Origin of the sequence: Nocardia sp. NPDC049737, from assembly GCF_040674755.1 — a bacterium.
In the GTDB taxonomy this organism is placed as follows: domain Bacteria; phylum Actinomycetota; class Actinomycetes; order Mycobacteriales; family Mycobacteriaceae; genus Nocardia.
The window spans coordinates 1-42,184 of sequence record NZ_JBFANH010000049.1; the positions used below are offsets into that span (position 1 = coordinate 1).

The 42,184-nt window shown below is 65.1% G+C and carries 42 protein-coding genes and 4 tRNA genes; 14 read left to right on the forward strand and 32 right to left on the reverse strand.

The annotated features are described in order from the left end of the window. From AB0J47_RS38865 to rplJ, 14 genes are all read right to left on the reverse strand, one after another. Nucleotides 1–315 (reverse strand): hypothetical protein (locus AB0J47_RS38865; protein WP_364358544.1); only part of this gene is annotated, 315 nt, incomplete at its 3' end. A gap of 421 nt (nt 316–736) precedes the next feature. Then, a complete protein-coding gene (locus AB0J47_RS38870; protein WP_364358547.1) occupies nt 737–1,447 on the reverse strand; it encodes a hypothetical protein in 711 nt (236 codons plus the stop codon). An 11-nt stretch (nt 1,448–1,458) separates the two neighbouring features. After that, entirely contained in the window at nt 1,459–2,133 is a 675-nt protein-coding gene (locus tag AB0J47_RS38875) for a hypothetical protein (RefSeq protein ID WP_364358550.1), read from the reverse strand. 154 nt (nt 2,134–2,287) lie between these two features. Next, nucleotides 2,288–3,529, reverse strand: a complete 1,242-nt coding sequence (locus tag AB0J47_RS38880; RefSeq protein WP_364358553.1) for an MCE family protein — start codon at nt 3,527–3,529, stop codon at nt 2,288–2,290. Further along, nucleotides 3,526–4,740: an MCE family protein gene (locus tag AB0J47_RS38885; RefSeq protein WP_364358556.1), complete on the reverse strand. Its 1,215-nt coding sequence runs from the start codon at nt 4,738–4,740 to the stop codon at nt 3,526–3,528. Before AB0J47_RS38885 ends, AB0J47_RS38880 begins: the two co-directional genes overlap by 4 nt. Before the next feature lie 98 nt (nt 4,741–4,838). Further along, nucleotides 4,839–6,113, reverse strand: coding sequence for an MCE family protein (locus AB0J47_RS38890; RefSeq protein ID WP_364358559.1), 1,275 nt, complete (start codon nt 6,111–6,113; stop codon nt 4,839–4,841). A 1-nt stretch (nt 6,114) separates the two neighbouring features. After that, complete coding sequence (locus tag AB0J47_RS38895) at nt 6,115–7,125, reverse strand: MCE family protein (RefSeq protein ID WP_364358562.1); 1,011 nt, start codon at nt 7,123–7,125, stop codon at nt 6,115–6,117. Beyond that, nucleotides 7,125–8,204 carry an MCE family protein gene (locus AB0J47_RS38900; RefSeq protein ID WP_364358565.1) on the reverse strand — a complete coding sequence of 360 codons (1,080 nt, stop codon included), beginning with the start codon at nt 8,202–8,204 and terminating at the stop codon, nt 7,125–7,127. Before AB0J47_RS38900 ends, AB0J47_RS38895 begins: the two co-directional genes overlap by 1 nt. Then, nucleotides 8,201–9,553, reverse strand: coding sequence for an MCE family protein (locus AB0J47_RS38905; protein ID WP_364358568.1), 1,353 nt, complete (start codon nt 9,551–9,553; stop codon nt 8,201–8,203). The genes AB0J47_RS38900 and AB0J47_RS38905 overlap by 4 nt, the downstream gene beginning before the upstream one ends. A 42-nt stretch (nt 9,554–9,595) precedes the next feature. Next, nucleotides 9,596–10,360 carry an ABC transporter permease gene (locus tag AB0J47_RS38910; protein WP_364358650.1) on the reverse strand — a complete coding sequence of 255 codons (765 nt, stop codon included), beginning with the start codon at nt 10,358–10,360 and terminating at the stop codon, nt 9,596–9,598. A gap of 105 nt (nt 10,361–10,465) precedes the next feature. Continuing rightward, a complete protein-coding gene (locus AB0J47_RS38915; RefSeq protein WP_364358653.1) occupies nt 10,466–11,173 on the reverse strand; it encodes an ABC transporter permease in 708 nt (235 codons plus the stop codon). Between the two features lie 98 nt (nt 11,174–11,271). After that, the gene (locus AB0J47_RS38920) at nt 11,272–12,348 is read right to left on the reverse strand and encodes an ATP-binding cassette domain-containing protein (RefSeq protein WP_364358571.1); all 1,077 of its coding nucleotides are present in this window, start codon (nt 12,346–12,348) and stop codon (nt 11,272–11,274) included. Between the two features lie 242 nt (nt 12,349–12,590). Next, a complete protein-coding gene (gene rplL, locus AB0J47_RS38925; RefSeq protein WP_040696004.1) occupies nt 12,591–12,971 on the reverse strand; it encodes a 50S ribosomal protein L7/L12 in 381 nt (126 codons plus the stop codon). A gap of 144 nt (nt 12,972–13,115) precedes the next feature. After that, nucleotides 13,116–13,655 carry a 50S ribosomal protein L10 gene (gene rplJ, locus AB0J47_RS38930; protein ID WP_364358575.1) on the reverse strand — a complete coding sequence of 180 codons (540 nt, stop codon included), beginning with the start codon at nt 13,653–13,655 and terminating at the stop codon, nt 13,116–13,118. Between the two features lie 541 nt (nt 13,656–14,196). Between rplJ and AB0J47_RS38935 the strand changes: the two genes are divergently transcribed. Further along, nucleotides 14,197–15,810, forward strand: a complete 1,614-nt coding sequence (locus tag AB0J47_RS38935; RefSeq protein WP_364358578.1) for an MFS transporter — start codon at nt 14,197–14,199, stop codon at nt 15,808–15,810. Nucleotides 15,811–15,897: 87 nt separating this feature from the next. Here AB0J47_RS38935 and AB0J47_RS38940 read toward each other — a convergent pair whose 3' ends face one another. The 11 genes from AB0J47_RS38940 to AB0J47_RS38990 form a co-directional block, all read right to left on the reverse strand. Then, entirely contained in the window at nt 15,898–16,452 is a 555-nt protein-coding gene (locus tag AB0J47_RS38940; protein ID WP_364358581.1) for an NADPH-dependent FMN reductase, read from the reverse strand. A 190-nt stretch (nt 16,453–16,642) separates the two neighbouring features. Further along, nucleotides 16,643–17,356: a 50S ribosomal protein L1 gene (gene rplA / locus AB0J47_RS38945; protein ID WP_354960268.1), complete on the reverse strand. Its 714-nt coding sequence runs from the start codon at nt 17,354–17,356 to the stop codon at nt 16,643–16,645. 78 nt (nt 17,357–17,434) lie between these two features. Further along, the gene (gene rplK, locus AB0J47_RS38950; RefSeq protein WP_062983809.1) at nt 17,435–17,869 is read right to left on the reverse strand and encodes a 50S ribosomal protein L11; all 435 of its coding nucleotides are present in this window, start codon (nt 17,867–17,869) and stop codon (nt 17,435–17,437) included. Between the two features lie 108 nt (nt 17,870–17,977). Next, nucleotides 17,978–18,757: a transcription termination/antitermination protein NusG gene (gene nusG / locus AB0J47_RS38955; RefSeq protein WP_364358656.1), complete on the reverse strand. Its 780-nt coding sequence runs from the start codon at nt 18,755–18,757 to the stop codon at nt 17,978–17,980. A 105-nt stretch (nt 18,758–18,862) separates the two neighbouring features. Next, entirely contained in the window at nt 18,863–19,246 is a 384-nt protein-coding gene (gene secE, locus AB0J47_RS38960) for a preprotein translocase subunit SecE (RefSeq protein WP_364358585.1), read from the reverse strand. 106 nt (nt 19,247–19,352) lie between these two features. Further along, nucleotides 19,353–19,425, reverse strand: a tRNA-Trp gene (locus tag AB0J47_RS38965). 231 nt (nt 19,426–19,656) lie between these two features. Beyond that, the gene (locus tag AB0J47_RS38970) at nt 19,657–20,715 is read right to left on the reverse strand and encodes a fused (3R)-hydroxyacyl-ACP dehydratase subunits HadA/HadB (RefSeq protein ID WP_364358659.1); all 1,059 of its coding nucleotides are present in this window, start codon (nt 20,713–20,715) and stop codon (nt 19,657–19,659) included. A 263-nt stretch (nt 20,716–20,978) separates the two neighbouring features. Continuing rightward, the gene (gene rpmG, locus AB0J47_RS38975) at nt 20,979–21,149 is read right to left on the reverse strand and encodes a 50S ribosomal protein L33 (protein ID WP_011211653.1); all 171 of its coding nucleotides are present in this window, start codon (nt 21,147–21,149) and stop codon (nt 20,979–20,981) included. 43 nt (nt 21,150–21,192) lie between these two features. Continuing rightward, nucleotides 21,193–21,268, reverse strand: a tRNA-Met gene (locus AB0J47_RS38980). A gap of 74 nt (nt 21,269–21,342) precedes the next feature. Then, a tRNA-Thr gene (locus AB0J47_RS38985) sits at nt 21,343–21,415 on the reverse strand. 141 nt (nt 21,416–21,556) lie between these two features. Further along, a complete protein-coding gene (locus AB0J47_RS38990) occupies nt 21,557–22,048 on the reverse strand; it encodes a YajQ family cyclic di-GMP-binding protein (RefSeq protein WP_364358588.1) in 492 nt (163 codons plus the stop codon). 201 nt (nt 22,049–22,249) lie between these two features. On the opposite strand from AB0J47_RS38990, the gene AB0J47_RS38995 reads away from it, so the two are divergent. Beyond that, nucleotides 22,250–22,332 (forward strand) — tRNA-Tyr (locus AB0J47_RS38995). 55 nt (nt 22,333–22,387) lie between these two features. Here AB0J47_RS38995 and AB0J47_RS39000 read toward each other — a convergent pair. Beyond that, the gene (locus tag AB0J47_RS39000; RefSeq protein ID WP_364358591.1) at nt 22,388–23,386 is read right to left on the reverse strand and encodes a nitroreductase/quinone reductase family protein; all 999 of its coding nucleotides are present in this window, start codon (nt 23,384–23,386) and stop codon (nt 22,388–22,390) included. A gap of 125 nt (nt 23,387–23,511) precedes the next feature. On the opposite strand from AB0J47_RS39000, the gene AB0J47_RS39005 reads away from it, so the two are divergent. Further along, complete coding sequence (locus tag AB0J47_RS39005; protein WP_364358595.1) at nt 23,512–23,976, forward strand: MarR family transcriptional regulator; 465 nt, start codon at nt 23,512–23,514, stop codon at nt 23,974–23,976. 24 nt (nt 23,977–24,000) lie between these two features. On the opposite strand, the gene htpX is transcribed toward AB0J47_RS39005, so the two are convergent. Next, nucleotides 24,001–24,876, reverse strand: coding sequence for a zinc metalloprotease HtpX (htpX, locus tag AB0J47_RS39010; RefSeq protein WP_364358598.1), 876 nt, complete (start codon nt 24,874–24,876; stop codon nt 24,001–24,003). Between the two features lie 366 nt (nt 24,877–25,242). Further along, on the reverse strand, nt 25,243–26,265 hold the full coding sequence (locus AB0J47_RS39015) for a polyprenyl synthetase family protein (RefSeq protein ID WP_364358601.1): 1,023 nt from the start codon (nt 26,263–26,265) through the stop codon (nt 25,243–25,245). 194 nt (nt 26,266–26,459) lie between these two features. Between AB0J47_RS39015 and AB0J47_RS39020 the strand changes: the two genes are divergently transcribed. From AB0J47_RS39020 to AB0J47_RS39050, 7 genes are all read left to right on the forward strand, one after another. Continuing rightward, nucleotides 26,460–27,740 carry a geranylgeranyl reductase family protein gene (locus AB0J47_RS39020; protein ID WP_364358604.1) on the forward strand — a complete coding sequence of 427 codons (1,281 nt, stop codon included), beginning with the start codon at nt 26,460–26,462 and terminating at the stop codon, nt 27,738–27,740. Nucleotide 27,741: 1 nt separating this feature from the next. Further along, complete coding sequence (locus AB0J47_RS39025; protein ID WP_364358607.1) at nt 27,742–28,155, forward strand: AraC family transcriptional regulator; 414 nt, start codon at nt 27,742–27,744, stop codon at nt 28,153–28,155. A gap of 65 nt (nt 28,156–28,220) precedes the next feature. Further along, nucleotides 28,221–28,658 (forward strand): VOC family protein, encoded by a 438-nt coding sequence (locus tag AB0J47_RS39030; protein ID WP_364358610.1) that lies wholly within the window; start codon nt 28,221–28,223, stop codon nt 28,656–28,658. A gap of 119 nt (nt 28,659–28,777) precedes the next feature. Next, nucleotides 28,778–29,260 (forward strand): DUF3592 domain-containing protein, encoded by a 483-nt coding sequence (locus AB0J47_RS39035; protein WP_364358613.1) that lies wholly within the window; start codon nt 28,778–28,780, stop codon nt 29,258–29,260. 89 nt (nt 29,261–29,349) lie between these two features. Then, complete coding sequence (locus AB0J47_RS39040; RefSeq protein WP_364358616.1) at nt 29,350–30,492, forward strand: glycosyltransferase family 1 protein; 1,143 nt, start codon at nt 29,350–29,352, stop codon at nt 30,490–30,492. A gap of 153 nt (nt 30,493–30,645) precedes the next feature. Further along, on the forward strand, nt 30,646–31,359 hold the full coding sequence (locus tag AB0J47_RS39045) for a demethylmenaquinone methyltransferase (RefSeq protein ID WP_364358619.1): 714 nt from the start codon (nt 30,646–30,648) through the stop codon (nt 31,357–31,359). A gap of 150 nt (nt 31,360–31,509) precedes the next feature. Beyond that, a complete protein-coding gene (locus tag AB0J47_RS39050) occupies nt 31,510–35,694 on the forward strand; it encodes a bifunctional nitrate reductase/sulfite reductase flavoprotein subunit alpha (protein WP_364358622.1) in 4,185 nt (1,394 codons plus the stop codon). A 75-nt stretch (nt 35,695–35,769) separates the two neighbouring features. Here AB0J47_RS39050 and AB0J47_RS39055 read toward each other — a convergent pair whose 3' ends face one another. Next, a complete protein-coding gene (locus AB0J47_RS39055) occupies nt 35,770–36,804 on the reverse strand; it encodes an aldo/keto reductase (RefSeq protein ID WP_364358625.1) in 1,035 nt (344 codons plus the stop codon). Between the two features lie 82 nt (nt 36,805–36,886). On the opposite strand from AB0J47_RS39055, the gene AB0J47_RS39060 reads away from it, so the two are divergent. Further along, nucleotides 36,887–37,501, forward strand: coding sequence for a TetR/AcrR family transcriptional regulator C-terminal ligand-binding domain-containing protein (locus tag AB0J47_RS39060; protein ID WP_364358628.1), 615 nt, complete (start codon nt 36,887–36,889; stop codon nt 37,499–37,501). Between the two features lie 64 nt (nt 37,502–37,565). On the opposite strand, the gene AB0J47_RS39065 is transcribed toward AB0J47_RS39060, so the two are convergent. Continuing rightward, nucleotides 37,566–38,036 carry a MarR family transcriptional regulator gene (locus AB0J47_RS39065; RefSeq protein ID WP_364358631.1) on the reverse strand — a complete coding sequence of 157 codons (471 nt, stop codon included), beginning with the start codon at nt 38,034–38,036 and terminating at the stop codon, nt 37,566–37,568. A gap of 64 nt (nt 38,037–38,100) precedes the next feature. Between AB0J47_RS39065 and AB0J47_RS39070 the strand changes: the two genes are divergently transcribed. Beyond that, nucleotides 38,101–38,601, forward strand: coding sequence for an SgcJ/EcaC family oxidoreductase (locus tag AB0J47_RS39070; protein WP_364358635.1), 501 nt, complete (start codon nt 38,101–38,103; stop codon nt 38,599–38,601). Here AB0J47_RS39070 and AB0J47_RS39075 read toward each other — a convergent pair whose 3' ends face one another. Beyond that, the gene (locus AB0J47_RS39075; RefSeq protein WP_364358638.1) at nt 38,602–39,180 is read right to left on the reverse strand and encodes a TIGR03086 family metal-binding protein; all 579 of its coding nucleotides are present in this window, start codon (nt 39,178–39,180) and stop codon (nt 38,602–38,604) included. Nucleotides 39,181–39,358: 178 nt separating this feature from the next. Between AB0J47_RS39075 and AB0J47_RS39080 the strand changes: the two genes are divergently transcribed. After that, nucleotides 39,359–39,595: a hypothetical protein gene (locus AB0J47_RS39080; protein ID WP_364358641.1), complete on the forward strand. Its 237-nt coding sequence runs from the start codon at nt 39,359–39,361 to the stop codon at nt 39,593–39,595. Nucleotides 39,596–39,732: 137 nt separating this feature from the next. Beyond that, complete coding sequence (locus tag AB0J47_RS39085; protein ID WP_364358644.1) at nt 39,733–39,957, forward strand: hypothetical protein; 225 nt, start codon at nt 39,733–39,735, stop codon at nt 39,955–39,957. A gap of 89 nt (nt 39,958–40,046) precedes the next feature. Here the strand turns inward: AB0J47_RS39085 and menD are convergent, their stop codons facing one another. Continuing rightward, nucleotides 40,047–41,690, reverse strand: coding sequence for a 2-succinyl-5-enolpyruvyl-6-hydroxy-3-cyclohexene-1-carboxylic-acid synthase (gene menD, locus AB0J47_RS39090; RefSeq protein ID WP_364358647.1), 1,644 nt, complete (start codon nt 41,688–41,690; stop codon nt 40,047–40,049). Nucleotides 41,691–42,184: the final 494 nt, after the last annotated feature.

Consider the following 42,184-nt stretch of genomic DNA (forward strand, 5'->3'; position numbering starts at 1 on the left):
AGAGGCCTTGACCTCCTCGAAACGAGGATCAGAGAAAGAAAGCGACATCGACCCGGAGAAGTCCTCGATCGGCGAAAGCTCCTCGAGCACCTCCTCCAGACCGCCCGTTAGTCCGCCGTCGCCGCGAGCCGCGGCTTTTTCACGCCACGAGGGCGAGCCGATCAACCATGCAAATGAGTCGGTCTGTAGATCGAGAAGTCCGGGCACCTCCAAGGGTTCACGGATCTTCGCGAAAGACACCCGCAACGGGGCTCCGGGGATTCCGGCAACTGCCTTGGTCTGGGTGGAGACTGCCAAGATGCGTCCTTCCAGCACCTCACGCGCGTCGCGTGGTGGTCCGCGACCGTCGCTTGTCTGCTACGAATTCCGCTGGATACAACCCGAACGAAACCCGAACAGGCAACAACGGAAGTAACACCGGAAGGTGGAACTTACGTGTGCAAATCGAGGTATGGACAGGAGGCAGCCAGCGCAACGTCCAACCGTACACCAATACGCAAGGTGGTGTCAAAGTACCACCCGAACCATCCGCCGCGTGGCGGCACGCCGTGACCGTTATGACCGCGTGCCATGCCCGAATCGCTGGCTGCGTCGGGTGGCCACGGGGCTCTTGAAGCCACTGTGACAGCTGCCGCTGTTGTGAATAGCGTGACGTGTCCGGCGAAACTCGTCAAGTGGCGGGCCCGACGCCATGATCGGCCAGATCCCCTGCCCCGCTGGGCTTATGCCGCCGAAATCACTGATCGACGATGGCCGCGGCCAGCCACTTGCCGTCCACCTTCTGCATTTTCAGCACGATCGGTCCGGACGCGCTCTGCTGGGCGACCCCGTTCTTGTTCGCGCTGACCACGAAGTTCACCAACAGCTCGGCCCGATCCTCGGTGAGCAAGGTCACCCCGATCGGGTCGGCGAGGGCATCGGCGCTGGTCTGCGCCTGTTTCAGGGCGGCGAGATTGGTATCGGCGTACTTGTCGAAATCGGCCAGCATCTGCCCGGTGACAACCCCGTGCACGGCATCCTTGTAGCCGTCGAGCTTGTTCACGTCGTAGGCGTAGATGGTCTTCAAAGCGTGCGAGGCGGCCGCGGTCACCTCTTCGGTGGCCTTGCTGTCCACATAGGCCGCATTGGAATCGTCGATGCCGGGACGGAAGGCCGCGACCGTGGCGAATGCGCCGAGCAGCACGGCGGCAACGAGCAGGCCCGCGACCACGCCCCACCCCGCGCCCGGACGCAGCCGCTGCGACCACGGCCGCGACGGTTCGGCTGGCTGCGCAGCCGGACCGACCGATTCCGCGGTACCTGCGACCTTCGCCCGCCGCTTCGTGCTCGCTTCCTCGGCCGCTCGGGTGCTGCGGCGCACGGTGGCGGACCCGGTATTCGCCGCGGTGCGGCCGACGGTGGGACGGTTACGGGGAGTGACCCGATTGACTGGTCGACGAGATGCCATGACGGGTTCTCCTACGATCCGGGCTTGGGCGCAGCGCCCCCGGATGGCGTCGCGCCGGGCTGCCCGGCAGTCGGCTGATTCAGGGGGGTGGGTTGACTCAATGGACTCGCCTTCTCGGCCTTCCACACCTCACCCTGCTTGACCACATCAAGGGTCCAGGTCTGGCGGTAGGAGTACGGCGCGACATCCGGGGCAGTCCGGGTGGTCTGCAGCACGATGAGCGCGGAGGCGTGGTCGCGCTCGGAATTCAGCGCGGTCAGCGAGGAGCCGATGACCTTGGACTCCAGCCTGGTCTTGGCCTGCTCGGCCTGCTCGCGGAACTGATCCTGGGTTTTGGTGGCATCGTCGAGCAGCGATCCGGTCATCGACGACTGGATCAGCTTGATCGAACCGTCGACATCATTGGGATCCAGCGACATCAGATTGATCGCGGCCTGCCTGGCATCGGCGAGCGCCGTATCACGCGCCTCGACGCGCGGACCGTCGGTGAAGAACGCCGCGCGCACCCAGCCGGTGCCGAACCAGACCGCGGCGATCAACGCGACGACCAGCGCGGCTGCCGCGACCATGGTGACCGCGAGTCGTCCGCGGGTGGCGTCCGCGGACGCCACCGTCGGGCGCACGGGATCCGATGCCTTCGCGTCATGCGCCGCGGCATCAGCTTCCGTGGAATCGGAGTCGGTCACCGCCGGCGTTTCCTTGGATATGTCGATGCTCACGACCGTACCCCGCTAACGCTCGGCACGGTCGTGCCCATCATGGGCGCAGTATTCTTGGTTCGCTCGCTCACGGCCAGACACTCTAACTATTGTTACTGCGGCGTAGCCGCGTAGGTCCTGTTCACCGCTTGGGCGTGACCCCCAACAGGGTGGCCATCTGCACGGCGATCGGGTTCAGATTCAGCTTCTCGGGATCGGTCTTGGGGTTGGCATCCCAGGGCTGCACAATGCTCGGATCCGCCAGATCGGCGCGCATTCCACCACGCACCGCGGTCGGATTACCGAACGGCACAGTGCATTTCGCGTCCTTGTTGAACGGGAATTCGTCGCGGGTGTCGTCGAAGTCCGGATTCTCCCGCTTCATCTGATCGAGGATGGCCTTGGTGCCCTCATAGCCCTGGGTGCAGGCGGGCGGATTGTTCGCCTCGAGCACCAGACCGAAATGGCTGGTCCCGTCGCCGGGTGCGGTGGACGACGCGCCGATGGACAACCCCGGCAGCATTTGCAGCAGCGGGCGCAGCACGTAGAACTTCGGCGAGATGGACAGGAGCAGCTGACGCAGGTTGGTCAGATCCTCGGTGAGGGCGCCGCCGCTCTCGTTCAGCAGCGCGGTGATCTGCTCGCCCGCATCAGTGCCGGTGCCGATGAGGCGCCGGATGTCCGGATCGCTGGAGCGCAGCTGCGCGGTGAGTTCATCGAGGCCCTGGCTGAACTGCCGAATGTAACCCGACTGCTCGGCCTGAGTGCCCAGGGCGATCCGGCCGTCGCGGATCAGCTGGATCGTCTGCGGCAGGCTGTCGTTGAACGTCGCGGTGAATTTGTTCAGCGAATCGATGAAGACCTTCAGGTCGTCGCCCTTGCCGTCGAAGGCCTTGCCGAGCTCGGTGACGGTGGTGTTGAGCGCGGTGAGATCGACCGAGCGGGTGAAGGTGTCCACACTCTGCACCAGCTGCTCGACCGAAATCGGTGTCGTCGCCGAGGCGATGACCGAACCGTCGCGCAAATACGGGCCGTGATCGGCATCGGGCTGCAGATCGACGTACTGCTCACCGATGGCCGAGCGGTTTGCGATCACCGCGCGAGCCGAATCCGGAACCTTCGGCGCACTCGAATCGAGCACAAGGTCGATAGCCACACCCGAATCGGTCAGTTCGAGATCGCCGACCCGGCCGACCGGGACGCCGCGGTAGGTCACCTCGGCGCCCTTGTAGATACCGCCGGTCTGCTTGGCGTCGACCTTCACCCTGTACTCACCGATGCCGAGCATGTGCTCGAGCCGAACGTATTTGGCGCCGACGTAAACCACGCCGAGCACCGCGATCAAGGCGAATGCGACCAGCTGGTAGCGCACCAGACGGGTCATCGCTGACCACCTCCGATCTGGTCGAGAATCGCCCCGAGCGGATCGGTCGGCAGCTGCGGCAGGCCGGCCGGGAAGCGAGGAATATTGGGCGGCAGCGGCAGCAGCGATACCGTCGGCCAACCCGGGCGCGGACCGTTGCCGCCGTAGTACGGGTTGGTCGGATTCACCGGCACCTCGGGGCCGTAGGGCGGCGGGATGTAGACCGGATCCCCCTTGCCGACACCGAGATTGCTGAGTGTGACACCGATCTGCTGATCGACCGAGAGCCAGGTGTTCACCTGGCCGCCGAAGGTGCCCTCCAGCGTCGAGTCCGGGAACGGATAGGTCGGCACCAGCGGCAGCGCGGTCACCAGATCCGGGGCGGCCTTGCCGAGTTCCTGCAGTGTCGGACGCAGCGAGGTCAGATCCTTGATCAGATCTTCCTTCGAGTGGTTCAACACGTCGAAACCGGCCTGACCCACCCGGTCCAGCTGCTGCAGCAGCGAAATCAGTTGTGGCCGTTGCTCGTTCAGGATCTTGATGCCCTGCGGCAGCTCATCGATGATCCGGCTGATCTGATCGGTCTGGGTGCTCACCCGACCGCTCAGCGTGGCCAGTCCGTCGATGGCCCTGGTGATGTCGTCGACCTGCTCGTTCAGCCCGCCAATCAGGGTATTGGCCTGATCCAGCAGCGAACGCACCCGCTGTTCGCGGCCGCCGAGGGTCTTGTTCAGCTCCGTGACGATCGGCTGCAACTGCGCGACGCCACCACCGTTGAGCAGCAACGACAGCGCACCGAGCACCTGCTCGACCTCGGTCGCGTGCCGAGTGTGATCGGCCGGGATGACCGCGCCATTGGCGAGCTTTTTGCTATCGGGTTCCTCGGCGGGCTTGGAAAGTTCGATGAACTTCTCGCCGAGCAGATTCGACTGCCGCACCTCGGCCCGCGCATTGGCGGGCAGATCGACCGAGGAGTTCACCACCGCGCGCACGCTGGCGGTCCAGCCGTCCGGTGCCAGCGCGATCTTCTCGACGCGGCCGACCGCCACGCCCTCGACCTTGATCGCGGACTGCGGCACCAGATCGAGCACATCGTCGAACCGGATATCGATGGTCATCGGATGGTTGCCGACATCGGCGCCACCGGGCAGCGGCACCGCGTAGATACCCTCGGACGAGCATGAGGTCACCAGGACCGTGCTCATGCCGACCACCAGCACGGCGCTTACCATTTCGACCGACCTGCGAGCAGTCGCTACGCTGATCCTTTCGAGCGACCTGCGAGCAGTCGCTACGGCGAGAGTACGTGCCGCGGAACGAATTCGCGTGTTCATCGCTGGCCACCTCCCTGCGAGGGCGGAAGTTGATCGGACGGGGTGCCGGGAACCGTGCCCGGCACCGGGTCACGCTGCTGGTTGTCATTGCTGAGGATGCCGAACGGCAGGATCAGCGTCGGCGTCTTCACACCGGCGGTGATCTGGTCGGTGATTTCCTTGCAGTGCTCCAGAATCGGGCGCATCTGCTTGCCGAGCGCCTCGAACTTCGGATCGCCCGGCATCAACTTGCTCAGATCCAGCATCTTGCACACCGCGCCGAACGGATCCTGCAGATCGGTGAAGTTGGCGCGCATATCGAGGGTGCCGGATTCGGCATTGTGGATATTGATCAGGTTGCTCAGCGCCAGCGGCAGCACCGGTAGTGTCGCGGCCAGGTCGTCGCGCTGCTTGGCCAGCGTCGCGGTGAGCGTGGTCAGGCCCTGGGCATTCTGCTGGATCAGATCCCGGTTCTCGTCGATGAATCGGGCGACATCGCCGAGTGCGACCGAAAGCAGGTTCAGTGCCGCACCGAGATCCTGGCGCTCCCCGGCGAGGAAGGTCGACAGATCCGCGAGCTGGGCATTGAATTGCCGCACCTGCTGGTCGTTCTGGGCCAGCATGGTGACGAAGGTCTGCAGATTCTTGACGGTGTCGAAGATATCGCCGCGGGCATCGCCCAGGTACCGCGCTGCGCGCGAGAGCTGAGTGATGCTGTTGGCCAACGCCTCTCCATTGCCCGCCAGATTCGCCGCCGAGGTGCGCACCAATTGGTTCACCGCCCCCTGGGCGTTGGCGCCGTTGGGGCCCAATGCATCCGAGAGTTCCGTGATGCTCTTGTACAGCTGGTCGACCTCGATCGGAGTGACCGTGCGATCGCGCGGAATGGTCGCCGTGCGAGCCATTTTCGGTCCGCTGGTGTAGGCCGGGGTCAGCTGGATGTAGCGGTCGGACACGATCGACGGCGTGATCTGCGCGGCCTTGGCCTCGGCGGGCACGTCGAAGCTGCGATCGACGCTCATCACCACCTTGACCTGCTCGCCTTGCGGTTCAACCGAATCCACCTTGCCCACCGGCACACCCAGGATGCGCACATCCGAACCCTCGTAGATGCCGACGGAGCGGTCGAAGTACGCGGTGATCTTGGTCGTGGTCATCCGGTCGAAAAGCCACCAGAGCGCACCGGCCAGTACCAGCGCCGCGATCACGCCGATCGCGATGGTCGCCTTGGTGCCGCGACGCGAGGTGCGCAGCGCGGTGAGCGGCTCCTTACGAGGCCAGTTCACCCCCATGTCAGTTACCTCCCATGGTGCGCACCGGCGGACGGTCGCCCGGAATCTCCGGCAGACCGGGCGGGAGCAGATTCACGATCACCGCGTCGAACCAGCGTCCGGTACCGAGCACATTGGCGTAGAGGCCGTAGAACGGCGCCGCGAGTTCCAGCGTCTTGGAAATGTTCTGCTGGTTCTCGTTCAGCAGATTGATGGAGGCCTCGAGGTTGGTCAACGCCGTACCCATCTGCTTCTCGTTATCGGCGACCAACGCGCTCAGCTCGGCCGACACCGTCTTGGCTCCGGTCAGCAGCTGTGCGATGGACTGCTGACGAATGTTCAACTCGGCCAACAACTGTCCGCCGTTGGCCAGCAGGCGCTCGAACTGCTGATTGCGGTCGGCGAGCACACCGGTGGTCTGCCTGGTCGCCGCGAACAGCTTCTTCAGTTCCTCATCGCGCTTGCCGAGGGTTTCCGAGAGCCTGGCGACACCGTCGATTGAGCTGCGGATCTCCGGCGGTGTGGTCTCGAACGCCTCCGAGAGCACCCGCATGCTGGTGGCCAGCTGCGCGGTGTCGATCTGGTCGATGTTCTTGGCCGCATCGCTGAACGCGTCCACCACGTCGTACGGGGACACCGTGCGCGACAACGGGATCACCTTGCTCGGATCGGCGGGCTCGGAACCCTTCGGATCCAATGCCAGATACTTCTGTCCGAGGACGGTCTTGATCTGGATGGAGGCGGTGGTCTCGTTGCCGATCCAGGCGTCCTGGGTGCGGAAGTCGACGAGCACCTTATTGCCGTCGAGCCGAACATCCGATACCGCACCGACCTTCACACCGGCGATGCGGACCTCATTGCCCTTCTTGATGCCCGCGGCCTCGGAGAACTGCGCGGTGTACTTGGTGCCCGCGCCGATGATCGGCAACCTGTCCAGGAAGAACGCGGAGACCGCCACGAGCAGCACCATCGCAACGCCGAGCACACCCATGAACGCGGGGCTGCGCTTGCCGAGCAGGATCCGGTCGTCCATCAGTGACCACCCTTCCCCTGGCAGCGCGGTGCGGCATTGGTGTAGAGCGGCTGGTTGACCGTCGGCAGCCCGGCCGGGAGGTTGAGCTGCGGCGCATCAACCGCGCCCGGTCCGACCACGATGTCGATACCGCACAGATAGAACTGGAACCAGGAGCCGTAACTGCCGACTCGGCCGAGCTTTTCCATCTTGATCGGCAAATTCGTCAGCGACGTATTCACTTCGTCCTTGCGCTCGTCGATGGTGCCGGTGAGCTGGCTGAGCCCGGCGATCGAACCCTGCAGCGTCGGGCGGGTCGGCACCAGCAGATCCGCGGTGGCCGAGGCCAGATTGCCGAGCGAGGTGACCGAGCTGCCGATGGTGTCGCGTTCGGCGGCCAATCCGCTGACCAGCGCCTCGGTATTGACGATCAGCTGATCGAACTGACCTTCGCGCTCGTTGACCGCATTGAGTACGGCCGTCAGGTTCCGCACCAGATCACCGATGACCGCATCCTTGTCGGCGATCTTGTTCGTCAGGTTCGCGGTGGTCGCCACCAGATCGTGGATGGTGCCCTGCTCACCCTGGAAGACCTGGATGATCTCGTAGGACAGCTTGTTCACGTCATCGGCGGTCAGCGTCTGGAACAGCGGCCGGAAACCGTTGAACAGGGTGGTCAGGTTCAGCGCGGGCCTGGTGTGCTCGAGCCCGATGGTCGCGCCTTTATTGAGTTTGCGGCCCTGCTCCCCCGTGCCCTGCTCGAGCGCGATATAGCGCTGGCCGACCAGGTTGCGGTACTTGATGGTCGCCGTCGTCGAGGCGGGCAGCCAATCGCGGTCGGTCAGTTCGAATCCGACCTCGGCTTGGCGCTTGTCCACGATCTTGACGCTGGTGACCTTGCCGACCCGGACACCGGCGATGCGCACCTCGTCACCGGCATTGAGCGAGGTGACATCGGTGAAGCGCGCCCTGAAGGCGGTGCCGCCGCCGGTGTAGTTGGCGATCGAGAGCCCGAGGATCGTCGTCGCCAACAGCGTGACGACGACGAAGATGACGAGCTTGGTCAGCGGCCCGCCGAGGCCGCGCAACGTTTCCTTCATCGCACGCTCACCTCGCTGCCACGGAATGCGGGTGCACCGATCCGGGTGACCCAGCTGGGCACCTGGTCGGGCGAAACACCGTTCGCCGCGCCGTAGATCGCGCCGAGGGTCTGCTGTTCGGCCGGTGAACCGACCGTGCTCGGCACATTCGCCGCGGGGTACATGCCGAACTGCGGCGCCGACAACTTGCCGCTGTCCTGGTCACCCGGATTGCGGCTCGGCACCGCATAGGAACCGTCGTTGCTCGGTCCGCCGGTGTACTGGCCGGGATCGGTGAAGACCGGGTACTCCGGCACGCACCAAGGTCCGCGGGTGTCCAGCCAACGCGGCTCGTCCTGGTTGGGCAGATACTTGCCGCGGGTGTTGGTCAGCTCGATGGTGACTCGCGAGCCTGGACGCGCGGTGCCCATGCCCATGAGCTGGTCGATGCGCGGCTTCATCTTGGCGAAGTTCGCCAATGCGCAGGTGTAGGTCGGCGAGTAGGTCGCCAGCTGTTCCAGCGCGGGCCGCGAATCGGCGGCCACATCGATGATGTTGTCGCGGTTGGCGATCAGGAAGTCCGCGGTGGTGGCCGCGGTCGGATTCAGCGTGGCCAGCAGGGTGTCGATCTGCGGGCGGCGCTGCACGATGGTCGCGTTGGTGGTGCGCAGGTTGTTGAAAGCGTCGACCAACTGCGGCAGCGCGTCGGAGTAGGTGGCGGCCACATCGGCGAAGCTCACCAGATCCTGCTTCAGATCCGGCATGACCCCGTTGACCTCACGGAAGATGTGATCCAACTTCTCCACCGACTCACCGAGCGCCAGGCCCTGCCCCGACAGCGCTTGGGACAGTGCGCCGAGCGTCGAGGCGAGATCCTGCGGCGGACTCGCCTGCAGCAGCGGCAGCACATCGTCGAGCAGCTTGCTGATCTCGATGGCATTGCCGCTGGTGTCCTGATGCAGGGTCACGCCCTCGGTCAGGTGCTGCTTGCTCGGCTCGTCCGGGATGACCAGATCCACATACCGCTCGCCGAACAGCGTCTTCGGCAGCAGCCGGGCCGTCGCGTTGACCGGAATCTGCTCTGCCTTACCCGGAACGATCGCGAGGTCGAGGGTCACCTTGCCGCCCTCGGACCGGCTGGATCTGACCTCGCCGACATTGACGCCGCGCACCTTCACATCGGCATTGCGGGTCAACGCATTTCCCACGCTGTCGGTGATCAATTGGACCCGAACGGTGTCGACGAACGCCTTGTTGTAGATCGCGACCGTAGTGACCAGGAATAGTGCGCAGACCACGAAGAATGCGATACCGAGCAACCGGACGCGCAATTTCTCCGTCGCGCGCCACATCTGCACGTTATTACTCATGACGGCACCTCACTGCCGCTCCCATTTCGATGCCCCGCTCGCTCATCCGGCAACCCGCACTGTTGTCGTAGTGCCCCAGATGGCGAGACTCAGGAAGAAATCGAGCACATTCACGAGCACGATCGCCGCGCGCACAGCGCGACCCACCGCGACACCGACACCGGCCGGTCCGCCGGTGGCATTGAAGCCGTAATAGCAATGCACCATGATGATTACGAACGCGAAGACCAACACTTTGACGAATGAATACAAGACGTCTTCTGGTGGCAGGAACAGACTGAAATAGTGGTCATAGGAACCACTGGATTGTCCGTTGAACCAGATGCTGATCATTCGCGAAGCCAGGAAGGTGCCGAGCAGGCCGACGATGTAGAGCGGGATAACCGCGAGGAAGCCCGCGATCACCCGGGTGGTGACCAGGAACGGCAGACCCGGCACCGCCATCACCTCGAGCGCGTCGATCTCCTCGGAGATCCGCATCGCGCCGAGTTGGGCGGTGAAACCACAACCCACCGTTGCCGAGAGCGCGAGCGCGGCGACCAGCGGGGCGATCTCACGGGTATTGATATAGGCGGTGAGGAAGCCGGTCAGCACCGAACTGCCGAGCGCATCCAAGGCCTTGAAGCCCTGCAGGCCGACAACGACGCCGACCGAGCCGGACATGAACACGATGACGCCGATGGTGCCGCCGATGACGGCCAGCGCACCACTGCCGAAGGTCACCTCGGCCAGCAGCCGCATGACCTCCTTGCGGTAGTGCACCGCGGTGCGCGGAATCCAGGCGATGGCCTTGGAATAGAACGACATCTGGTCGCCTGCGCGATCGATGACATTAACCGGCACACGTGCGATCTCACGGGCCCGGCGGGCAGATTTCGCCAGCACCGGGGGACGGTACGAGGTGGCCACGGGTCAGGCGCCCTTGGCGGGGACGACCTGCAAATACACCAGTGTCAGGATCAAGTTCACGAAGAACAGAACCATGAAGGTGATAACCACGGATTGGTTCACCGCGTCTCCGACTCCTTTCGGGCCCCCTTTTGGATGCAACCCTTTGTACGCGGCGATCACGCCTGCGAGCAGACCGAATACCAAGGCCTTTATCTCACCGATCCACAGGTCCGGCAGCTGGGCCAGTGCGGAGAACGAAGCGAGGTAGGCGCCCGGTGTTCCGCCCTGCAGCAGCACGTTGAAGAAGTAGCCGCCGGCGATACCGACGACCGACACCAGACCGTTGAGCAGCAGCGCGACCAGCATCATGCCGAGCACGCGCGGCACGACCAGTCGCTGCACCGGGTCGATGCCGAGCACCTCCATCGCGTCGATCTCCTCACGGATGCTGCGCGCGCCCAGGTCGGCGGCGACCGCCGAGCCGGCCGCGCCCGCGATGATCAACGCGGTCACAACGGGAGCGGCCTGCTGGACGGTAGCCAGCACGCTGGTTGCGCCGGTAAAAGACTCGGCGCCTAGTTGTTTGATCAAAGAGCCGGTCTGCAGCGCGACAACCGCACCGAACGGGATGGCGACCAGTGCGCTGGGCAAGATCGAGACACTCGCGATGAACCACGACTGCTCGATGAATTCGCGCAACTGGAAAGGCCGTTTGAACGTCTTGCGCATAACGTCGATGAGCAGCGCAAAGATGTTGCCGGCCTGGCCAAACCCCGACTCTACTGGAGTCCGCAATCGCGCCAGGGTGGAATTCACGATCGCAGATGTTACCCGTTAGTTGTGTTGTGGCGCACGGTAGTGTCGAACGACCCACCTTGGTATCCGCCCAGGTCCCCATTCTGGTACGCCATCACCTGCGTGTCGTCGCTCTCCGCAAGTGAATCCCGGATAGCCGCCTGGGCCGCGTGCGGCAGGGTGTGCATGATTTCGCGGACGCGCGCCTGGCGGCGAATCACAGCCTGGCGCACCGGCATCCCCGGAGTGGCCCGCATCTGCGGGATGATGCCCTCGACCTCCTCGGCGCCACCATGGTGGTGCCCTGCGTCGACGAGGGCCTGCTCGCGCGCCATCTGCGCCTCGTCCTTCTCCTCCGACATACCGATCGGACCGATCATGCGTCCGTTGAGGAACTGCTTGACCACCGGCTCCTCCGAGGTGAGCAGCACCTCGCGCGGACCGAACATCACCAACGAGCGACGGAACAGCATGCCGATGTTGTCGGGCACGGTACGGGCCAGGTTGATGTTGTGGGTCACGATCAAGATCGTCGCGTCGATCTGCGCGTTGATATCGATCAGCAGCTGCGACAGGTAAGAGGTACGGACCGGGTCCAGACCGGAGTCGGGCTCGTCGACCAGGATGATCTGCGGGTCCAACACCAAAGCGCGGGCCAGACCGGCGCGCTTGCGCATACCACCGGAGATCTCACCCGGGAGCTTGCCCTCCGCGCCGAGCAGACCGGTCAGCTCGAGCTTCTCCATCACGATCTTCTTGATGTCGGATTCGGTCTTCTTCGTGTGCTCGCGCAATGGGAAAGCGACATTGTCGAAGAGATTCATCGAGCCGAACAGCGCGCCGTCCTGGAACAGCACACCGAAGAGCTTGCGGATTTCGTAGAGCTCCTTATTGGAGCAGGTGGTGATATCGGTTCCGTCGATGAAGATCGAACCGCGCTCCGGACGCAGCAGACCGATCAGTGACTTCAGAAAGACGGATTTACCGGTACCCGAGGGGCCGAGCAGCGCGCTGACCTCACCCGAGGGCAGCGTCAGTGAGACATCCTGCCAAATACGCTGTGAACCGAAGGACTTGGTAACACCCTCGGTCCTGACCTCGACGCCCACGCCAACCTCCACAAATTTCTCAGCGAGCCACCCACCGGCGAACCGCGCTATTCGGTATCACGGTGTGTCGCGTCACAGTGGGTGCGGTCACTGTATCCCATGAGCATGACGCGGCACACCCTAACCTGACCGAAGAGTAACCCCGGATCACTCGCAATATTCGCATTACCGTCGCACGCGTCACGACAATGCAAACGGGCGGCCCCCAATGGGGACCGCCCGCTCGGCGAGTAACTCGCGAATTACTTGACGGAGACCTTGGCGCCGGCCTCTTCCAGCTTCGCCTTGGCAGCCTCGGCGGCATCCTTGGCGACCTTCTCCAGGATCGGCTTCGGGGCGCTCTCGACCAGGTCCTTGGCTTCCTTCAGACCCAGGCCCGAGACGATCTCGCGGACCACCTTGATGACCTGGATCTTCTTGTCGCCGGCACCCTCGAGGATGACGTCGAACTCGTCCTGCTCCTCGGCGGCCTCGGCCGGAGCGGCAGCGCCACCGACGGCGGCGACGGCGACCGGAGCAGCCGCGGTGACCTCGAACTTCTCCTCGAACTTCTTGACGAAGTCCGACAGCTCGAGCAGGGTCATGTTGCCGAAGGTCTCGAGCAGTTCGTCAACGTTGGCCATTGTTGGTTCCTTTCGGTAGTTGGTTGTCTATGTGGGCGAGCCGCACGCGATCCACCCGCTGTGTTGAATTTGCGGCATTCGCGGGGCCCTGCGTGGTTGCGACTGCGCTACCGCTACGGGCCCCTCGCTCATGCCGCGGGGGTGTTACTCGGCGGCAGCTCCGCCTTCTTCGGCCTGCTTCTTCTCCTGCAGCGCGGCGGCCAGGCGGGCCACCTGCGAAGCGGGAGCATTGAACAGACCGGCAGCCTTCGCCAGGTTGCCCTTCATCGCGCCGGCCAGCTTGGCCAGCAGTACCTCGCGGGACTCCAGGTCGGCGATCTTCTCGACCTCGGCAACGGACAGCGCGGCGCCGTCCATGTACCCGCCCTTGATGATGAGCGCCTTGTTGTCCTTAGCGAAGGTCTTGATGGCCTTCGCCGCGTCGACCGGCTCGCCCTTGATGAAGGCGATGGCGGTCGGTCCGACGAACAAGTCGTCCAGGCCAACGACGCCCGCTTCCGCGGCCGCCCGCTTGACCAGGGTGTTCTTGGCGACGGAGTAGGTAGCGCCTTCGCCGAGCGCGCGACGCAGATCGGTGAGCTTACCGACCGACAGACCACGGTATTCCGTGATGACGGTGGCCGACGAGCTCTTGAACTGCTCCGTGATCTCCTCGACCGCGGTGACCTTCTCGGGTTTTGCCATACTTCGCCTCCTCTCTGGATGTCGGTTCGTATTCGAACTGCCGAGTACCAGGGGCCAGCGATAAAGCAAACGCCCCGAACGCAGAGCGTTCCGGGGCGCAATAGGTGATCGACCCGGGCATGGCCCAAGTCAATTCCCAGCCTCGGTCCTCCCTGCGTGGGCCGCCGGCTCGATGCCGGACCTTCGACCACGCCCGAATGGGCGCAGCGACCAACGGTCTTCGGTAGAACGGATTGGGTAGTCATCGAACTTGTCGATTACTTCGGTCCAGAGTAGCCGAACCCATCCCCATCTGCCAAAACGGCACTCCCTCAGCCTCCCCGGAACTTTCGCCGTTCGCGAGTGCCACCGGACGAACCTCGTGGACCTGCGGCTATGCCGGAGTTGCGTATTGGACGCATCCGTCGAGTTGTTCGCGAAATCAGCCAGTGCCCGCATAGCTTCGACAACGTGTCGCCAATCACAATCGCTGACAGTTGTGGCGGATATCGCCACAACAAAGTGTTACCACGGGTGACAGTTACTGCTTGACTACTGAACTATGGCAACCTCCATAGTCGATCCACCGGTGCTGTTGGAACGACGCACCAGACGCTTCATCGCTCTTGCCGTCATCTGTTCGGCGGAGCTGCTGGTCGTCCTCGACAACACCATCGTGAATGTGGCCCTGCCCTCCATCGGAGTGGAACTGGCCACCAGCGTCAGCGGCCTGCAATGGGTCGTCGATGCGTACACCCTGACCTTCGCCGGATTGTTGCTGGCCTTCGGCAATCTCGGCGACCACTACGGACGCCGCCGCGTCATGATGATCGGCCTGGTCGGCGTGGCCGTCATGTCGGTCGGCGGGGCGCTGTCGGAATCCATGGGCAGTGTCATCGCCGCCCGCGCTGCCATGGGTGTCTTCGCCGCGGCCGTCTTCCCCGCCACCCTGGCGCTGATCATCAATATCTTCACCGATAAACGCGAGCGGGCACTGGCCATCGCCGCCTGGACGGCCATGGCCGGCTTCGCCATCGCGATCGGCCCGATCTCGGGCGGCTGGCTGCTGGAACACTTTTCTTGGCATTCGGTCTTCTGGATCAATGTGCCGGTGGCACTGATCGCGCTGGCCACCACCCTGATCTGGGTGCCCGAATCGCGATCCGCCCAGGTGGGACGGCTCGATCTGCCGGGCATCGGATTGTCGGTCACCGGCATCACCGCGCTGGTGTGGGCAATTATCGAAGCGCCGCGCTACGGCTGGCTTTCCACCACCACGCTCGGTGTCGGCGCACTCGGTGTCGCACTGCTCGCGGCCTTCATCACGTGGGAATTGCGTACCAACGCACCGATTCTCGATATGCGGCTGTTCCGCAATCGCCGATTCTCCATGCCCGCCTTGGCGATTGCGGTCGGCTACTTCTCGATGTTCGGATTCCTATTCCTCATTACTCAGTACTTCCAAGGGGTGCGCGAGTACACGCCACTCGAATTCGGCATCGCCGCACTGCCATTCGCGTTTTCGGTGGCGATCGGCGCACCGATCGCGACGCTCATGGCGACCCGCATCGGCACCACGCCGGTGATCGTATTCGGGCTGTTGCTCACCGGGGTCGGGCTGTATCTCGGCGGGCAGGTGACGGTGGACAGCAGTTATGTCATCGACGTGTTGCCGTCCATGGTTTCGATGGCACTGGGCCTGGCCATCGTGCAGGGCCCGGCGACCGAATCGGTCATGGGATCGCTACCGCTGAACGAAGCGGGCGCGGGATCCGCGGTCAACGACACCACCCGCGAGATCGGCGGTACCCTCGGCGTCGCGGTCCTCGGCTCGATCGTGGCCTCCTACTACACAACTCGCGTCTCGCCGCTGATCGACCGGGTGCCCGCCGGGATGATGGACTCCGACCAGCGCAGTCTGGTGAAGGCCAGTCCGCTCAGCGTGCTCGAGATCCGCAAACGAGAACTCGCACCATTCTTCGAGGTCCAGCGCGAAAACCTGATCACCGCAATGAAAACGGCAGCACTGCAGGGTTCCCACGCCGCATCCCTGGTCGCCGCGGGCGCGGTCGTGGTGTGCGCGCTGATCGTCGCCATCTTCCTACCGTGGGGTGTGCAGGAGGGCGAATCGGTGCTACTCGGCTGGCGCAAATCCTCAGAGCCCCAGGAAAACTGACCATCGAAACGAGTCGAATGGTGGCTCGGACCCCGGCCCGAAAGCCACCATTCGACTCGCCTGGGCGGGTGGTCAGGCGGGGGTGGTTCAAGCGGGGGTAGTCTGGTGGACCAGGCGGATGAGGGCTGTCAGTGCCCCGCTGCGGAATTCGGGGGTGGTGACCAGGCCGTCGGTGTCGACGGCATCGCGGGCTACCGGGAGTCGGGCACAGGTGGCCGGATCGACGATGGCACCGACGTAGCCCAGCACCGTGGTCAGGGTGGTGGCCGCGCCTTCGCCGCGGCCTTGGGCGGCGACATTGAGGAAGGCAGTCGGCTTTTCGTAGAGGTCGGCAGTGCCGACGGTCCAGTCGAGCAGATTCTTGAAGCTGCCGGGGAGGGTACCCGCGTATTCCGGAGTACAGAGCAGGACCGCATCGGCGCGCGAAATATGTTCGTGCAGTGCGACAACCGACGGATGACCGGTACCGTCGTCATCCGGACTGAAGGCGGGAAGTTCACCGAGGCCTTCGTACCAGAAGGTCTCGACACCCTCCGGCGCGATCGCCGCGACTGTGCGCAGTGCGGCGGTATTGGTCGAAGCACTGCGCGTGCTTCCGGAGATGAGTAGTACGGCGGTCACCTCATGGCCAACCGTCGCCACGCGTGAAATAGTCCGAATCGCGGTGCGTCCGCAGCACCGCGAGCGCCCATACCGCCACCTGGGAAAATCAGCCGAATATGCACAAAGGGCGGGAACGCGAATCGCGTTCCCGCCCTTGCGGTAAAACTCAGCTTCCTGCGATAACGCTCAGCTTCCGAAGAGCTGGGCTATCGAAGAGCCGGGGTGCTACTTACGCATCCTCGTCGAGGAGGTTGCGGGTGCGGTTCGGGTCCACCGGGATGCCCGGTCCGGTGTTCGTCGAGACCGTGACCTTCTTGACGTAGCGGCCCTTGGCGGTCGACGGCTTGGCACGCAGGATCTCGTCCAGCGCGGCGCCGTAGTTCTCCACCAGCTTGGCATCGTCGAAGGACGCCTTGCCGATGACGAAGTGCAGGTTGGCCTGCTTGTCGACGCGGAAGTTGATCTTGCCGCCCTTGATGTCGTTGACGGCCTTGGTCACATCGTTGGTGACCGTGCCCGTCTTCGGGTTCGGCATCAGGCCGCGCGGGCCCAGGACACGCGCGATCCGACCGACCTTGGCCATCTGGTCCGGGGTGGCGATCGCGGCGTCGAAGTCCAGCCAGCCGCCCTGGATCCGCTCGATCAGATCCTCTGCACCGACGGCGTCCGCGCCGGCGGCCTCGGCCTCGGCGGCCTTCTCACCGGCCGCGAACACGATGACGCGGGCGGTCTTACCGGTGCCGTGCGGCAGGTTGACCGTGCCGCGGACCATCTGGTCGGCCTTGCGGGGATCCACACCGAGACGAACGGCGACCTCAACGGTCGCGTCGGTCTTGGTGGTAGCGGTCTCCTTCGCCAGACGCGCGGCGGCCAGCGGGGAGTAGAGCTGAGTGCGATCGACCTTCTCGGCCGCGGCGAGATACGCCTTGCTTCGTTTTGCCATGATTGTCTGTCCTTAATGTGGTTCAGAAGTGGTTATCGGGTCTGGCCGACCCTCCCACCGGGATTGCGAGCGCGAGACTCACGCCTCGACGGTGATGCCCATCGAACGCGCGGTACCCGCGATGATCTTGGCCGCCTGGTCGATGTCCTTGGCGTTCAGATCTTCCTGCTTGGTCTTGGCGATCTCCCGGACCTGGTCCATGGTGACCTTCGCGACCTTGGTCTTGTGCGGCTCGGCCGAGCCCTTCTGCACACCGGCGGCCTTGAGCAGCAGCTTGGCGGCGGGCGGGGTCTTCAGCTTGAAGTCGAAGGACCGGTCCTCGTACACCGAGATCTCGACCGGAATGACGTTGCCACGCTGCGACTCGGTCGCGGCGTTGTACGCCTTGCAGAACTCCATGATGTTGACGCCGTGCTGACCGAGCGCGGGGCCGACCGGAGGGGCCGGGTTCGCCTGGCCGGCCTGGATCTGGAGCTTGATGATCCCGGCGAGCTTCTTCTTCTTGGGGGGCATCTTTCTTTCCTAGGGTTTTGGTGTCCTTGCTCTTTGCAAGCCTGGTGAATCAACCCGTGCGCCGGGCCGATTCATCCCGCGATCCCAGCCGGAGCCGAAACCGCGGAACTAGATCTTCGCGACCTGGGTGAACGCCAGCTCGACCGGAGTCTCGCGACCGAAGATCGACACGAGCACCTTGAGCTTCTGCTGCTCGGCATTGACCTCGGAAATGCTGGCGGGCAGCGTCGCGAACGGGCCGTCCATCACGGTCACCGACTCGCCGACCTCGAAGTCGACCTCGATGACCGGCTTGGGCGCGATATCGGTGGCGGCCGAAGTCGCGGCAGCGGCCTCGGCAGCGGGCTTCTTCTGCTGCTGCGCGGCCGGGACCAGGAACTTCACCACATCGTCGATGGAAAGCGGCGACGGCCGCGAGGTAGCGCCGACGAAACCCGTGACACCGGGGGTGTTGCGCACCGCGCCCCACGACTCGTCGTTGAGTTCCATCCGGACGAGGATGTAACCGGGCAGCACCTTGCGGTTGACGTGCTTGCGCTGGCCGTTCTTGATCTCGGTGACCTCTTCGGTCGGCACCTCGACCTGGAAGATGTAATCCTCGAGGTCCAGGTTCTGCACGCGGGTTTCGAGGTTGGCCTTCACCTTGTTCTCGTAACCGGCGTACGAGTGAATCACGTACCAATCGCCGGGGGCGCGTCGCAGCGCGGCCTTCATTTCGGCGACCGGATCGGCGGGTTCGGCATCGACAGGAGCGGCCTCGACAACTTCGGCGTCAGCGGCGTCGGATTCGTCGACAACAGCTTCCTCGACGGCAGCGGACTCCTCGACGGTCTGCACCGCGTCGTCGACCGGGAACTCGTCGGTTGTGTCGTTCTCCGGGGTGCTCACTGGGGCACTCGCTTCCTGTGTCGTCACGTACATCCTTTGCGTACCGGGCCTGGCGCGCTGTAACGCGCCGACCCGGGGTCGGCTACCGGCGTCGGCGGCGATCGGCTAGCCGAACAGCCAGTTGACACCCTTGATGAACGCCAGATCCAACCCGCTGATGAACGCGACCATGAAGATCACGAACACCAGAACAACGCTCGTATAGGTGACCATCTGCTTCCGGTTGGGCCAGATCACCTTGCGCAGTTCCGCGACTACTTCGCGCAGGAACTTGATCAAACGCTTGAACGGGTTACCCGTCTTCTTGCGTTCGGCCCGATCGGTCTTCTTGGCTGCCTTGGCTGACGACGGTCGATCGATCGTGGCGACCGAGCCCGAATCGGCATTCCGACTGCGCCGCGCGGACCGCTTACCGCTCGGGCGAGCCACCGCGGCGGTGTCGTCGTCCTCGGCATGCGCGCCGCGGCGAGTATCCCGCTCGTCGCTCACGCCGTCACCTCGCTGCGCTCGGCGCCGCCGTGCGCGATGCGCGATGTGCCAATGGCTCGCTCGCTACGCTCGCTCACGTCGATCCTTTCGTCGCTGGCATCCAGGGCAGGGGCGACAGGACTTGAACCTGCAACCTGCGGTTTTGGAGACCGCTGCTCTGCCAGTTGAGCTACGCCCCTTCGGTCGAACGATCCAGCTGTCCAACCACTGTTCTGTATTCAGTTGTCGTTCTTCTATCTGGTATCACACAACACGCGCGCCACTCCGGCAGTTGCCGGCCCCGTCGGCGAATCCTTGCGGACTCACCTGGAACCAGCCCTTGCAGAGCAGCGCGCAGCGGCTGGTGACCCCAGAAATCTGAGTGTACGTTACCGCCTGCGGCATATGCCAATCAGGGTCGCTCGACCAGGTCAGGCCAGTTGGACCGTCGCGGTGGCGCGCCCGAAGATCTTCTTGCCCGCCGACTTCGCCACGATGGCGACGACCGCGGTCCGGGTCTCCGGATCCACCGACTTCACCTTACCCGTGAACTCGACCTCCGCAGGTTCCTCGGAGCCGACGTAGACCGGGCTGGTGAAGCGCACGTTGTACTCCTTGACCGCGCCGGGATCGCCGAGCCAGGAGGTCACGAAACCGCCGCCGAGGCCCATGGTGAGCATGCCGTGCGCGACCACGTTCTCCAGGCCGACGAGTTTGACGACCTCGTCACTCCAGTGGATCGGATTCGCATCCCCGGAGACACCGGCGTAGTTGACCAGATCGCCGCGAGTGAGCCGGACGATGCGCGCGGGCAGTTCGTCGCCGACGGCGATGTCCTCGAAGTTGATCGCGTGCTTGCTCGGTGCGATCACGGGCGCGGGCACAGCGGGCACGTGGGTGTCAGCCACAGTGCGCGGATGGTGGCTCGGGGCGTCCTCGTCGATGCCGTGCATGAGCACATTGCGGACCGCGCCCTGCAGGTTCGGATCGATATCGCCGCCGCTACGCCCGATCAGCGTGGTGTAGGTGGTGAGCACCATCTCGTCGTTCTGCGCGGTGACGATGTTCTTGGTGACGATGATGTCGCCGCCGAAGGCCTGCCGGAACGAGTGCAGGTAAACATCGCAGACCAGCCGGTCGCCGACCTTGATGGGGCGGTGGAATTCCAGGATCTGATCGGTCTGCATGATCTGACTCAGGTCGTAGCCTGTGACGATCTGCTCGAAGAGTTTGCGCTGGGCGAGAATTCCGACCAGGGAGATGAAGGTGAGCGGGGCGAGCAGTCCGTCGTAGCCGTACTCCTGTGCCGCGTCCTCGTCCCAGTGCGCGGGGTGGTAGTCCTGCACGGCGCGGGCGTATTCGCGCACCTTCTCGCGGCCGACCTCGTAGTAGTCGTCGACGCGGTAGTGATGACCGACCATCGCCGCGGCATGCGCCGCGGGATCGAGTTCTTCGTCCGTTGCGACCGCTTCGTCTGTACCGGTGTTGATTGTCACGGGAGGACTGTACCTATCTGACCCCGAGCCCCGGAGTCGACGGAGCGTTCACGACTGCGCCTCGCTAGCGCTCGGCTCCGTCGTGCCCGCTTGGCGGCTGTGTCGATCGGTTACTCGCTTCGCTCGCAACGCCCACCGCACTCGAGTCGTGAAACACGTCAGGGCCGGACATATGTCCGGCCCTCGCAAGTGTCACGACCCGATAATCCGGGACGCACCCGGAAGCCAATCAACGCGGCCGCGGCACGCGTGGTGAACTAGCGGGATTCGCGGTGCGCCCGGTGGGTGCCGCAGTTCGGGCAGAACTTCTTCAGCTCCAGCCGATCCGGGTCGTTGCGCCGGTTCTTCTTGGTGATGTAGTTGCGGTGCTTGCACTGCTCGCAGGCCAAGGTGATCTTTGGCCGGACATCGGTGGACTTCGCGGCCACGATATTCCTTCTTTCGGGTCAACCAGATGGTCTGATCGGTCTTTGGTAGCGATGGCCGGACTTGAACCGGCGACACAACGATTATGAGTCGTTTGCTCTACCGACTGAGCTACACCGCCACGGGGTCGCATTGCTCGGTGATGCCGCGCCCAACCTTGGAGATGCCGAGTCGGTCACCACCGGCAATCCGGCGAGCCCCCTAACGGAATCGAACCGTTGACCTTTTCCTTACCATGGAAACGCTCTGCCGACTGAGCTAAGGGGGCATGACTAGCTCCGCACCGTGGCCTAACGTTCAGGACTCCGGCGCGGCGAAGTCTTGAACGAGGTTACACACTCACCGGTCGCACCTCCAAACCGGGTGGTCAGAGCGGTTTTTGCGGCCACATACAGCGGCCGCCCAAAGCCTACCGGTAATTGACGAACTGTAGCGCGATGCCGAAGTCCTCACCCTTGAGCAATGCGATCACCGCCTGCAGATCGTCGCGCTTCTTACTGGAGACGCGCAGTTCCTCGCCCTGGATCTGCGCCTTGACACCCTTGGGGCCCTCGTCGCGGATCTTCTTGGAAATCTTCTTCGCATGCTCGGCGTCGATGCCCTGCACCAGCGTGCCGGTGATTTTGTAGGTCTTGCCGGAGGCCGCGGGCTCGCCGGCATCGAAGGCCTTGAGCGAGATATCGCGGCGAATCAGCTTTTCCTTGAATACCTCGAGCGCCGCCTTGACCCGCTCCTCGGCCTCGGCGCTGAGCACGATCTTGTCCTCACCGGACCATTCGATACTCGCGCCCGTGCCACGGAAGTCGTAGCGGGTGTTCAGCTCCTTCTCCGCCTGATGCAGCGCGTTGTCGACCTCCTGACGGTCGACCTTGCTGACAACATCGAAAGACGAATCGGCCACACTTCGCTCCTGTCCTGGCGGTCCAACGGGTCTGCTGACCCTTTCGAGCGACCTGCAAGCAGTCGCTAGCGACCGGTTTCCGGTCATCGTCAGTTCTACCCCGGAGCGTGACGGTAGTCCCGTCGCATGGCCGATGGCCAGCCGGTTTGCATTCTGGGTGCGGGTTCGTTGTAAGCTGCACTGCGCGCCGAGAAGCGCGACGGCAGGTTGCCCGAGCGGCCAATGGGAGCAGACTGTAAATCTGTCGGTGAAAGCCTACGTAGGTTCGAATCCTACACCTGCCACCGAAAACCCCCGCCGATCACATGATCGGCGGGGGTTTCTCGTTTGTGCGCGCATTTACCGCTGTCGAAGTGCGGTCGGGTCGGTCGCATTCAGGGTTGCGACGAGCTCGTCCTCCTCGTAGCTGAAATGGGTTTCCAATTCATTCGCGAGACGGTCGAATTCGGCACGCAAACGAACCGGGTCGGCACTGTTGAGCAACAGTTGCAATTCGGCGAGTGCCGTCGCAACCACACCGTGCTCACGCTGCAGCCGCTCGACCACCGGAGCCAATTCGGGATGCTGGCGGACCAACGCCGGAAAGACACCGTCCTCATTGGTGTGATGCTCGTGCAGCGCACCACAAAATGCGACACAGTGGCTGCGTAGATCCGTTGGCAGGCTTAGGTTTTCACTCGAGTCGTCGAGCCGATCCAGTTGCGTGCGAACCGTCGCGAGATCGCGCCGCAATTGCTCATGCACGGTCCGCAGATGGTCACCGATGGCGGCTGCGCGCGGGGCCGCCTGCTGCGGGGCCACATCACCCGAGCCAACGATCGCGGCGGAGACGCCCGCCACCGCGGTCGCGGCGACCGCCGCACCGACGATCACGCCGCGGCGGCCGATCGCGGCTCGCTGTTCGCGAGACAGCGCGATCACCGGTATGACTCTCGAGGTTCCCGCTTGGTATGCGGCAAATGCCGGATCGCGCTCGGCCTGTTCGGCGTAGCGCTGATCGCGCTCGGCACCAGCCAGCACTGTTGCGGTTGCCCGAAAAGTCTCGACGCCGGCCGCTTCGGCGATCTCCACAGTGACGGCCGGATTCCGCTGCACGTTGTAGAACCACGCCGGATGGGTGTCGGCGCCACCGTTCGAGCCGAAGATCAGTAGACGATCGCCGTCTCGGCAATAGACGACCGGCGTCGTGTGCTCGCGTCCACTTTTCGCGCCGACCGTGGTCAGCAGGATGAGCGGCACACCCTCGAACATCGCGCCGACCGACCCCGCGTTCGCGCGGAACTCGTCGATGATCGCCGCATTGAAACCCGCCGACGAAGTCGGCTGTGCCTCTGTCATGTCCTGTGCCCTTCCGGATCGCCGGGCAGACCGACGACCGCTGGTACTAGCCTTGCGAGAGAGATTAGATTTTGCTTTGCAAGCAAAAATACTTTGTAAGCAAAGGCTATTTGGAGGTGTGCGGGATGTCAACGGGTGCGCGTGGCATCGGGGTGGACGAGGGCATTCGGAGTCTGCTGCTGCTCATGCCGCGGGTGGTGGGAAGAGCCAAGAAGATGCGTGTTCCCGAAGAACTGCAATCGTTTTCGCTCGCGCCGCGGCATCTGTCACTGCTGGCGAATCTGGTGTTCGAGGGGCCGATGACGGTGAACGAGCTGGCCGCGCGGCTGGAAGTCGCGCCGACGACCGTGAGCCTGATGGTGGGCGATCTGAGCCGTCAGGGGGTACTGGAGCGGCGCTCGGATGCGGCGGATCGCCGTCGCACTATCGTCGCGATCGCGGCGGCGCACGAGAAGTCGGTCAACGCATGGCTCGGTGGCAGTGCGCGGGCGTGGCGGAAGGTGCTCGAACCGTTGAATGCCGAGCAGCGCCAGATGTTCGTGGAGACGCTACGGGCCTACGAGCAGGAACTCGCGGCCGAACACGATTGAGTGCGTTGCGGGTAGGCCCAGCGATCAGTAGTTGCGGGGCCCGCCCGCCATTTCCTCGAGGCGGGCGATGCGTTCGGCCATCGGCGGGTGGGTGGAAAACAGGCGCGCCGCACGCTCACCGGCCCGGAACGGGTTGGCGATCATCAGGTGCGACTGCGCCGTCAGCTGCGGCTCAGGAGGCAGCGGGGCGGCCTGTACGCCGCGCTCCAGCTTGCGCAGCGCCGAGGCCAGGGCGAGCGGGTCACCGGTCAGCTCGGCGCCGGACTGATCGGCTTGATATTCGCGGGAGCGGGAGACGGCCAATTTGACCAGGGTCGCGGCGATCGGCCCGAGCAGCGTCACCAGGATCACGCCGAGGATATTGGGGCCCTCGCCATTGCGATTGCCGCCGAACATCGAGGCGAAGAAGGCCAGGTTGGCCAGGCCGGAGATGACCGCGGCCAGTGCACCCGCGATCGAGGAGATCAGAATGTCGCGGTTGTAGACGTGCGATAGCTCGTGGCCGAGTACGGCACGCAGTTCGCGCTCGTCGAGGATCTGCAGGATGCCACTGGTGCAACAGACTGCGGCATGTCGCGGATTGCGTCCGGTCGCGAAGGCGTTGGGGGCGTTGGTCGGACTGATATAGAGCTGCGGCATCGGCTGACGCGCGGTAGTCGCGAGCTCGCGCACGATGCGGTAGATGACCGGAGCCTCCAGCTCACTGACCGGCTGCGCGTGCATGGCCTTCAGCGCGATCTTGTCGCTGTAGAAATAGGCGTAGGCATTCATGCCGACCGCGATCAGGATCGCGAAGAAGAGAATCATCGGACTGCGGAACAACGCCCCTGCGAACACGATCAAGGCCGAGAGGCCGACCATGAGCCCGAACGTCTTCAGCCCATTCGCATACCCGTGCATGTCCGCCTCTCCGCGTATTCAGGCCATACCGTCAGTGCCGCGAGACTTGGTCACAGGTCCTGCGTCGAGCGCCTGGTGGGTTCTGGGCGTACCCGGCGAGTTACCCATGTACTCACGAAATCAGTCGTCGCGTCTACCACGATCTCACCGATTGGATTACACCAGGTCAACGCCGAGGCACGAGCGAAGGTTCCTGATCGAAATGTGAGCTCCGTGCCACCTAGCGCGTCGTCCGGACAGCTTGGCTCCGACTGCTCGCCGAGCGCAGTGATATGGCGGTCGATGCAGCGTGGGCGAGCACCATTCGACGGCGTTCGAACACTCCGAGCCAAGGCTTGATACGGCAGGAGCTATCGGGACGCGGCACTAGCCGACGCGCTCGATGGTGTAGCGGACCAGGCGCTCCAGCGCGTCGTTGGCCGGGCCCGATGGCAGCGCGGAGAGTTCGGCGTGCGCGATATCGGCGTAGCTCTGCAGCTTCTCCTTGGCCAGCACCATGCCCCGGGAGTGGGCGAGCAGCGACAGCGCCTCCTCGACCTCGTCGTCGGTCTGCAGCGGGTGGGCGAGCAGTTTGCGCAGCCGGTCGCCCTCGGCGCCCTCATCGCGCAGCGCGTACAGCACCGGCAGGGTGTGCACGCCCTCGCGCAGGTCGGTGCCCGGCGTCTTACCGGATTGTTCGGCGGCCGAGGAGATATCGATGATGTCGTCGGAGATCTGGAAGGCGGTGCCGACCGCATCACCGAGCCGGGCCAGCCGCTCGACGTGTTCGGCATCGGCGCCGGAGAAGGTGCCGCCGAAGCGTCCGGCGGCGGCGATCAGTGAGCCGGTCTTCTCCCACACCACGCGCAGGTAATGCTCGACCGGATCCTGGGATTCGCGGGCGCCCATGGTTTCCCGCATCTGACCGGTGACCAGCTCGGCGAAGGTTTCGGCGATGATCCGCACCGCATCGGGACCCAGAGTCGAGGTGAGCCGTGACGCGTGCGCGAACAGATAGTCGCCGGCGAGGATGGCGATGCTGTTGCCCCAGCGCGAATTCACGCTCGGGGCGCCGCGACGCATGGTGGCCTCGTCCATGACGTCGTCGTGGTAGAGGGTCGCCAGGTGCACCAGTTCGACCACGGTGCCCGCCGTGATCAGCGCCGGATCGGTGGGGCGCGGACCGAGCTGGCCGGTGAGGATGGTGAACAGCGGGCGGAATCGCTTACCCCCGGCCTTGGCCAGATGCAGCGCCGCCTCCTGTAGGAACAGCTCGCCGTCGGACAGCTCGTCGATCAGGAGTTTTTCGACATCGATGAGGCCATTGCGCACGGTCTGGGCGAGCTCGGTGTCACCGAGATCGACTCCGGCCACCACCGTGCTCTCATCACTCACAGCCGATGTGCTCATCTCTTCTCCCAGCGATGCGTCCGACCCCACGGTAGAGAACCTAGCGTGTCCCCGCCGCGCGGCCCATGAACACCGTCACTATGCGGTGTATCAGACACTTTTCCATATCGTTTTCCGACCACATCGATCGCATGGTCTGCGCCACGGGCAGGCGCCATCGACACGAACGGAATGCTCCTGCGAGTATTGAGCGCATGGGTTCACCGGATGCCACTCCCGCGGGCGGGGACGGGGAGACGCAGAGCGCGATTCCCACACAGACCGAAGTGCTCGTGGTCGGTGCCGGGCCGGCCGGATCGGCGGCCGCCGCATGGGCCGCGCGGGCCGGACGTGATGTCCTGCTCACCGATTCCGCCGTCTTCCCACGTGACAAGACCTGCGGCGATGGACTCACCCCCCGCGCGACCGCCGAATTGGAGCACCTCGGCCTCGGCGCTTGGCTGCGGGCGCACACCGTGAACCATGGCCTGCGGATGACGGGTTTCGGTCGTGAGGCGCTGCTGCCGTGGCCGGGCGGCTCGTTCCCAACGTATGGAAGTGCCGTTCCCCGAACCGAACTCGACGACAAGCTGCGTGAGACAGCCGTGAAGTCGGGTGCCCGGATGCTGGATGGCACGAAAGTGATCGATGTCATCCGGGAGGGTGATCGCGTCACCGGTGTGACGGTGAAGACGGCGGAGGGCCCGCATTCGATCGCATGCAAGACGCTCGTCGTCGCCGACGGTGTCCGCTCCCCGATCGGCAAACTGCTCGGGCGCACCTGGCATCGGCAGTACGCCTATGGCACCGCGGCCCGCGCCTACATCAAATCCGCGCGCAGCGATGACCAGTGGATCACTTCGCATCTGGAGCTGCGCAATGCCGACGGCGATTTGGTGCCCGGCTACGGCTGGGTGTTCCCGCTGGGCAATGGGGAGGTGAATATCGGCGTCGGCTCGCTCGCCACCGAGAAGCGGCCCTCGCATATCGCGCTGAAACCCCTACTGGAGCACTACACCTCGTTGCGCCGCGAGGAGTGGCAGTTCGAGGGTTCGCTGCGAGCGGTCGCCTCCGCGCTGCTGCCGATGGGCGGCGCGGTATCGAATATCGCGGGGCGCAATTGGGTGCTGATCGGCGATGCCGCGGGCTGTGTGAATCCGCTGAACGGCGAGGGCATCGACTACGGACTCGAGGGCGGGCACATGCTCGCCGGACTGCTGGACGAACCGGATCTCACGACGGTGTGGCCGCAGCTATTGCGTGCCCGCTACGGGCGGACGTTCTCGGTGGCACGGCGCATCGCCGGTTTGGCGACCCACCCGCGGATGGTGCCGATGGGCGGGCCGCCGGTGATGCGGTCGAAGTATCTGCAGCGCACCGCGGTTCGGGTGATGGGCAATCTGGTCACCGATGAGGATCTGGATCTGACGGCCAGGGCCTGGCGGGCCGCGGGGCGGGCGTCCTACCGCTTCGACGAACTCGCACCCTTCACCTGAGATGACCGGACTACCCGCGCTCTACCTACTTCCGCATCTGCGGCGGGCGCGGGATCTTGCGGACCGCAACTATGCCGAGCCGTTGAATCTGGACGAACTAGCCGCTGCCGCGGGAGTTTCGAAGTATCACTTCCTGCGCGCGTTCGCGGCCGTGTACGGCGTGACGCCCGCGGCGTATCTGGCACAGCGACGGATCGAGCGGGCGCAGGACTATCTGCGGGCCACCAACCTCACCGTGACCGAGGTCTGCATGATGGTCGGGTACAGCAGCCTCGGGTCGTTCAGCAGTAAGTTCCGGCAGTTGGTCGGGGTGACGCCGTCGGAGTATCAGGCCAAATTCGCGGACGGCGCGCCGCGGATTCCGGGCTGTTATGTGTTCATGCACGGGCTATCGGATCGCAAGCCGCGAAGTTGAGCGGTTCGCAGAGCTCAGCAATTTCGGAGAAGCGCGCGGGTCGACGCGTTTCCTAGCCTTTGGGCATGACTATTACGAATGTCTCCTTGGTCACCGTGTACGTCACCGACCAGGACGCGGCCAAGCAGTGGTACACCGAAAAGCTGGGGTTCGTCGAGACCAGCGATGTGACGATGGGCGACAACGGATTCCGCTGGGTCAGCGTCGCACATCCCGATCATCCGGAACTAGAGATCACCCTGATGATTCCGGGACCGCCGCTGGATGAGAATCTCGCCGATGCCATCCGCCGTGCCCTGGCCAATGGCACCCACGGCGCGCTCGGTCTGAAGACCGATGACTGCCAGAAGACTTTCGAGGAATTGACCGCCAAGGGTGTGGAGTTCGTCCAGCCGCCCGCCGAACGCCCCTATGGCACGGAGGCGATCATCCGGGACAACTCCGGCAACTGGCTGGTGCTGGTGGAGCCCAAGGAATTCAGCCCGGAGGATTTCGCCGGGTAGCCGACGAGCCCGAACGCGTCAGGCGCTCGCCTGCGCGGCGACCCACTCCTCGATATGTGAAGCTGAATTTTCGGGACATGCGCGCACATCGCATCGGAGGCGGCAAGTAGCCTGTGGTGGTGTCGGAAACCAGCCAGTCCGAAAGGCGTTCGAACCGCCTGCGGCGGGCCAGGATCGGGGTGCTGACGGCTGCGGTCTTCCTCAGCGCCCTCGTCGTGCTGCTGGTGCTCGCCGCCTGGCGCAACGACTATCTGATCAGCTCCGACAAGGGTGTGACCTCCGCCGAGGTGCTCTCCGCCGGGCGGCTGCGTTCGGCGGTCATCTATGTCACACCGGACGGGAAGACGCACAATCCGAAGGTCGGGGTGCTCTATCCGACCAACCTCACCGCCGGTGAGCGGATCAATGTGGAGTACAGCCGCAAGGATCCGGATCTGGTCCGGGTGGCCGGGCGCGACGCGCGGGTCGCGATTCAGCCCGCGCTGTCGGTGATTCTTGTGGTGTGGGCGGTCGCGGTGCCCACGATGTGGCTGCTGCTGCGAGCACAGCGCCGCACGCCCGACCCGGTGAACGGACCCCACGCCGCGGCTGGCGCCGCCTGAGGCGAGCAGCCCCGACAGTTCGCCGGATCTTTGTGTATCGGTCATCTCGACGTGACGGCGTGGCGCGTTGCGCGGGTCAACCTGGGATGGTGCGCGTAGCCATCGTTTCGGAGTCGTTCCTGCCGAATATGAACGGCGTCGTCAATTCCGTGCTCCGGGTGCTGGACCACCTGGACCAGCACGGGCACGAGGCGCTGGTGATCGCGCCGGACACGCCGCACGGGCTGCCCGCCGCCCCACGGATCTATAAAAGGTTCCCAGTGCATCTGGTACCAGCGGTGATGGTGCCGAAAGTCAGCTCGCTGCCGGTGGGCCTGCCACAGCCCGGTATCACCGCCGCGATCGACGAATTCGATGCCGATGTGGTGCATCTGGCCTCGCCGTTCCTGCTCGGCGCGGGTGGTCTCGGTGCGGCGATGCGGCTGGATCTGCCGACGGTCGCGATCTATCAGACCGATGTGGCCGGATTCGCGAAAAGTTACGGGCTGGGGCTGGCCAGTCGGGCGGCCTGGGCCTGGACGCGCCGGATTCATGAGGGCGCGACACGGACATTGGCGCCGTCACGCGCGGCGGCCGAGGATTTGCGGCGGCACGGTATTCCGCGGGTGCACCGCTGGGGTCGCGGTGTCGATATCGGTCGGTTCACGCCGTCGGCGAAGCGGACGGAGCTGCGAGCCTGCTGGTTGCGCGGTCAGGACAAGCTGCTGGTTGGGTTTGTCGGGCGGCTGGCACCGGAGAAGCATGTGGAGCGGCTCGCGGTGCTGGGCAGCGACCCAGCGATCCAACTGGTGATCGTCGGAGACGGGCCGGAGCGGGCCCGGTTGGCGCGGATGATGCCCACCGCGATCTTCACCGGTGAGCTCGGCGGTGACGAACTGGCCGAGGCGTACGCGAGCCTGGATGTGATGGTGCACGCGGGTGAGCACGAGACGTTCTGTCAGGGCGTGCAGGAGGCACTAGCGGCCGGGGTGCCGGTGATCGGCCCGGATGCGGGCGGACCACGCGATCTCATCGCGCACTGCCGCAACGGCTACCTGCTGCCGGTGGATCGCTTCGCCGAGCTGCTGCCCAGTGCGGTTGCGGCGCTTCGTGATCCGGTATTGCGGGCGCGATTCGCCGCGGCTGCCCGCAAGTCGGTGCTGCACCGGACCTGGCCCGCCATCTGCACCGAATTGATGGGCTACTACGCCGATATCACGGGGATTCGGACCCAGTTGCCGCACACCGCGTAATCGATCCGCGTGTGAGTTTCGCGACCTCCGAACGCCGATTACCTGGTGTGACCATGAAAAACGCGGGCGCGCCGGCCGATGGCACGGATTGTCTGGGCCAGTTCGGCGCGGGAGTCTCGCCCCGCATGTGTTACGCGCGGTAGGTTCGGGGGCGTGGCGAAAACAGAGCAGCGGGAACCGGTTCGGGCTTCGCTGGACAAGCAGCCGCACGAGGTCGCGTCGATGTTCGACGGGGTCGCGAAGCGGTACGACCTGACCAATACCGTCATCTCCTTGGGACAGGACCGATATTGGCGCTGGGCGGTGCGCAAGGCCGTCGCGCCGCGGCCGGGTGAGCGCGTGCTCGACCTCGCCGCGGGTACCGGCATTTCCACGCTGGACCTGGCGAAATCCGGTGCCTGGTGTCTGGCGGCCGACTTCTCCCAGGGCATGCTCGCCGCGGGCAAGTTCCGCAATGTGCCGATGGTGGCCGCCGATGCCACGGCACTGCCCTTCGCCGACGATTCGTTCGACGCGGTGACCATCTCCTACGGTCTGCGCAATATCTCCGAAACCGATGCCGCGCTGCGCGAGATGCTGCGGGTCACCAAGCCGGGCGGGCGGATGGTGATTTGCGAATTCTCCACGCCGATCGTGCCGGTCTTCAGCACCATCTATCTGGAGTACCTGATGAAGGCGCTGCCGAAAGTCGCGGTGGCGGTGAGCAGTAATCCGGATGCCTACGTCTACCTCGCCGAATCCATCCGGGCCTGGCCGAATCAGCGGCGATTGGCGCTGCGGATCGCCGATGCGGGCTGGTCGTCGGTGAAATGGCGCAATCTGACCGGCGGCATCGTCGCACTGCACCGCGCTTACAAACTGGGCTGACCGCCTGATCGGACTGCGCACCTGGTCGCGGCATATTTTCGTGGCGCACGCCACACCTCACGCGGGAGATTTGCCGCGGTGAGGTTAATTGTCATCTGTCGATAACGTTGGGTAAATCGGCCGCAATCGGCGGTGCGCATGATCGGTGGCATGACCGATGCAGGCATCGACCGCGCGAGCACCGCCAGAACGGCGTGCTCGTACTGCGGCGTCGGCTGCGGCGTCGTTGTCGAGACCCGCCCGGGTGCGGGCGGCGCGCCGGTCATCGCCAAGGTGCGCGGCGACAAACTGCATCCGACGAACGCCGGCCGCCTGTGCACCAAGGGGGCGACCCACCAGGAGTTGATGGCGGCCCCGGGGCGGATGGAGACCGCGTACCGGCGGCCCGAGCGCGGCCAGGTACCGGTGCCCGTGCCTGTCGACGAGGCGGTGCACGAGGTAGCCACCCGGCTGCGGGCGATCCTGGACGAACACGGACCGGACGCCATCGCGCTGTACGTCTCCGGGCAGATGTCGCTGGAGGCGCAGTATCTGGCGACCAAACTGGCCAAGGGGTACCTGCGGACCAAGCACATCGAGGCCAATTCCCGACTGTGCATGGCCAGCGCCGGCACCGGCTATAAGCAGTCGCTCGGCGCGGACGGGCCGCCCGGCTCCTATGACGACTTCGAACACGCCGATCTGTTCTTCGTGATCGGTGCGAATATGGCCGACTGCCACCCGATCCTCTATCTGCGCATGATCGACCGGGTCAAGGCGGGGGCGAAACTGATAGTGGTGGATCCGCGGCGCACCGATACTGCCGCGCGGGCCGATCTGTTCCTGCAGATCGCACCGGGTACCGATCTCGCGCTGCTCAACTGCCTACTGCATCTGCTCGTCGAGAACGGTGATATCGACGCGGACTTCATCGCCGAGCACACCGAGGGATGGGCGGCGATGCCGGAATTCCTCGCCGATTACCCGCCGGACAAGGTCGCCGCGATCACCGGGCTGTCCGAGGTCGATATCCGCACGGCCGCGCGCTGGATCGGCGAGGCCGGGGAATGGATGTCGCTGTGGACCATGGGACTCAACCAGTCCACCCACGGCACCTGGAACACCAACGCACTCTGCAATCTGCACCTCGCCACCGGGGCTATTTGTCGTCCGGGCAGCGGGCCGTTCTCGCTGACCGGTCAGCCCAACGCCATGGGCGGGCGCGAAATGGGGTATATGGGACCGGGTTTGCCCGGCCAGCGCAGCCTGCTCTCCCCCGCCGACCGCAGCTTCGTGGAGACCGCGTGGGGGGTCGAACCCGGCACGCTGCGTACCGAGACCGGTCCGGGCACCATCGAGATGTTCCGCGAGCTATCCGAGGGGCAGATCAAGGCGGCCTGGATCATCTGCACCAATCCCGTTGCCACCGTCGCCAACCGGAAGACGGTCATCGGTGGGCTGGAGGCGGCCGAGCTGGTCATCGTGCAGGACGCCTACACCGATACCGCCACCAACTCCTACGCCGACATACTGCTGCCCGCCACGCTGTGGGCCGAAGCCGATGCGGTGATGGTCAATTCGGAGCGCAATGTCACGCTGCTGCGGCGCTCGGTGGATCCGATCGGCGATGCCCGACCGGACTGGCTGCTGATCGCGCAGGTCGCCACCGCGATGGGTTTCGCAGGCTTCGAATACTGCTCCAGTGCCGAGGTTTTCGACGAGATCAAGCAGTTCGCCAATCCGACCACCGGATACGACCTGCGTGGGATGAGCTACCAGCGGTTGCGCGAGGGGCCGATGCAGTGGCCGTGCGCCGAGACCGACCGCGAGCGCAACCCGATCCGCTACCTCAATGACGGTGTCAGCCAGGAACTTTTCGTCGACGAAGCCGGACGCCAGCCCCGGTTGGCGTTCGCGACACCGAGCCGTCGCGCGGTGTTCTGGCCGCGCCCGCATATGTCGCCGGCGGAAATGCCCGACGAAGACTACCCTTTCATGCTCAATACCGGCCGCTTGCAGCATCAATGGCACACCATGACCAAGACCGGCAAGATCGACAAGCTGACCAAGTTGACCGGACAGCCGTTGGTGGAGGTGCATCCCGATGATGCCGAGCGGCTCGGGGTCGAAGCGGGTGACCAGCTCGAAATCGCTTCCCGGCGTGGGCGAGCGGTGCTGCCGGTGCAGATCAGCGACCGGGTGCGGCCCGGTGATTGCTTCGCGCCGTTTCATTGGAATGACGAGCAGGGCGAATATCTGACGATCAATGCCGTAACCAATGACGCGGTGGATCCGGATTCGTTGCAGCCCGAATTCAAGGCGTGCGCGGTGTCGTTGCGCCGGGTCGCGGTGATGCCGAAAGCGGCCGCAACCCCTTCGGCAGGTGTACCGGAAACCGCCGCGAACCATGGCTCGCACCCGCTGGCGGTCATGCTGGGGCTCGACGCGGGTACCGCCCCGACGCTCAGCGAGACCGAGCGGATCTATCTGGCCGGATATCTCTCGGCGTTGCAATCCATTCCGGTGACGGGTCAGCCGGTGCTGCCCGAATCCGCGCCGCTGGCCAAGAACAGTCGGTTGTGGATCGATGGGCTTTTGGCCGGTATGTATTCGCGAAGTGCGGTAACCGAATCCGCGCCCGCCGATACGGCTCCCGACGAACCCGCCCGTCCGATCACCGTGCTGTGGGCCTCACAGACCGGCACGGCCGAAGAGTTCGCGGCCACGACGGCGGCGCGCCTGGCCGAATCCGGTTTCGCGCCGCGGCTGCTCGATATGGACTCGTGCGAACTCCACGAACTCACCGGCGATGTGCTGGTGATCAGCAGTACCTTCGGCGACGGCGGTCCGCCGGATAACGGAACCGACTTCTGGGAACGCCTGGACGACAGCGTGATCCGATTGGCCGGCATGCGGTACGCGGTATTCGCGCTCGGCGATTCCTCCTATGACGACTTCTGCGGCCACGGTCGCAAACTGGACGCGAAGCTGACCGAGCGCGGGGCCACCCGGCTGCTCACACGCGTCGACAGCGAACCCGATTACGAGGAAGCCGCGGCGCGCTGGCTCGACGAGGTGCTAGCCGCACTCGACGGCGGTGCACCCGAAGCGAGTTCGGCCGGTCCCGGCGGAGCTCGGCCGCCCGAGCGGTCCACCGGTGGCACGATGGTGCTGAGCCGTACCGCACCGTCGGTCGGAACGCAGACCGCCGGACCGGCGCCGTTCACCCGCAACGCCCCGGTGACCGCCCCGCTGGTGCGCAATGAGCCGCTGTCGCATGTCGGATCGCAGAAGGAAGTGCGCCAGTTCGGCTTCGACCTGCGCGGGCTGAAAGCGAACTACGAGGTCGGCGATTCGCTCGGGGTCTGGCCGACGAATGGCGATTCGATGGTGGCCGAATGGCTCGGCGCGACCGGGTTGGACGGTCGCCGGATTGTCGAGGTCGACAACCAGGAATTGCCGCTGGCCCAGGCGCTGCGGACCCGCTACGACATCACGAAGGTCAGCCACGACCTGCTTACTTTCATCGCCGAACGCAATACCAACAACCGGCTGGCCAAACTGCTGCGCCGCGATAATCGCAATGAGCTCGACAACTACCTGTGGGACCGGCAGGCCGTCGATGTGCTGCGCGATTTTCCGGTGCGCGCCGATCTCGTCGAATGGCTGGGCACGCTGAAAAAGCTACAGCCGCGCCAGTATTCGATTTCGTCGAGTCCGCTGGTCAGTCCCGACGAGGTGCAACTCACCGTCGGTGTTGTCCGGTACGGCGATCCGGCCGCGACCGGATCCGCCGCACGCCGCGGCGGGGTGTGCTCGACCTTCCTCGCCGACCGTGCCGACGCCGCCGAATCCGCGGTGCCGATCTTCCTGCAGCGTGCACCGCATTTCCGACCGCCGCTGGACCCGGCCACCTCGATGATCATGGTCGGCCCCGGTACCGGCATCGCGCCCTTCCGCGGCTTCCTGCAGGAACGCCGCGCCCTCGGGTGCAGCGGCCGCAACTGGCTGTTCTTCGGCGATCAGCATGCCGCCCAGAACTTCTACTACCGAGCGGAATTGGAGGATATGTTCCGCTCGGGCTTCCTCACCCGACTCGATCTGGCCTTCTCCCGCGACCAGCGCGAGCGGATCTACGTGCAGCACCGGATGATCGAGCACGGGGCCGAGCTGTGGTCCTGGCTGCGTGACGGCGCGCACTTCTATGTGTGCGGTGATGCCGCGCGCATGGCCAAGGATGTCGACGACACCCTGCTGACCATTGCCAGAATCCACGGCAAGCTCGACGAGGACGGGGCGCTGGCGTTCCGGAAGCAGTTGGTCGCCGAGAAGCGGTACGTTCGCGACGTGTACTGAGGGTCCGCCTGAGCGCCCAATCCTGTCCAGATCCGGCGGGAACCCGCAGATTCGAGGAGGAGTGGGCGCTAGGACTCACACCGCGGGAGCATTCAGCCGCGCGAAGTCCGGCAGCCGATAGTACGGATAGTAGGGGTACGCCGGTGTGGTCGCGCTGGCCTTGTCGAGGCGGGCGATTTGGTCGGCATCGAGTTCCCAGCCGATCGCGCCGAGATTCTGGCGCAGCTGCGCCTCATTGCGTGCGCCGACGATGACGGTCGACACCGTTGGACGGCGCAGCAGCCAGTTGAGCGCGATCTGCGGGACGGTTTTGCCGGTCTCGGCGGCGAGTTCGTCGAGGATGTCGACCACGTTATAGAGCTTCTCGTCATCTACCGGCGGACCCGCCTGCGCGGTCTGATGCAGACGGCTGCCTTCCGGAAGTGATTGGCCGCGACGGATTTTCCCGGTCAGTCGGCCCCAGCCGAGCGGACTCCACACCACCGCGCCGACGCCCTGATCCTGGCCGAGCGGCATGAGTTCCCATTCGTAGTCGCGGCCGACAAGTGAGTAGTAGACTTGGTGGGCGACGTAGCGGGTCAGGCCGAGCCGAGCCGCCGCGGCAAGGGATTTCATCAGCTGCCAGCCCGCGAAGTTGGAGGCGCCGAGGTAGCGGATCTTGCCCGCGCGCACCAGATCGTCCAGTACCGCAAGGACTTCCTCGACCGGGGTGTGCGCGTCGAAGGCGTGCAGTTGGAACAGGTCGATGTAGTCGGTGCCGAGCCTGCGCAGCGACCCCTCGACCGTTTTGATCAGGCGCGAACGGCCGGAACCCGCGTCGAACGGACCTGGACCGGTCGGCAGACTCGCTTTGGTGGACAGCAGCAGTCGGTCGCGCCTGCCCTTGATGGCCGCACCGAGCACCTCCTCGGAGGCGCCATCGGAATAGACATCGGCCGTATCGAACATCGTTACGCCCGCGTCCAGGCTGATATCGACCAGTCGACGCGCCTGCTCCGCATCGGTATCACCCCACGCGCTGAACAGTTCGCCGCGCCCGCCGAAGGTGCCCGCGCCGAAGCTCAGCGCCGGGACGAGCAGACCTGATGCGCCGAGCCGACGGTACTCCATGATGACTCCTAAAGGGTCTATAGTTCCGTTAACGATTCGAACCATACACCCGATGCGCTGTAAATGAAACTGGAGTTCCGTTATGGAGTCTGACAATGCCGTTCCCGGCTCGGTTCGCCCTGGTGGGCGCACTGCCCGCGTCCGCGAGGCGGTACTGCAGGCGGCGGGCGATCTGCTCGCCGAGCGCGGTTTCGCGCACCTGGATCTGACCGAGGTCGCGGCGCGCGCGGAGGTCGGCAAGACCACGGCCTACCGCCGCTGGCGCAACTCGACCGGACTTGTCGCCGACCTGCTCATCGATATGGCCGAACAATCGCTGCCACACGCGGATACCGGCTCCCTGCTCGGCGATCTCACCGCCAATGCCCGTCTGGTCGCCAAAACCCTCACCAACCCCCGCCAAGGCAAGCTCTTCCAGGCTGTGATCGCCGCCGCCACCTGCGACGAAACCGCCGCAGCCGCCCTGCGCCGCTTCTACGACATCCGCCTCACCGAATGGACCCCGTGCATCGAAGCCGCCATCGCCCGCGGCGAAATCCCCGAGAACACCGACGCCCGCGCCGTCCTCACCGCCGTGTCGGCCCCCCTCTACTATCGCCTGCTCGCCAGCGGCGACCCGATCGACGACGCGGCCGCCGTCACCGCCGCCGCAGCCGCTACCCAAGCCGCAACAGCGGGCATCTACGCGAAGTCATGAACAAGATCAGGCGGAACTCTCGGGCGATTCCACCCGATCCCGATCTCGGACAACTCGTTGCGGGTTATCCGGAGTGGTTCAGGGCGGCTATCTGACGGTCGGTTTGAGCTCGGTGGACTTCCAGTGCGGTGCGAAGGAAGTCGAGGATGACGTCCAGTTGGTCGGAGTTGTAGCGAGCCAACGCTTTTGCACCCGCCTGGCCGACCGGACCGAAGATTTCAGCAGCCGTCGCTTGCGCGGCCTCGGTGGCTTCGACCAGGACGCGGCGACGATTGGACGGATCCTGGCCGCGGGCGACGAATCCGGCACGGACGAGTCGATCGATGACGGTGGTGGTCGCGGCGGGACTCAGCTTGAGCTGAACACTCAATTCGCCGGCCGCAAGTGGACCGCGACCGAGAACGACGTCGAGGCAGCGAGTATCGGTGCGATTGAGGCCGAGACGAGCGGCGACGGCCTCATCGAAGGCGTCGAAGCTCTCCTGCAGCAGGCGGAGCTGCGTCCCGATCTCTCCGATGGTTTCATCTTTCGACATTCGAATCTTTCTGTTATCGTATATTTCGTTCATCGAAATGATAGCACAGAAGGAGACCAGCGCCATGAACGAGACCCTCGATCGCGCCAGCACCGACGACACACAACTCAGTGCGGTTTTCCAGCAGCTCATGCAGACCTGGACCGATAGCGACGCCGCGGCATTCGGCGCATTGTTCACCGACGACTCCGATTACGTGTCCTACGACGGCACCCGGGCGATCGGCCGTACGGAACACCAGGCCAACCACGACAAGCTCTTTCGCGGCGTGCTCGCCGGTTCGGCGCTGGTCGGCGAATTGGAGTCGATCCGGTACGTGACTGCGGATGTCGCGATCCTGCACGGCACCGCTTCGGTGCTGATGCCGTGGCGGTCGCGGCTGCCCGAGCGCCGCCTGTCGCGGCAGACCGTGGTGCTGGTGCGGACCCCCGATGGGTGGCGGATCACCGCGATTCACAACGGCCGCGTACGACCGGTCACGGTTCCGGAGCCGGATTCGTTCCCGGCCAGGATGTCTCAGCTGATGGCCCGTATCGCGCGCACGCTGGGCCTCGGCCGCAAGTGATCAGCGGGACCAGGCGGGGTCGCGGCCGGTGAGTCCGACGATGCGGTCCAGGAGCGGGGCGGTGTCGGGGACTTGGATGACCGGGCCGAACATGCCCGGGGTGCCCTCGGGCGGTGTGTCCCTCAGAAATTCGAGCAGGATGGCCAGGTGGGCGGGGTCGACGTCCGGTTGCTGACCGGTAGCACGGGCGAGATCCCAAGTGTGGATGACGATTTCGTCCAGGGCGATCGCGGCCATGACGACCGCCGGGGCGGTCACCCCGCCCGCTTCGGTTTCGCCGTCCCAGGCCGCCGGATCGCGCCAGGACTCGACGAGCGCCTTCAGTTGGGCCGGAATGCGGAAGCGCCAGTCGGCGGGCAGGTCGCTCTGCGGGCCGACAGCGGGCGGGACCGAGCGGCCGACCGCTTCCTTGGTCGCGGCCTGCCGGAAGGCCTCGGTCAGTCCGACGACGTGGGCGAGCAGGTCGCGCACGCTGGTGTCGGTGCAGGGTGTGGACGCGGTGAGGTGATCGTCGGCAATGGCGCCGACCACCGCCTCCAGGGCGGTTGCGGCCGGTTCGAGATCGAAATTCGGGTGCATCGGGGCCTCCTCGGCAACGGACGTCATCGATTGAGACGGCGCGCGCCAACGGAATTCATCGGCGCCACGATCCTGCCCGCGTCGGGAACGGTTCGACGGCTTGCGAGGCCTTCCCGCCGCCGTCTATCGCAACCAAGTCGTAGCGGCGAAAGGTGCTGGAAAAGCGGAGAATTGGTAGATGAAGAGCGATCGAGTGGAGATCGTCGTCGATTTCGGCGACGGGTCTCGCAGTTATGAAGTGGCCGCGACGCGGGCCGGGCGCAAGGTCGAGGTGCGCATCGCGCGTGGTGTGGTCGAGGTCAGCGAAGTGACGCGAACGGGCGTCGCCGTTCGAACGGCACGGTTCATGGCGGGGCGCACATTGGCGCTCGTCGAATTCCCGGCGAATGGTTCGGGTCCGGTCGATGGCGAGTAGCGGATGGGTTGCCGCCCGAGCCGACTAGGAGCATTCTCGACAGTGTCGGATTGCGCTGTGATTCTCGCGGCACCTGTTGTTCGTTCGGCAGAGTATCGGGTACCCAACCCAAAACCACGCGCGGAGAGGAATGAACGATGACCGATCCAAGCACGTCCCGCACCATCGACGCGGCTACGGAAGGCGACTACGTCGAGCAGAGCGTCCCCGCCGACCCCGCCGATGACATCGACGACAGCTCCGAAAGCGACCTCGCGGCGGCGGTCACCCGGGATGCCTTCAGTGCCGATCCGGCCGATGTTGTGGAACAGTCGATCCCCGTGCCGCTCGATGACGAGCGCGATTCCGAGCCGGAGTATTGATCGGCCCTCCGCGAACTGTCCCTTCGCGAACTGCCCCCGTGCACTGCTGAGCGCGGAGCGAAAAGCGCACGCTCAGAGCCGGTCCGAACTCACGGCGCGATCTTTGCTCGCACCCTCGCGTGCAACTCCCGCAGACTGGAACGCTCGGTCGCGACCTCGAGCACCCGCAACCCGTGCGCATGCTCGGCCAACTCGACCGCCAACTGCTCGGTATCGACCTGCTTGTGCGGAATACGGTAGGCGGCACACAGCGCGGCCAGGTCCATCCCGTGCGGCGTACCGAAGACCCGCTCGAAAACACCGGCGTACTGCGGATCGCCCTGTTCCAGGAGTTCGAAGATGCCACCGCCGTCGTCATTGGCGACCACGATGGTCAGATCGGCTGGGCGGGGTTCACCTCGGCCGATGAGCAGGCCGGATGCGTCGTGCAGGAAGGTGAGGTCTCCGAGCAGCGCGATGGTGCGGCCGGTGTGGTGCAGTGCCGCGCCGACAGCCGTGGAAACGGTGCCGTCGATACCGGCCACACCGCGATTGGACAGCACCCGAACACCTGGTCGCGGATGCGAGACCAGGGCCGCGTCGCGCACCGGATTGGATGCGCCGAGCAGCAGCTGATCGCCATCGCGCAGCGCGTCCATCACCACCGCGGCCACGTGCAGCCCGGTCGGCTTGGGATGGTTGGCCAGTTCCGTGCGCACGACCCGACCGGCATTCGCATCGAGTTCGCGGCAGTGCGCGAGCCAGTCCGCACTGGGCGCACCCGTGGTCACCGCCCTGGTTCCGGTGCCGACCACATTGCCCGAGACATCGGGCCAGCGCGGACCGGTGGTGAGCGCGTAGACGGTCACGGCCGGATCGGCCAGCACCTTCGCGACCTGACGATGTAGCGTCGGCCGCCCGGTAATGATCGCCTGCCGCGGCTTCAGCAGCGGCAAGGCCAGCGGATGCAGGGACGGACCGTGCATCGGGGCCGTGGGTTCGGCCACCGTGGGCAGCTCGGCCAGTTCCGGGCGCAATCCGGCGCCGTGGCCGGAGATGACGACCGTATCGGGCGTCAGGTCGAGATCCAGCGGCACATCGAGGGTCGCGTACCGAGTGCTCGTCCATGCCTCGCCGCCGGGGCGGCCCTGAGGCGCCCACTCGTCCGGCATGTGATCCGGCACCAGCGGTTCGCGCAGTGGAATATCGAAATGCACCGGCCCGGCATTGCCGGAACGGGTGCCGCGGGCCGCCGCCAGCACCCGGCAGACGGCCGAACGCCACTGGCTGTTCTGCTGGCCGTAGGGCACGCCGCCGTCCGTAACGGACTCTTCCTCGGCGAGTCCGAGGCTGATCGAGGCACGGACCTGGCTACCGAACAGCCCTAACTGTTCGACGGTCTGATTGGCGCCGGAACCGAGCATTTCGTAAGGCCGGTTCGCGCTGAGCACCACCAGCGGAACCCGGGCGTAGTTCGCCTCCAGCACCGCGGGGCCGAGATTGGCTACGGCGGTCCCAGAGGTCATCACCACCGGTACCGGCAGTCGGCTGGCGATGGCGAGACCGATGGCCAGGAAGCCCGCGGTTCGCTCGTCGATGCGCATATGCAGGCGGAGTCGGCCCGCCGCATCGGCCGCCTGTAGTGCGAATGCCAGGGGCGCGTTTCTCGACCCTGGACACAGCACGACATCCCGCACACCCCCGCGCGCGAGTTCGTCAACGACCACTTGCGCCTGTGCTGTAGACGGATTCACGCCTCCAGCCTCTCAGACAGTTGCTTCGACGTCTTCGTCACCCTGCTCACATCGGCACCTCGCTAACACTCGGCACCATGGTGCCCAGAGGGCGCTGTGCCATTGGTTCGCTCGCTGCGCTGCCTCACGCACATGTGTTCGATTGGGATTTTGCCGCCCGCGTCCACCACCGGACGCGGGCGGCTGGCATGCGCCGCAGATCGATGATCCGCATCAGCACAGCGAATCGATTTGCGGTGCAACGTTACCCCCAACCCGACCACACGGAGCGAGTCTTATGAGCGACGTTCGCGGCCCGTCTCGCGTCCGCGCCGAAGGCGCGACCATCAGAAACAGCCGAGTCGCCGAAGCGCATACGACGAAGACACGAACTCCCGTCACTCACGCACCCACCACAGAGCGAGTCTTACGAGCGACCGTTCGCGGCCCGTCTCGCGTCCGAGTCGTCGAAGCGCATGCGCCGCAGGCGCGAGTCTCGACGACTCGGACGCGAG

Coding starts and splice junctions, on each gene's coding strand:
- AB0J47_RS38890 (WP_364358559.1), bottom strand. CDS start 6,113: ATGGGGGTGAACTGGCCTCGTAAGGAGCCGCTCACCGCGCTGCGCACC.
- AB0J47_RS39025 (WP_364358607.1), top strand. CDS start 27,742: ATGACCGGACTACCCGCGCTCTACCTACTTCCGCATCTGCGGCGGGCG.
- AB0J47_RS38895 (WP_364358562.1), bottom strand. CDS start 7,125: ATGGACGACCGGATCCTGCTCGGCAAGCGCAGCCCCGCGTTCATGGGT.
- rplK (WP_062983809.1), bottom strand. CDS start 17,869: ATGCCCCCCAAGAAGAAGAAGCTCGCCGGGATCATCAAGCTCCAGATC.
- AB0J47_RS39005 (WP_364358595.1), top strand. CDS start 23,512: ATGTCAACGGGTGCGCGTGGCATCGGGGTGGACGAGGGCATTCGGAGT.
- AB0J47_RS39080 (WP_364358641.1), top strand. CDS start 39,359: ATGAAGAGCGATCGAGTGGAGATCGTCGTCGATTTCGGCGACGGGTCT.
- AB0J47_RS39075 (WP_364358638.1), bottom strand. CDS start 39,180: ATGCACCCGAATTTCGATCTCGAACCGGCCGCAACCGCCCTGGAGGCG.
- AB0J47_RS39050 (WP_364358622.1), top strand. CDS start 31,510: ATGACCGATGCAGGCATCGACCGCGCGAGCACCGCCAGAACGGCGTGC.
- AB0J47_RS38885 (WP_364358556.1), bottom strand. CDS start 4,740: ATGGTAAGCGCCGTGCTGGTGGTCGGCATGAGCACGGTCCTGGTGACC.
- AB0J47_RS39030 (WP_364358610.1), top strand. CDS start 28,221: ATGACTATTACGAATGTCTCCTTGGTCACCGTGTACGTCACCGACCAG.
- AB0J47_RS39015 (WP_364358601.1), bottom strand. CDS start 26,265: ATGAGCACATCGGCTGTGAGTGATGAGAGCACGGTGGTGGCCGGAGTC.
- rplL (WP_040696004.1), bottom strand. CDS start 12,971: ATGGCCAACGTTGACGAACTGCTCGAGACCTTCGGCAACATGACCCTG.
- AB0J47_RS39070 (WP_364358635.1), top strand. CDS start 38,101: ATGAACGAGACCCTCGATCGCGCCAGCACCGACGACACACAACTCAGT.
- AB0J47_RS39085 (WP_364358644.1), top strand. CDS start 39,733: ATGACCGATCCAAGCACGTCCCGCACCATCGACGCGGCTACGGAAGGC.
- AB0J47_RS39000 (WP_364358591.1), bottom strand. CDS start 23,386: ATGACAGAGGCACAGCCGACTTCGTCGGCGGGTTTCAATGCGGCGATC.
- rplJ (WP_364358575.1), bottom strand. CDS start 13,655: ATGGCAAAACCCGAGAAGGTCACCGCGGTCGAGGAGATCACGGAGCAG.
- htpX (WP_364358598.1), bottom strand. CDS start 24,876: ATGCACGGGTATGCGAATGGGCTGAAGACGTTCGGGCTCATGGTCGGC.
- AB0J47_RS38915 (WP_364358653.1), bottom strand. CDS start 11,173: ATGCGCAAGACGTTCAAACGGCCTTTCCAGTTGCGCGAATTCATCGAG.
- AB0J47_RS39055 (WP_364358625.1), bottom strand. CDS start 36,804: ATGGAGTACCGTCGGCTCGGCGCATCAGGTCTGCTCGTCCCGGCGCTG.
- AB0J47_RS39065 (WP_364358631.1), bottom strand. CDS start 38,036: ATGTCGAAAGATGAAACCATCGGAGAGATCGGGACGCAGCTCCGCCTG.
- AB0J47_RS38870 (WP_364358547.1), bottom strand. CDS start 1,447: ATGGCATCTCGTCGACCAGTCAATCGGGTCACTCCCCGTAACCGTCCC.
- AB0J47_RS39060 (WP_364358628.1), top strand. CDS start 36,887: ATGGAGTCTGACAATGCCGTTCCCGGCTCGGTTCGCCCTGGTGGGCGC.
- AB0J47_RS38900 (WP_364358565.1), bottom strand. CDS start 8,204: ATGAAGGAAACGTTGCGCGGCCTCGGCGGGCCGCTGACCAAGCTCGTC.
- AB0J47_RS38910 (WP_364358650.1), bottom strand. CDS start 10,360: ATGTCGTTCTATTCCAAGGCCATCGCCTGGATTCCGCGCACCGCGGTG.
- AB0J47_RS38880 (WP_364358553.1), bottom strand. CDS start 3,529: ATGACCCGTCTGGTGCGCTACCAGCTGGTCGCATTCGCCTTGATCGCG.
- AB0J47_RS38935 (WP_364358578.1), top strand. CDS start 14,197: ATGGCAACCTCCATAGTCGATCCACCGGTGCTGTTGGAACGACGCACC.
- AB0J47_RS38905 (WP_364358568.1), bottom strand. CDS start 9,553: ATGAGTAATAACGTGCAGATGTGGCGCGCGACGGAGAAATTGCGCGTC.
- rplA (WP_354960268.1), bottom strand. CDS start 17,356: ATGGCAAAACGAAGCAAGGCGTATCTCGCCGCGGCCGAGAAGGTCGAT.
- AB0J47_RS39020 (WP_364358604.1), top strand. CDS start 26,460: ATGGGTTCACCGGATGCCACTCCCGCGGGCGGGGACGGGGAGACGCAG.